This window comes from Cellulomonas wangleii, assembly GCF_018388445.1.
GTDB classification, from domain to species: Bacteria; Actinomycetota; Actinomycetes; order Actinomycetales; family Cellulomonadaceae; genus Cellulomonas; species Cellulomonas wangleii.
This window is the reverse complement of record NZ_CP074405.1, coordinates 2,405,196-2,462,866: the sequence shown is the minus strand read 5'-3', so window position 1 is coordinate 2,462,866 and position 57,671 is coordinate 2,405,196. Positions and strand designations below refer to the sequence as shown.

The following is a 57,671-nucleotide window of genomic DNA, read 5'->3' as shown; positions in this document are numbered from 1 at the left end:
CGGGATCGACCTGGTGCGGGACTCCCTCGGTGGCTGGCGCGTGCTCGAGGACAACGTGCGGGTGCCGTCCGGTGTCAGCTACGTGCTGTCGAACCGTCGCGCCATGGCGCAGACGTTCCCCGAGCTGTTCGCCACGCTGCGGATCCGGCCGGTCGTGGACTACTCGCGCCGGCTGCTCGCGGCGCTCACCGCGGCGGCGCCCCACGGCGTCGACGACCCGACGGTGGTCGTCCTGACGCCGGGGGTCTTCAACTCGGCGTACTTCGAGCACACGCTCCTCGCCCGGACCATGGGCGTCGAGCTCGTCGAAGGGCGGGACCTGTACGTCTCCGGGGGTCGGGTGTGGATGCGCACGACGCAGGGGCGCCGCCGCGTCGACGTCATCTACCGCCGGGTCGACGACGAGTTCATCGACCCCGTGACGTTCCGGTCCGACTCGCTGCTGGGCTGCCCGGGCATCATGACCTGCGCGCGCCTCGGCAACGTCACCATCGCCAACGCCGTGGGCAACGGCGTCGCGGACGACAAGCTGCTCTACACCTACGTCCCCGACCTCATCCGGTACCACCTGGGCGAGGAGCCGATCCTGCCGAACGTGGACACGTGGCGGCTCGAGGACCCGGGCGCGCTCGAGGAGGTGCTGGACCGGCTGCCCGAGCTCGTCGTGAAGCCGGTCGACGGGTCGGGTGGCAAGGGTCTGGTGGTCGGGCCGCGCGCGACCCCTGCCGAGCTCGACGTGCTGCGCGCCCGGCTGCGGGAGGACCCCCGTGGCTGGATCGCGCAGCCGGTCGTCCAGCTCTCGACCGTCCCGACGCTCGTGGAGGACGGCCTGCGCCCGCGGCACGTCGACCTGCGGCCGTTCGCCGTGAACGACGGCGACTCGGTCTACGTGCTGCCCGGCGGCCTGACCCGGGTGGCGCTGCCGGAGGGCCAGCTGGTCGTCAACTCCTCGCAGGGCGGCGGCTCCAAGGACACCTGGGTCCTGGGCGGCCGCGTCCCGCGCCGGGCCCAGACGCAGAGCCAGTCGCGGCCGAAGGCCGTCCCCAAGGACGCGTCCGTGCCGATCGACTCCAACCCGTCCGACGCCCGCGTGCAGGTCATGCAGCAGCAGCAACAGCAGCAGCAGCGGACGACCGGGGGTGCGACGTGCTGAGCCGCATCGCGGAGTCGCTGTTCTGGATCGGCCGGTACGTCGAGCGCGCGGACGACACCGCCCGCCTGCTCGACGTCCACGTGCAGATCCTGCTCGAGGACCCGTGGGCCGAGGAGGACCTGGCCTGCCGCTCGCTGCTGTCCGTCATGGACCGCCCGGCGCCGCCCGACGACCTCGAGGTGGGGCGCGAGCACGTCCTGGACATCCTGGCGTACGACCGGTTCTCGCCCTCGTCGATCGCCGGTGCCCTGGTGGCCGCCCGCGAGAACGCGCGCCGGGCGCGGGAGATCGTCTCGACCGAGCTGTGGGAGTGCCTCAACACCAGCTGGAACCAGCTGCCGTCCCAGATGCGTCCGGCCCGCCCGCACGACTACTTCACCTGGGTGCGGGAGCGGGCCGCGATCGTCACCGGGATCATGGAGTCGACGACGTCGCGGGACGAGACCTGGCACTTCATGGTCCTCGGGCGGTCGATCGAGCGCGCCGACATGACCGCGCGGCTGCTGACGACGCGCGCGCTGGCCGGGTCGGCCGGCCCGAGCTGGGCCACGCTGCTGCGCTCCTGCGGGGCGCACGAGGCGTTCCTGCGCACCTACCGCGGCAACGCGTCCGACGAGCGCGCGGCGGGCTTCCTGCTGCTCGACCGCCTGTTCCCGCGGTCGATCGTCTACGCCCTGAACGAGGCGGAGGCGTCGCTCGCGGCGCTGGAGCCGATCGCCGACCGCGCGACCATCGACGACGCGCGCCGCCACATCGGCCACGTCCGGACGAGCCTGGAGTACCGCCCGCTGATGGAGATCGTGGACGACCTGCCGAAGGAGATGGAGCTGGTGCAGCGTGCGTGCTCGGCGGCGTCCGACGCGATCCGCGGGCGGTACTTCCCGTCCGGGGCCGAGCTGACCTGGGTGGGGGAGGCGCTGTGAGCCGCCTGCGGATCGTGCACACGTCCACGTTCCGGTACGCCGACCCCGTGGTGGCGTCGTACAACGAGGCGCGCATGACGCCGCTGTCCCAGCCGGGGCAGTCGGTGCTCGAGACCCGCGTCGAGGTCCACCCGCAGACGTGGACCCACGACTACCGGGACTACTGGGGGACCCACGTCACGGCGTTCGAGGTGCTGGCGCCGCACCGCTCGCTGGTGCTGACGGCGGAGCACCTGGTCGAGGTCGCCGAGCGCCCCGGGCCGACCGCGTCGGTGGGCTGGGAGGTGCTGCGTGGGCCGGAGGTGCGGGACCGGCTGTCCGAGCACCTCGCGGACACCAGCACGACCGAGGTGCCCGACGACGTCGTGGAGATCGCGCGCCGCGCGGCGACCGGCCTCGAGCCGTCGGACGCCGCCGAGGCGGTGTGCCTCGCCGTGCGCGACGAGCTGGAGTACATCCCCGGCGCCACGACCGTGCACACCCCGGCCGCGGAGGCGTGGGCCAAGCGCACCGGGGTGTGCCAGGACATGGCGCACCTCGCGCTCGGTGCGCTGCGGTCGGTCGGCATCCCGGCGCGCTACGTGTCCGGCTACCTGCACCCCGACACGTCCGGTGAGCTCGGCGCGACCGTCACGGGCGAGTCGCACGCGTGGGTCGAGTGGTGGGCGGGGGAGTGGACCGGGTACGACCCGACCAACCGCGTGCGTGCCGGGGAGCACCACGTGGTGCTCGGGCGTGGTCGCTGCTACGACGACGTCCCGCCCCTGCGCGGCATCTACGCCGGGCCGCGCACGCAGGACCTGCAGGTGCAGGTGCGGATCACGCGCGAGGCCTGAGCCGTGCCGTGAGGGTGAACGACGCCGGCAGCCTCTCGGGCCGGTCCGTCAGCCGGCACTCACCCGTCGCGGCGTCGTGGGTCATCAGACCGGCCAGCGCGTCCCACGGCACGCTGTCGTGCTCGTGCAGCCCGGTGATCTCCATGCCGGCATCCAGCACGGCCGTCACGATCTCGCCGAGGCCGTGGTTCCACTCGACCGAGAGCGGTGCCGCGACGGGCTCGCCGCCCGTGTAGGTGAGGGTGTCGTGCCAGCGCAGCGGCTCGGGCTGCTCGAAGTACGGCAGCTCCAGCGCGGGCGTCGCCGTGCCGGGTGCGGTGATCCAGGGCTGCTGGGCCCGATCGGGATGCTCCGCGCCGACCACCATCCCCAGGGACGCGAGCAGGACGGGGTGCGCGTCGCGGACGAACAGCCGCCCGCCCGGCCGCAGAAGCCCAGCCACGGTCCGGGCCCAGCGCTCGATGCTGGGCAGCCAGCACAGCGCGCCGATGCCCGTGTACACGAGGTCGAACCGCGCCGGTCCGAGCACGTCGACCGCGCTGTACACGTCCGACACGACGTACTCGACGTCGGTCCCCGCGCGGGCTGCCAGGTCCTGCGCGGCAGCGATCGCGTCGCCCGACAGGTCGAGACCGGTGACCCTCGCCCCCAGCCGCGCGAGGCTGAGCGTGTCGGTGCCGAGGTGGCACTGCAGGTGCACCGCGTCCAGGCCGGCGATGTCACCGAGGCGCGGCAGGTCGAACCGCACGACACCGGACAGGGCCGTCGGGTCGGCGACCAGCTCGTGCGTGCCGTACCCGCTCGCGAGGTGCACCGGCACCCGGGCGTCCCAGTTGGCGCGGTTGATCGCGAGGTAGTCGTCCATGCGCCGGACCGTAGCCCTGCGGCCGTCCGCCGTGCACGAGGAAATCTGCGCGCACGAGCAGGTCAGGGGGTCAGGGGACCTCCCAGTGCCGCTTGCAGGGCGGCACGGTCGCCCGTCGCCGCGAGGTGCGGGTCGTCGAGCGTCGTGCGTCCCCACAGCAGCAGGGCGAGCGAGGCCGCCGGACCGGCCACCTCGGCGACGGGCGCCGCAGGCGCGTCGTCCCGCGCGTGCACGGTCCACGTCCGGCCCGCGTCCGTCGCGGCGAGCCCGACCCGCACCGGCGACGCTGTCGACCGGCCCAGTCGCACCTGGCGGGGATGCATCACGCGCACGACCTCGTCGACCGTGTCGGCCCACAGCGCGGGTGCGACCTCCAGGGGCAGGTCGCCGGCGGTCCGCAGGTCCCACAGGTGCACGAGGGTCTCGTGGACCTGGCGGCGGTGCCAGAAGCGCACGACGCCGCTGTCGTCGAGGGTCCAGGCGGGTGCGTCCGGGTCGAGGGCCGCGAGGGTCTCGTGCAGCTCGGCGGCCTGCGCGGCGTACAGGTCGTCCAGGACGAACGGGCCGCGGCCGAGCGGGGTCTCCTGGCGGCGGCGCGCCTGCCCGGCTGCCCAGTGGTGGATCCGGGCGAGGTGCACCACGAGGTGGCGCACGCGCCAGCGCCCGCACCACGGCACCGGCACGTCCGGCGCCACCTCGCCGATGCCGGTGCGGAACCGCTCCTGCAGCGCGGCCAGCGTCGCCAGGTCCGGCTGGGACCCCGGCACCGTCGTCACGGCTGCGTCGCCCAGGTCGCGTGTCATGGGACCATGGTGGTGTCCGCCGCCGACACCCGACAGGGTCGGGTCCGCCACCGGGGGTCGGGATCCCGCCGACCACGGGCGAGCCCGGCGTCGCGACGGCACCAGCGCCACGGTCGACCGACCGCCCACAGATCGTCCAGAAGCCGGAGAACGCCGAGTTGCCGATCCCGTCCGCCACCGCCGCCGAGGCGATCCGTCCCTCGGCGACCGCACCCGAGCTGCTGCGCAACTTCTGCATCATCGCGCACATCGACCACGGCAAGTCGACGCTCGCCGACCGGATGCTGCAGCTGACGGGCGTCGTGGACGCGCGCGCCATGCGTGCGCAGTACCTCGACCGGATGGACATCGAGCGCGAGCGCGGCATCACGATCAAGTCGCAGGCCGTGCGCATGCCGTGGGGGGTCGCGGACGCGACGGGCACCGTGCAGCCGTACGCGCTCAACATGATCGACACCCCGGGCCACGTCGACTTCACGTACGAGGTGTCGCGCTCGCTCGCGGCGTGCGAGGGTGCCGTCCTGCTGGTCGACGCCGCCCAGGGGATCGAGGCCCAGACGCTCGCCAACCTCTACCTGGCGCTCGAGAACGACCTGCAGATCATCCCCGTCCTCAACAAGATCGACCTGCCGGCGGCGCAGCCGGAGAAGTACGCCGAGGAGCTCGCCAAGCTCATCGGCGGCGAGCCGGAGGACTGCCTGAAGGTCTCGGGCAAGACCGGCGTCGGGGTCGAGGCGCTCCTGGACCGCATCGTCGAGCTGGTCCCGCCGCCCACGGGCGACGCGGACGCGCCCGCGCGCGCGATGATCTTCGACTCCGTCTACGACACCTACCGCGGCGTCGTCACGTACGTCCGCGTGGTCGACGGCAACCTGAACCCGCGCGAGAAGATCGTCATGATGTCGACGCGCGCGACGCACGAGCTGCTCGAGATCGGCGTGAGCTCCCCGGAGCCGGTTCCGACCAAGGGGCTCGGTGTCGGCGAGGTCGGCTACCTCATCACCGGCGTGAAGGACGTGCGCCAGTCCAAGGTCGGCGACACGATCACCAACGCCGGCAAGCCGGCCGCGGAGGCGCTCGGTGGGTACTCGGACCCCAAGCCGATGGTGTTCTCCGGGCTCTACCCGATCGACGGGACCGACTACCCGATCCTGCGCGACGCGCTCGACAAGCTGAAGCTCAACGACGCGGCGCTGAACTACGAGCCGGAGACGTCGGTCGCGCTCGGGTTCGGCTTCCGCGTCGGGTTCCTCGGCCTGCTGCACCTGGAGATCGTGCGCGAACGGCTCGAGCGCGAGTTCGACCTCGACCTGATCTCGACCGCCCCGAACGTGGTCTACGAGGTCACGCTCGAGGACAAGAGCGTGGTCACGGTCACCAACCCGAGCGAGTTCCCCTCGGGCAAGATCCTGGCCGTGCGGGAGCCGATGGTGAAGGCGACCATCCTGGCCCCGTCCGAGTTCATCGGCGCGATCATGGAGCTGTGCCAGACCAAGCGCGGTGAGCTCCAGGGCATGGACTACCTCTCCGAGGACCGCGTCGAGCTGCGCTACGTACTGCCGATGGCCGAGATCGTGTTCGACTTCTTCGACCAGCTCAAGTCCCGGACGCGCGGCTACGCGAGCCTCGACTACGAGCGCGTCGGGGACCAGGTCGCCGACCTGGTCAAGGTCGACATCCTCCTGCAGGGCGAGACGGTCGACGCGTTCAGCGCGATCGTGCACAAGGAGAAGGCCTACGCCTACGGCGTCATGATGACGGCCAAGCTCAAGGACCTCATCCCGCGCCAGCAGTTCGAGGTGCCGATCCAGGCGGCGATCGGCGCCCGCATCATCGCCCGCGAGACCATCCGGGCCATCCGCAAGGACGTCCTGGCCAAGTGCTACGGCGGTGACATCTCCCGCAAGCGCAAGCTCCTGGAGAAGCAGAAGGAGGGCAAGAAGCGCATGAAGACCATCGGTCGGGTCGACGTGCCGCAGGAGGCCTTCATCGCCGCGCTGTCGTCGGACGGCGGCGGCGGCAAGGACGCCAAGGACGCGAAGAAGAAGTGAGCAGCGTGGCCACGGGCGGTGCCCGGTGAGCCCCGCGCTGCCCGACGGCGACCCCGCCCCCGCGGACGGTGCGCTGCCCGCCTCGGCCGCCGAGGGTGCACAGGGCCGCGCCTTCGGCGTGTACCTGCACGTGCCGTTCTGCGCCGTGCGCTGCGGGTACTGCGACTTCAACACCTACACGGCCACCGAGCTCGGTGGCGGGGCGAGCCTCGCCGCGTACGCCGGCACCGCGCTGAGCGAGGTCGCGCTCGCGGACCGGGTGCTGCGGGCGGCCGGGCTGCCCCCGCGCGAGGTGGCCACCGTCTTCGTGGGCGGGGGAACCCCGACGCTGCTGCCCGTGGACGACCTGGTCCGGATGCTCGACGGGGTGCGGGACACGTGGGGTCTGGCCCCGGGCGCCGAGGTCACGACGGAGGCCAACCCCGACTCGGTCACGCCCGACGGCCTGGCGCGGCTGGCCGCCGCCGGCGTGACGCGCGTGTCGTTCGGCATGCAGTCCGCCGTCCCGCACGTGCTGCGCACGCTCGAGCGCACCCACGACCCCGACCGGATCCCCGACGTCGTGCGCTGGGCACGCGACGCGGGGCTGCGGGTCTCGCTGGACCTGATCTACGGCACGCCGGGGGAGTCGCTCGACGACTGGCGACGGTCCCTGGACGCCGCGCTCGCCACGGGGGTCGACCACGTGAGCGCCTACGCCCTGGTGGTGGAGCCCGGCACGCGCATGGCGGTGCAGGTGCGCCGCGGCGAGCTGACGCTGCCCGACGAGGACGACCAGGCGACCAAGTACGAGCTGGCGGACGACCTGCTGACCGCGGCGGGCCTGCACTGGTACGAGGTGAGCAACTGGGCGCGCACACCGGCCGACGCCTCACGGCACAACCTCGGCTACTGGCGCGGCGACGACTGGTGGGGGATCGGCCCCGGGGCGCACAGCCACGTCGGCGGCGTGCGGTGGTGGAACGTCAAGCACCCGCGGGCGTACGCCGACCGGCTGGGGCGCGGGCTGAGTCCCGCCGCGGGGCGTGAGGTCGTCGCCGGCGCGACCGCGGAGCTGGAGCGGGTGATGCTGCGCGTGCGCATCGCGGAGGGCCTGCTGGTCGACGACCTGCCCGCGGGTGCACGTCCGGCGGTCGCCGGGCTCGTCGCGGACGGGCTGGTCGACCCGCGCGCCGCGCTCGGTGGTGACGGTCCGCGCCGGGTCGTCCTGACCCGCCGCGGCCGGCTGCTGGCCGACGCGGTCGTGCGGGCGCTCACCGTCTGACCGGTGCGCGTCCCCGGCTCAGGGGACCAGCCGCAGCGTCAGCGGGTAGCGGTACCACTCCCACCGGCTCGCGGCGACGGCGGCGAGGATCTCCAGGACCACCCACAGCACGCCGGCGAGGCCGAGGAGAAGCGCCGGGATGCCGAACAGCACCACCGACAGCAGCACGCCGGAGACCACGGCGATCAGTACCGTCAGCTGGAAGTTCAGCGACTCCTTGGCGTGGTGCTCGAGGAACGGCCCGCGGCCCCGGAAGACGAGCCAGACGACGAGCGGCGCCAGGAACCCCAGCCCGAGGAGCGGCAGCAGGTGGACGAGGATCGCCCAGGTCCGCTCGTCCTCCGGGCGCAGCGGGGAGACGGGTGCAGGTGCGTCCCACCCGGACGGGGGTGCGGGCGTGCTCACCGGACGAGCTCGAGGCTGAACGGGTAGCGGTACGACCCGCCGCGGTACACGGCGGCGGCCGCGACGATCGAGAGCACGAGCGCGACGACCCCGACCGCGAGCTTGCCGATCCACCCGATGATCCCGATCACGGGGAACTGCTCCACGACGTGCAGCACGACCATCGCGATGAGCGCCGTGAGCTGGAAGTTGAGCGCGACGCGCGCCTCCTGCGCCGCGGCCCGGTCCTGGTCCCGCTGGACCAGCCAGACCACGAGGGACACGACCCACCCCGCGAACAGGTAGGTGAGCACACCGCCGAGGTGCGCCACCATCGCCAGGGTGTTGCTCGGCGCGGGCGGGCGGGGCGGTGTGTCCCGGGGGTCGTACGACACGGGGCGGCTCCAGGAGTGGTCGGTGGTGGCGGGCGTCCGCAGCGTACGGCCCGGTGACCGGGGCGCGCCACGGTCGGCGGCGCGGTGCCTTGACACGCCGCAGGGCGGGTGGGTTCCCTGCGAGGAGGGCGTGTCCGCGCCCTGGTCACGCCTGGAGGCACGCATGAGCGAGAACACCGGCGGCACGCCGCCGAGCGACGACGGCGGCAGCGCGGTCCCGCCGCCCCCGCCCGCCCACGGCGAGGGCGCCCACGAGGTGCCGGGCCCGCCCTCCGCCCCCGGTGAGGCCGCGCGGGACGTGCCGCCCGCGCAGGCTCCCACGCCCCCGCCGGTGGCACCGGGCCCGGCCGCGCAGGACGTGCCGCCCCCGCAGCCTCCGACACCGCCGCCGGGCGGGTACCCGCCGCCGGGGGCCGGCTCCCCGCCGTACCCGCCACCCGCCACCTCGTCCGGGCCCGGGAGCACCCCGCCCGCCGCGCCCTACGGCGCACCGTCGCCCTACGGCACCCCGCCGGCCCACGGCGCACCGCCGCCCTACGGCGCACCGCCGCCCTACGGCACGCCGGGTCAGCAGTCGCCGTACGGCCGGCCGTACGCGTCGCCGTCCGGTCCGGTCGACATCGGTGCCGGGTTCTCGTGGTCGTTCTCGAAGTTCGGGCAGAACTGGGCGGCCTTCGTGCTGGGTGGCCTGGTGTGGTTCGTCGTCATCGCGGTCGTCGCGGTGATCGGTGCAGCGATGGTCGGCGGCGTCGCCGCCGTCATCGGGTCCGGGGACGCACCCGGTGTGCTCGCGGGCATCGGTGGCTCCATCGGCATCACGATCTACGCCGCCCTGCTGCTGCTCCTGCTCGTCCTGTTCGGTGCGGCGTTCGTCAAGGCCGCACTCAAGGTCGCCGACGGCCGCCCGCTGTCGATCGGTGACCTGTTCGACACGTCGTCCGCGGGTCAGCTGCTGCTGTTCGCGCTCATCGCCTGTGCCGCCGGCGTCGTGGCGAGCGTCATCCCGTTCCTCGGTCAGGTCGCGCTGTTCGTCGCCGGGTTCTTCGTGTTCTACGCGGTGGTCGCGATCGTGGACCGCGGCGAGAGCGCGGTGCAGGCGATCCGCACGAGCGTGAACCTGCAGACGCGCGACCTCGGCACGGCGATCCTGGTGTACCTCGTCGTCGCGCTGGTCAGCTGGGTCGGCAGCCTGGTGTGCGGGATCGGTGTGCTGGTCTCGCTGCCGGTCGGCGCCCTGCTGACCGTGTACGCCTACCGTCGTCTGACCGACGGGCGTCTCGCGGCCTGAGCCGCACGCAAGACGCGGGGACCCCGTCCGCCGGGCGGACGGGGCCCCCGCGTCGTCGGCGTCAGGCGGTGACGAAGTCGATGAGCTCCTCGACGCGGCCCAGCAGGCTCGGCTCGAGGTCCGCGTACGAGCGCACCGAGCGCAGGATGCGCTGCCAGGCCCGCGCCACGTCCGCCTGGTCGTCCGCCGGCCACCCCAGCTCGCGCAGGATGCCGCGCTTCCACTCCGTGCCGCGCTCGATGGTCGGCCACGCGTCGAGCCCGACGCGCTCGGGGCGCACGGCCTGCCACACGTCGACGTACGGGTGCCCGAGCACCAGGACGGTCCCGGCGGGCGCGGCACGCAGGGCGTCGGCCGCGATGCGGCTCTCCTTGGAGCCGGGGACGAGGTGGTCGACGAGCACGCCGACGCGCCGGTCCGCGCTCGGGCGGAAGTCCCGCAGGGCGTCCGCGAGGTGGTCGACACCGTCGAGCAGCTCGACGACGACGCCTTCGACGCGCAGGTCGTCGCCCCAGACCTTCTCGACCAGCTCCGCGTCGTGCTTGCCCTCGACCCAGATGCGCGATCCGCGCGCCACGCGGGCCCGCGCGTCCGGCACGGCCACCGACCCCGACGCGGTGCGGGTGGGTCGCGCGGGTGCCCGCGAGGTCACCGGCGCCGTGAGCACCACCGGCTGGCCGTCGACCCAGAACCCGGGACCGAGCCGGAACGTCCGCGTGCGCCCGCGCCGGTCCTCGAGGACCACGACGTGCTGGCCCCCGGACTTCTCGACGCGGACGACGGCGCCGACCCATCCGGTCTCGACGTCCTCGACGACCAGACCGGGCTCGGCGGCCTGCTCGCGGGACGTGCGCGCGGGGCGGTGGTGGACGGGACGGGACGGGGAGCGGTCGCCCGACAGCACGTCGGAGCCGTAGCGGTCGTCGGTCACGCGGGCACTCTAGGAGGTCCCGGCGCGCCGCCGCGGCGGACGCGCGGGGACGGTGGCGGGGACGGTGCGGGGGACGCCACCCCGCCTCCTGGACGTGCGCGTAGAATTGGCACTCGGTACGGGCGAGTGCTACCCAGGACGCCGCGGTGCGGCGCCGCGGGGGCGCTCGAGGGCCACGGGGGCAGGAGGGAGCGACATGAGCATCAGCGAGGACCGGCGGCTGGACGTGCTGCGCGCCATCGTCGAGGACTACGTCGCGACCCGTGAGCCCGTGGGCTCGCGCGCCCTGGCGGAGCGCCACGCGCTCGGCGTCTCGCCGGCCACCATCCGCAACGACATGGCCGCGCTCGAGGAGGCCGGGCTCATCGTCCAGCCGCACACGTCGGCCGGTCGCGTGCCCACCGACCTGGGCTACCGCGAGTTCGTCGACCGCCTGTCGGGCGTGCGTCCCCTGTCCGCCGCGGAGAAGCGGGCGATCGGCACGCTGCTCGAGGAGGCGGTGGACCTCGACGACGTCATCGACCGTGCGGTGCGGCTCATCGCCCAGCTGACGCACCAGGTGGCGATCGTGCAGTACCCGTCGCTGCGCCGCTCGGCGCTGCGGCACGTCGAGCTCGTCCCTGTCGGTGAGCGTCACCTGCTCGTCGTCATCATCACCACGACGGGTCGCGTCGAGCAGCGCACCCTGGAGCTCACCACCGACCTCGACGAGGCCGTCGTGGCGCGGCTGCGCGTGCGGTTGAACGTCGTCGCCGCGGGCCTGCGCCTCGCCGAGCTGGACGGCGCTCTCGAGGCTCTCGCCGCCGAGTTCACGTCGGGCGGCGAGGACCTCGCCCGCTCGGTCGTCGCGGTCGTGGCCGAGACCCTCGCGCAGGAGCGGGAGGAGCGGGTCGTGGTCGCGGGTGCGTCGCACCTGGCCCGCAGCGCCAACGCCGACTTCCCGCACACCATCGGACCCGTCCTCGAGGCCCTCGAGGAGCAGGTCGTGCTGCTGCGCCTGCTGTCCGAGATGGCGGAGGACTCCGGCGGCGTCGCGGTGCGGATCGGCCGCGAGACCCAGCACGAGGGGCTGGCCGAGACCAGCATCGTCACCAGCGGGTACGGCGGCGACGGGTCGTCCGTCGCCGTGCTCGGGGCCGTCGGCCCGCTGCGCATGGACTACCCCCAGACCATGGCGGCGGTCCGTGCCGTCGCCCGGTACCTCACCCGGATCCTTGCGGGCTGACCGGTACGCCCCGCGGACGCGCCGCCGGGCGCGCCGCGCGCGCGGCCGGGCACGCCACCCACGAGCAGGAAGCGAGCAGCACGCCACGTGACCGACTACTACGAGATCCTCGGCCTGCCGCGCGACGCGACGCCCGAGCAGATCAAGAAGGCCTACCGCCGGCTCGCCCGTGAGCTGCACCCCGACGTGGCGGGCACCGACCCCGCGTCCGAGGAGCGGTTCAAGGACGTGTCGCGCGCCTACGACGTGCTGGGCAACCCGGAGAAGCGTCGCGCCTACGACATGGGCGCCGACCCCGCGTCCCCGGGCGGTGGCATGGGCGGCGGCTTCGGGTTCCAGGACATCTTCGAGACGTTCTTCGGCGCCGCCGCGGGCGGTGCTCCGCGCGGCCCGGTGGCGCGTGCCCGGCGCGGGCAGGACGCCCTGGTGCGCCTCGACCTGGACCTGGCCGAGACCGCGTTCGGCGTCCACCGCGAGGTGCAGGTGGACACGGCGGTGCTGTGCCCCACGTGCGGTGGCACCTGCTGCCGGCCCGGCACCTCGCCGCGCACCTGCGAGGTCTGCGGCGGGCGCGGGTCCGTGCAGCGGGTGGCACGCTCGTTCCTCGGGCAGGTCATGACGACGCAGCCCTGCGCGGCCTGCCACGGGTTCGGCACGGTCATCCCCGAGCCGTGCACCGAGTGCGCCGGCGAGGGCCGCGTGCGGTCCCGGCGGACGCTGTCGGTGGACGTGCCCGCGGGCGTCGACACCGGCACGCGCATCAAGCTGACCGGTCAGGGTGAGGTCGGCCCGGCCGGCGGTCCGGCGGGCGACGTGTACCTCGAGGTCCGCGAGCGCAAGCACGACACGTTCGTGCGACGCGGCGACGACCTGCACGCGACGCTCCAGGTGCCCATGACCGCGGCCGCGCTCGGCACGGTCCTGTCGATGGAGACCCTCGACGGGCCGCAGGAGGTCGACCTGCGCCCGGGCACGCAGCCGGGGGAGGTCGTCACGCTGCGCGGGCTGGGGATCGGGCACCTGCACGTGGGCGGCCGCGGGGACCTGCACGTGCACGTGGAGGTCCAGGTGCCCACCCCCGCCGACGACGAGCAGGCCGAGCTGCTGCGTCGTCTCGCCGTGCTGCGCGGCGAGGAGCGCCCCGAGGCACGCTTCGCCGCGGCCAACCCCGGGATGTTCGCCAAGCTGCGCGACAAGCTCGCGGGCCGGTGAGCGCGCCGGTCTTCGTCGTCGAGCCCGGCCGGCTCGCCGACGTGCGGCCCGGAGGGGAGTACCTCCTGGACGGCACGGAGGGCCGGCACGCCGGCGTCGTGCAGCGCCGCGGACCGGGGGAGCGCGTCGACGTGGTCGACTGCGCCGGCGTCCGGCTCGTCGGCCGGGTGCGGACCGCCGGCCCCGAGGGGGTGCGCGTGGACGTCGAGGACGTCGTCGTCGAGCCCGAGCCCGTCCCGCGGCTGGTGCTCGTGCAGGCTCTGGCCAAGGGCGATCGTGACGAGATGGCCGTCGAGGCGGCCACCGAGGTCGGGGTCGACGGGGTCGTGCCCTGGCAGGCCGAGCGCTCCGTGGTGATCTGGCGGGGCGAGCGCGCGCAGAAGAGCCGCGCTCGCTGGGTCGGGACGGCGCGCGCGGCGACGAAGCAGTCCCGGCGCGCCCGCATGCCCGTGGTCGAGGAGGCCCTCGACCACCGCGGGCTCGTCGCGCGCGTCGCGTCGACCGTCGCGGCCGGCGGGACGGCCGTCGTCCTCCACGAGTCCGCCACGACACCGCTGCACGGCGTCCCGACGCCCGCCGGGGGCGAGGTGCTGGTCGTCGTCGGCCCCGAGGGCGGCATCAGCGACCGCGAGCTGGAGGCCCTCACCGGGGCAGGCGCCGTGGCCTGCCGGCTGGGCCCGCACGTGCTGCGGACGTCCACGGCCGGCCCCGTGGCCCTGGCGATGCTCGCGGACCGGCTCGGCCGCTGGGGCTGACGGCTCCGGCAGGTGCTGGTCCGCCGTCCCGTGCAGGAGGGGACGTGGGGGCGGCGGCGCGCGACGGGGAGAGAGGTGCCGCCGCCCCCACGGGTCCGGTGTGTCAGCGCGAGTCGCTGCCCTCGTGCTCGATCGCCGCGCGGCCGGCCTCGAGCCGGGCGATCGGCACCCGGAACGGCGAGCAGGACACGTAGTCCAGGCCCACGGCGTCGAAGAACCGGATGGACTCCGGGTCGCCGCCGTGCTCGCCGCACACGCCCAGGGTCAGGTCGGGCCGGGTCGCACGTCCGCGCTCGACCGCGATCTGCACGAGCTGTCCGACGCCCTTGACGTCGAGCGTCTCGAACGGCGACACCGACAGGACGCCGTTCGCGGTGTACTGCGCGAAGAACGCACCCTCCACGTCGTCGCGGCTGAAGCCCCACGTCGTCTGCGTGAGGTCGTTGGTGCCGAACGAGAAGAACTGCGCCTGCGCCGCGATGCGGTCCGCGGTCAGCGCCGCCCGCGGCAGCTCGATCATGCACCCGACCGGCAGGTCGACGGTCACGCCCTGCTCGGCGCTGACCTCCGCCATGATCGCCACGGCGCGCTCGCGGACCAGGCGCAGCTCCTGCACCGAGCCCACCAGCGGGACCATGATCTCGGCGTGCGGGTCGCCGCCGGCGGCCAGCCGGGCCGCCACCGCCTCGGCCACCGCGCGGATCTGCAGGTCGAACAGCCCGGGGATGACCAGCCCCAGCCGGACACCGCGCAGACCGAGCATCGGGTTCGCCTCGTGCATGCGGCGCACCGCGGCGAGCAGCGTGACGTCGTGCTCGTCGACCTCGCCGCGCTCGGCCTGCAGCGCGACCTTGACCGACAGGTCGGTGAGGTCCGGGAGGAACTCGTGCAGCGGGGGGTCGATGAGCCGGATCGTCGTCGGCAGCCCGTCCATGGCGGCGAGGATGTCCGTGAAGTCCTGGCGCTGCAGCGGCAGCAGGGCGTCGAGCGCCGCCTGCCGCTCGGTGTCGTCGTCCGCGAGCACGACCCGCTCGACGAGCACACGGCGCTCGCCGAGGAACATGTGCTCGGTGCGGCACAGGCCGATGCCCTGCGCACCCAGGTGCCGGGCGCGTGCGGCGTCCTCCGCCGTGTCGGCGTTGGCGTGCACGTGCAGCCGGCGGCTCGCGTCGGCGTGCCGCAGGATCCGGTCGACGGCCCGCACCAGCTCGCGGGTCTCGTCGTCGGGTGCCTCGGCCAGCGCGACGTCCAGACCGTCCTCGAGGTAGCGCTGCACGGGCGAGGGGACCACCGGGACGTCGCCCAGGACGACGTCGCCGCTCGTGCCGTCGATCGCGATGACGTCGCCCTCGTGGACGGTGTGCCCGCGCGCCGTCATGGTGCGGGCCTCGGAGTCGATGACCAGCTCCTCGGCACCGACCACGCAGGTGCGGCCCATGCCGCGCGCCACGACGGCCGCGTGCGACGTCTTGCCGCCGCGCGCCGTGAGCACCCCGACCGCGGCGATCATGCCGCCGAGGTCGTCGGGGTTGGTCTCGCGGCGCACGAGGATGACGTCCTTGCCGTCGGCCGCCCACTGCGCCGCCGTGGCCGGGTCGAACACGGCCATGCCGACCGCAGCGCCCGGCGACGCCGCCATGCCCCGCGTCAGCAGCACGCGGTCGGAGTCGTCGTCCACCGGGGCGAACTGCGGGAACTGCAGCTGCGAGAGCTGGGCGCCCGTCACGCGGGACAGGGCCTCGTCCATCGTGATGAGGTGCTCGTCGACCAGCTGGCACGCGATGCGGAACGCCGCGGGTGCGGTGCGCTTGCCCACGCGGGTCTGCAGCATCCACAGCTTGCCGCGCTCGATCGTGAACTCGATGTCGCACAGGTCGCGGTAGTGGGTCTCGAGCCGGCGCATCGCCTGCAGCAGCTCGGCGTGCGCCGCGGGGTCGACCTCCTCGAGGTCCGCGAGCGACAGGGTGTTGCGGATGCCCGCGACCACGTCCTCGCCCTGGGCGTTGACGAGGTAGTCGCCGAACTCGCCCGTGCGGCCCGACGCGGGGTCGCGGGTGAACGCCACGCCCGTGCCGGAGGTCGGCCCGAGGTTGCCGAACACCATCGAGCAGACGTTGACGGCCGTGCCCAGGTCGTCCGGGATGCGCTCCTTGCGGCGGTACAGCCGGGCGCGCTCGGTGCCCCAGGAGTCGAAGACCGCGACGATCGCCATGTCGAGCTGCTCGCGCGGGTGCTGCGGGAACTCGCGGCCCGACTGCTCGCGCACGATCTGCTTGTACGTGCCGACCAGCGTGCGCAGGTCGTCCGCGTCGAGGTCGACGTCGGCGGTGACGCCGCGCGCGGCCTTCGCCTTGTCGAGCGCCTCGGAGAAGAGGTCGCCGTCGATGTCGAGCACCGTGCGGCCGAACATCTGGATGAGCCGGCGGTAGGAGTCCCACGCGAAGCGCTCGTCGCCGGAGAGCTCGGCCAGGCCCTGCACCGAGGCGTCGTTCAGTCCGACGTTGAGGACGGTCTCCATCATCCCGGGCATCGAGAACTTGGCACCGGAGCGCACGGACACCAGCAGCGGGTCGTGGAAGTCGCCGAGCCGTCGGCCCAGCTGGTCCTCCAGGTGGCGGACGGCCATGGTGACCTCGACCCGCAGCTCGGGCGGCACCTCGCCGGTGCGCATGTACGCCCGGCACGCCTCCGTCGTGATGGTGAACCCGGGGGGCACCGGCAGGCCCAGCCGGGTCATCTCGGCGAGGTTCGCCCCCTTGCCGCCCAGCAGGTCCTTCTGGTCCTTGTCGCCCTCGCTGAAGTCCTTGACGTACCGCGCCATGGTGCTTCCTCCGTCGCCACGCAACACCACCGGGCTCCGTTGCCCGGCTCTGCCCACCAGTGTTCTCCCGCTCGGGCGCCGGTGCCCGGGGACGAAGGGCCCACACCGCCGGGGCGCGCGCGCACCCTGCGCCGCGGGCGCCCTCGGCCCGGGTGACCGGCGGCGTAGGATGGGGCGTCCGCAGCACGGCACGCGTCGAGAGAAGGAGCGCACGGCACCCGCCGAGCACATGGCCGAGTCCAGCCCCGCACCCCGTGCACCCGAGCACCGTCACGCGCGCATCGAGCACCGCATCACCGTCCCGCCGGACGTGTCGATGGTCGAGCTGCTCGGGCTGCGCGACGAGGTGCTGCGCAGCATCGAGGACGGCTTCCGCGCCGTCGACGTCCACGTCCGCGGCAACGAGGTGACGCTCGCCGGCCCGGCCGGTGACGTCGCGCTCGTCACGCGCCTGCTCGACGAGCTGGTCGAGATGGCCGCCGCCGGCACGCCGCTGAGCCCGGAGGTGGTGACGCGTTCCGTCGCGATGCTCACCGCCGACGCAGGCGCGCGCCCCGCGGACGTCCTGACGTTCAACATCCTGTCCACGCGCGGTCGCACGATCCGTCCCAAGACGCCGGGGCAGAAGGGGTACGTCGACGCGATCGAGCGCAACACCGTCACGTTCGGCATCGGCCCGGCCGGCACCGGCAAGACGTACCTGGCGATGGCCAAGGCGGTGCAGGCGCTGCAGGCGCGCAAGGTCAACCGCATCGTGCTGACGCGCCCCGCCGTCGAGGCCGGGGAACGCCTCGGGTTCCTGCCCGGCAGCCTCTCGGAGAAGATCGACCCGTACCTGCGCCCCCTGTACGACGCGCTGCACGACATGGTCGACCCCGAGTCGATCCCGCGGCTCATGGAGGCGGGGACCATCGAGGTCGCGCCGTTGGCGTACATGCGCGGGCGGACCCTCAACGACTCCTTCATCATCCTCGACGAGGCGCAGAACACCTCCGTCGAGCAGATGAAGATGTTCCTCACCCGGCTCGGGTTCGGCTCGAAGGTCGTCGTGACCGGCGACGTCACGCAGGTCGACCTGCCCAGCGGCACGCGCTCCGGCCTGCGGGTCGTCGAGGAGATCCTCGCCGGGGTCGACGACGTGGAGTTCTGCCGGCTGTCGTCCTCCGACGTGGTCCGGCACCGGCTGGTGGGGGACATCATCGACGCGTACGCGAGGTGGGACGGGGCATGAGCGTCGAGGTGAGCAACGAGTCCGGCGTCGAGGTCGACGAGGCGGAGTTCGCCGCGCTCGGGCGGTACGTGCTGGACGAGATGCACGTGCACCCGCAGGCGGACCTGTTCGTGCGGCTGGTCGACGTCGCGACCATGACGGACCTGCACGTCCGGTGGATGGACGAGCCGGGACCGACCGACGTGCTGTCGTTCCCGATGGACGAGCTGCGCCCCGGGCGCGAGGGCGACCCCGCGGGCCCCGGTGTGCTCGGTGACGTCGTGCTGTGCCCGGAGGTCGCCGCCACGCAGGCGCGTGCCGCGGGCCACTCGACCGCCGAGGAGATGCTGCTGCTGACGACGCACGGGATCCTGCACCTGCTCGGCTACGACCATGCCGAGCCGGACGAGGAGAAGGAGATGTTCGCGCTGCAGCGTCGCCTGCTCCTGACGTTCCTGGCCGGTCGATGAGCGGCGTCCCCGTCGCCCTGCTCCTCACCGTCGCGCTGCTCGGGATCGTCCTGGCGGCCGCGCTGTCGGCCGGTGAGGTCGCGGTGCTGCGCGTCACGCGTGCCCGCGTCGCCGAGCTCGAGGGGGAGCGTCCCGGTGCGGCAGCCCGCGTGCGCCGGCTCGTCGACGACCCCGCGCGCGTCGCCGCCGCCGCGGCGTTCGTCCGCCTGCTGGGGGAGATGACCGCGACGGTCTGCCTGACCCTGGCGATCAGCGCGGGCACCCTGTCGTGGTGGGCCACGGCGCTGCTGGCCATCGCCGCGTGCGCGGTCGTGGCGTACCTGCTGGTGCGGGTGAGCCCGCGCAGCATGGGGCGGCGCCACCCCGTGGGCGTGCTCGCCAGCCTGTCGCGGCTGCTGCTCGCCGTCACCGCCCTGGCCGGTGGCGTGGGGCGCCGTGCCGACCCGTCGGAGTCGACGAGCGAGCAGGACGACGCCGAGCTGCGCGACATGGTCGAACGGGTCAGCGAGTCCGACGCGATCGAGGACAACGAGCGCGAGATGTTCCGCTCCGTGCTCGAGCTGGGTGACACGCTCACGCGCGAGGTGATGGTGCCCCGCACGGACATGATCACGACGCAGGCCGACACCCCGCTGCACAAGGTCCTGGCGCTGCTGCTGCGCTCGGGCTTCTCGCGCGTGCCCGTGGTCGGCGAGTCCGTCGACGACGTGGTCGGCGTGCTCTACCTCAAGGACGTCGTGCGGCGGATCCCCGCGCGCGGCGCCCACGGGGCGGTGCACACCGGCGAGGACCCGCTCGACGCGCCCGCGTCCTCGCTGGCACGGCCCCCCGTGTACGTGCCGGAGTCGAAGCCCGTCGACGAGCTGCTGCTGGAGCTGCGCGACGGCTCGAGCCACATCGCCCTGGTCGTCGACGAGTACGGCGGCATCGCCGGGCTGGTCACCATCGAGGACGCCCTCGAGGAGATCGTCGGGGAGCTCACCGACGAGCACGACACCAGCGCACCCGGCGTCGAGGACCTCGGCGACGGCGGCTACCGGGTGCCGGCGCGCCTGGGGCGCGACGAGCTCGGTGACCTGTTCGGCATCGCGGTGGAGGACGAGGACGTCGACACGGCCGCCGGCCTGCTGGCCAAGGCGCTCGGCAAGGTGCCGCTGCCCGGGTCGGTGGGCGAGATCCACGGCCTGCGGCTGCAGGCCGAGCGCGTCGAGGGACGCCGCAAGCGGCTCGCGACGGTGCTGGTGCACCGCGCCGCGGCGACGGACGACGACGCACCCACGACCCCCGCCCGCGGCACCTCGGCCGCCGGCACCCCGGCGCGCGGCACCCCCGCCGCGCGCGACCACGGCTCGGAGGCCGCCCGATGACCCACCGTTCCGGCTTCGCGTGCCTCGTCGGCCGCCCCAACACCGGCAAGTCCACGCTCACCAACGCGCTCGTCGGCCAGAAGGTCGCCATCACGTCGGGGCGCCCGCAGACCACCCGCCACGTCGTGCGCGGGATCGTGCACCGCGAGGACGCCCAGCTCGTGCTCGTCGACACCCCCGGCCTGCACCGGCCGCGCACCCTGCTCGGCGAGCGGCTCAACGACCTGGTGCGCGACACGCTGACCGAGGTCGACGTCATCGGGTTCTGCCTGCCCGCCGACGAGAAGATCGGTCCCGGCGACCGCTTCATCGCCGAGCAGCTCGCGCGGCTGAGGCCGCCCGGGCGGGCCGGCACGCCCGTGGTCGCGATCGTGACCAAGACCGACACCGTGCCGCGCGCGCGCCTGGCCGAGCAGCTCATCGCCGTCGACCAGCTGGGGGAGTGGGCCGACATCGTCCCCGTCTCCTCGCGGGACGGGTACCAGGTGGACGTGCTGGCCGACGTCCTGGTGAAGCACCTGCCCGAGGGGCCCGCGCTGTACCCCGAGGGCGAGCTCACCGACGAGCCGGAGCAGGTCATGGTCGCCGAGCTGGTGCGCGAGGCGGCGCTCGAGGGCGTGCGCGACGAGCTGCCGCACTCCCTGGCGGTCGTCGTCGACGAGATCGTGCCGCGGGACCAGCCGCCGGGTGCCGACGGCCGTCCGCTGCTGGACGTGCGCGTCCACCTGTTCGTCGAGCGCGACAGCCAGAAGGCGATCGTCATCGGGCGCGGCGGCGCGCGCCTGCGCGACGTCGGCACGCGCGCCCGCACGCAGATCGAGGCGCTGCTCGGGGCCCGGGTCTTCCTGGACCTGCACGTCAAGGTGGCCAAGGACTGGCAGCGCGACCCCAAGCAGCTCGGACGGCTGGGCTTCTGAGGTGGCACTGGGGGTCTCGGGCACGCTGAGGCGTGCCCCGCGTCCGGACGACCGCCCGCCGCGGCGCGGCGCGCGGTTCGGCTCGGCGTACCGACTGGTCGCGAGCGTCGCGCTCGGCGCGCTGCTGCTCGCGGTCGTCGGCGCCGTCACCGGACCGACGTGGGACCCGGCGCCGCTCGAGGAGGGCATCGAGGTCGCGACCGCCGACACCGCGATCGGCGGCGCGCCCGCCGCCGTGCGGTACGACGTGCGGGAGGTCGAGGTCACGGTGCCCCTGGACGGGGCGACCGTCGGGGCACGCATCTCCCTGCCCGTGGGGGTCGAGGAGCCGGCTCCGGCCGTGCTGTTCGTCCACGGTGCGGGCACGGGCCGGTACCAGCGGGCGTTCCTCAAGCAGGCCCGGTCCCTCGCGGAGGCGGGGGTCGTCGCGATGGTGCCCGACAAGCGGCTCGACACGTACTCCACCGCGCACCGCGACTACGTGGCGATGGCCCGCGACTACCTGCACTCCTTCGAGCTCCTGCGGGACCGGCCCGAGGTGGACCCCGCGCGTGTCGTGGTGTACGCGGAGAGCGAGGGCGGGTGGATCGCGCCCGTGATGGCGGCCGAGGAGCCCGCGATGGCCGGTGTGGTGCTCGTGTCGTCGCCGGTCGTGCCCCCGCGCCAGCAGGCGGCCTTCGCCGTCGACGCCTACCTGCGCAACACCGGCGTCCCGCACGCGGTGTTCCGGGCCATCCCGCGGGCCGTGGGCATGTCGATGCCCGGCGGCGGGTTCGAGTACGCGGACTTCGACGTCGCGCCGTACCAGCAGCGCATGACCCAGCCGGTCCTGGTCGTCTACGGCACGGCGGACGCCTCCATGCCGATCGTCCAGGGGGCGCTGCAGGTCCGGGCGGACCTGGCGCAGGCGGGCAACGAGGACGTCACCGTCCGCTACTACGAGGGGGCGGACCACGGGATCCGCGTCGGCGGCTCGCCGACCGAGCCCTTCCTGCGGGACCTGGCCGGCTGGGTCCTGGGGCTCCCCGTGACCGGGGACACCCCGCCGCGCGTGGCCGGGGCGGAGCCCGAGCAGACCTACGTCGCCGGCCCGGTGCCGCAGCCCCGGTGGCTGCGCGACGGCGTCGCGCTGCTGGTGCTGGTGCTCGGTGCGCCGGTGCTGATGCTGGTGTGCGGGCTCGCGGTCGGTGTCGCACGCGTGGTGGAGCGCGGCAGGTCGCGCCGGGACCCCGCGGCGCCGGTCCGTCGCTTCGCCCCGGGGATCGCCGGCCGGCTGGTCGCGCTCGGCGGGGTGACGGTGGCGACGGTCGGCGCGATGGTCTGGTACCTGCTGGCCGTCGCACGCCTCGCGCTCGACTACGAGCGCAACGCCTGGGTCGTGCAGGGCGGGTGGATCGGGGTGCGCGTGCTGGGAGTCGGCGCCGTGCTCGCCGCCGTGCTCCTCGCGCACCGCGCCCACGACGCGCGCGAGGAGGGCGTGCCGGTCGCACCGGGCGTGGTGCGGCGTGTCGCGGCCTCCGGCGTCGTCGCGGCTTCCGCCGTCCTGCTGGTCGTCCTGGCCTACTGGGGTGTCTTCCAGCTCAACATCTGAGGGTGAACTGGGCGGACGGACGTGAACCGTTCGGCTCAGGTGAGGCACCATGTGCGCCGATGACTTCTCAGGTCGGGACGGGGTGGTGCAGTGCGAACGTCGTGGGGTTCGGCGACGGACCGAGGTCGGGTCCGTGAGGTGAACGAGGACGCGCTCCTCGCGTACCCCCCGGTGTTCCTCGTCGCCGACGGCATGGGTGGGCACGACGCGGGCGACCTCGCCAGCAGGATCGCGGTCGAGGAGTTCGCCCAGCTCGCGGGTCAGCCGTCCGCGTCGTCCGACGACGTGCACGCCTGCTTCGCGCGCACGTCGACGCGCATCCGCACGGAGTTCACGCGCGGGCGCCAGGGTGGGACGACCGTCTCCGGGGTCGCGGTGACGGAGCACGACGGCGGCTGGTACTGGCTCGTGTTCAACGTGGGGGACTCGCGCGTGTACCGCTGGTCGGACGCCGCGCTGACGCAGGTGAGCGTCGACCACTCGGTCGTGCAGGAGCTGCTGGACTCGGGCGACCTGTCGCCCGACGCCGCGCGCCGGCACCCCGAGCGCCACGTGCTGACCCGTGCCCTGGGGACGGGCGAGCCCCCCGAGCCGGACTACTGGCTGCTGCCCGCCGGTGCCGACGACCGGCTGCTGGTCTGCACCGACGGCCTGACGCGCGAGCTCGCGGACCACGAGATCGGGCGCGTCCTGGCGTCCGTCGACGACCCGCAGGAGGCAGCGGCGATGCTCGTGCAGGAGGCCCTCGAGCGCGGCGGGCGCGACAACGTGAGCGCGGTCGTCGTCGACGTCGCCACCGCCACCGCGCCCGAGCAGACCCACGCCACCGCGCCGCGCTCGGCGCCCGACCTCGGGCCGCACCTGTGGGACGAGATGCTCAACGGCGCCACCGTGCCCCGTCGGCCGGCGGCACGTCCCGACCCCTCGCTCGTCCCGCCCGCGACCGCGGCCGACCACGTCCAGGAGGACCCCGCATGACCGAGCGCGCGCACCACGAGTACCAGGACGGCCGGTGGACCGCCGTCGCCGGTGAGGGGTTCCTCGCTCTGGTGGAGCCCGGCGCGGCACGTCGCGTGGTGGACGGGCTGTGGCAGGTGGCGAGCGCCGGCGGCGACGTCCTGGGTGCCCTCGGCGTGGTGGCGGCCGACGGCTTCGCCGCCCTGCCCGGGTTCGCCGTGGTGCGCACCGACGACGACGGTGCCGTGCACGCCGTGCTGCGAGGGCCGCTGCGGCTGCGCCTGCACGGTGCCGACGGCGTGCAGGAGGTCGCCGCCGGCGAGGGTGCCGTGTGGACCGAGCACCGCGCGCTCGGCGTGGCGGGTCTGGAGGTCGTGGTCGACGCCGCCGTGCCGGGCACGGCGGACTGGTGGCCGTTCGTGGGTGGCGTCGTGCGGGCTGCGGGCCTGCGGTCGGGCAGGGTCGACGACCGTGCCCAGGAGGTCGTCGACGCGGTCGGGACCGCCACGCACGAGCAGCCCGTCGTGGCGGCCGCGCCGCCGCCCGAGGTGACGGCGGCCGCCCCGCCCACGCCGGTCGCGGAGCCGGAGCGGACCGAGCCGGAGCAGACCGAGCCGGAGCGGACCGGGCCGGAGCAGACCGAGCCGGTGGCGTCCGAGGTTCGGCACGTCGCGTCCGTGGACGTCGAGCCCGTGGACGTCGAGCCCGTGGACGTCGAGCCGGAGCGTGTGGAGGCGGAGCACGTCGAGCCGACGGCTGTGGAGGCCGAGCCCGTCGTGCTGGCCGCTGTGGAGCCGGAGCCCGTGGTGGAGCCGGAGCCCGTCGCGCCGGAGCCGGTGGTCGAGGTCGTGGAGCTCGAGGAGCCCGTGTCGGCGACGGACGGACCGACGGGGTGGTCGTCGTTCGACGCCTGGCCCGTCGCGCCGGCGCAGGAGCAGCCGCGGGAGCCCGAGCCGGAGCCGGCCGCCGAGATCCCGTGGTGGCCCCTGACGACCGCCGAGCCGGCGACGGCGACCGCGCTGGACGCGCCGCTCACGGCCGCGTCCGTCGGTGCCGCGACCTCGGGCTCCGAGGCCGGCCACGTCTCGCTGGTCTCCGGGCGGCCGGACGTCCTCGAGACGGCCGCCGACGACCACGACGGGATGACGATCCTGTCGAGCGACCTGGCGCGGCTGCGCGACCGCCTCCCGGCCTGGTCCCAGGACGGCGCGTCCGGACCGTTCCCGACGCCCGAGCCCGCACCGACGGCCGCGCGTCTCGTGCTGTCCACGGGCCTCGTCGTGACGCTCGACCGCGCCGTGCTCCTGGGGCGCGCGCCGCAGGTGGCCCGGGTCACCAACCGCGAGCTGCCCCGGCTCGTCACGGTGCCGAGCCCCAACCAGGACATCTCGCGCACGCACGCCGAGGTGCGGCTCGAGGGTGAGCACGTCGTCGTGACCGACCTCGACTCCACCAACGGCGTGCACGTGTCGCGCCGGGGTGAGGGCGTGCGGCGGCTGCACCCCGGTGAGCCGAGCGTCGTCGGCACGGACGAGGTGGTGGACCTGGGTGACGGTGTGACGTTCACGGTGGAGCGCACCGCGTGACCGCTCGCCGTGAGGCGTCCGCGCCGCCGGACCTGCCGGGCTACGAGTACGTGCGCGTGCTCGGGCTCGGGGGCTTCGCCGACGTCTTCCTGTACCGCCAGCACCTGCCGCGCCGCGACGTGGCGGTGAAGGTGCTGCTCGCGGGCAGCCTCGACGACGACGTGCGCCAGCGGTTCCAGACCGAGGCCAACCTCATGGCGCAGCTGTCGCACCACCCCTCGATCGTCACGATCCACCACGCCGCCATCGCGGCCGACGGACGCCCGTTCCTCGTCATGGAGTACTGCTCGCGCCCCGGCCTGGCCGAGCGGTACCGCGCCGAGCGGATGCCCGTGCCCGAGGTCCTGCGCATCGGCGTGCGGCTCGCGTCCGCGGTGGAGACCGCGCACCGCGCGGGCATCCTGCACCGCGACATCAAGCCCGCCAACGTGCTGACCACCGACTTCGGGTGGCCCGCGCTCACCGACTTCGGCATCGCGGCGACCACCGGTCCGGCCGCGCAGACCATCGGCATGTCGATCCCGTGGTCGCCGCCCGAGATGCTGGCCGAGCACCCCGGCGGGGACGAGCGCTCGGACGTCTACGCGCTCGCGGCGACGATCTACTCGCTGCTCGCCGGTCGCACCCCGTTCGAGCTGCCGGGCGGCAACAACAGCGCGCAGCAGCTCGTGGCGCGCATCGAGCGCTCGCCGCTGCCGCCGGTGGGACGCGACGACGTCCCGCAGCAGCTCCAGGCGGTGCTCGAGCGGGCGATGGCGAAGCACCCGTCGCGCCGGCACGCGTCGGCGGTCGCGGTCGCCCGCGCCCTGCAGGAGGTGGAGGCGGCGCTCCGGCTGCCGGTGACGCCGCTCGACCTCCCCGACGACCCGGGCGGCGCTGCCGGCGACACGCGGTCCGACGACGACGCGACCCGCCTGCGCGGCGTCGCGGTCCCCGGCGCGGCCATCGGCCGCCGTGTCGACGACGAGGACGCGACCCGTGCGCGCGCCGTCGTGGTGGGTCGCCCCACGCTCGTGCCTCCCGCTCCCGCACCGCCGGCGCCGCCGCCGGTCGGGGTCCCGGTCGGCCCGGAGCCGCGCCGGGGTGCCCGGGTGGCCGCTGCCGCGGCCGTGGTCGTGGTCGCCGCGGTGGGCACGGTCCTGGTGACCACACTCGGGGGTGCGGACCCCACCGGGCCGGTCGCGCCCACCGACAGCCTGGCCGCGCCGCAGACCGGTCCGGCGGCGGCCCCGGTGCCCGCACCGCACTCGCTCGCCGGCACGCGCGCGGCGGACGGGGCGGTGACGTTCACGTGGCAGAATCCGGACCCGCAGGACGGGGACAGGTACCTGTGGGGCGTGCTCGCCGTGACCGGTGAGCCCACCCTGGAGCTGGTGGACCAGGAGAGCGTCACCGTCCCCGCCGACCAGGGGACGGGTGAGGTGTGCATCCAGGTGTCCATCGTGCGGGCGGACCGCTCCGCGAGCGCGCGTCCCGCGCAGGGGTGCGCGCCGTGACGTGGTGGGACCCCCGCACGTGGCGCCGGCGCCCGGTGACCACGGTCGCGGCGGTCGTCACCGTGCCGGCCCTGGTGCTCACCCTCGCGCTGATGGACCGCGGCTTCCCGCTGGCGCGGGTGGACCTCAACGACGGCGGTGTGTGGCTGACCGCCACCGGCGAGCTGCGCGTGGGCAGGTACAACGTGCCGGTCGAGGAGCTCGACGGCGGGCTGGTGACGACCGGCAGCACGTTCGACGTGCATCAGGACGGCGGCTGGGTGCTGCTGAAGGAGCTGACGGCGGTCTCCGTCGTCGACCCCGCGAGCGTCGCGACGACGACGCAGCTGGCGACGGCGGACACCGAGGTGTCAATGGCGGCGGGCCGCGTCGCGTTCGTCGACCGCGTGGGCGACACCTGGGTGCGGCCGATGGGCGAGCTGGACCTGCTGGACCTCGGCGACGACGCCCCGGACCTGCAGCTCGGCGAGGGCGGCGCCGCCGTGGTCGCCCGCAGCGGGGCCGTCCTCGCCGTCGCACCGCAGGACGGTGCGGTGACGCTCGTGCCCGCGACGCAGCCGGTGGCGCCGCAGCGGCTGGGCGCTCTCGGCGAGGTGACGGTCAACGCGGTCACGGCCGTCGGTGACGAGCTCGTCGTGCTGTCGGGCTCCACGGTCCGCACGCTGGCGGGCGAGGTCACGGTCGACGACACCGACCTCGTGCTGCAGCAGCCGGGACCGGCCGCCCGCACGGTGCTCCTGTCGGGCACGTCGGCGCTGTGGGAGGTCCCCCTCGACGGCGGCGCGCCGCGACGGCACGACACCACCGGATCCGGCCGGCCGGCCGCACCCGTCCGCGTCGGGGACTGCGCCTACGCCGCGTGGGCCTCGGCCGTCGGCTCCTCGCTGCGACTCTGCGACGGCAAGGACCCCGTCGTCGAGGACCTCGAGACCATGACCGCGGCCGACCGGCTCGAGTTCCGGGTGAACCGCGGGTTCGTGGTGCTCAACGAGACCGTCGGGGGACGCGTGTGGCTGCCGCAGGAGGACACCGCGGTCCGCGTCCCGGACTGGGCGGACATCGTCCCGGAGGACGAGCCCGAGGAGTCCGAGGAGGACTCCGAGACCGGCGACGTCACCCAGGAGCCCGTGACGGAGTGCAGCGAGCAGAGCGCGCCGCCCGTCGCCGTGGACGACGAGTACGGCGTCCGGGCCGGGCGCACGCGCGTCCTGCCGGTCATCGACAACGACTCGTCGTCCGACTGCGGCATCCTCGTGATCTCCGTGCTCGACGCGCTGCCCCCCGACTTCGGCACGGTCGAGCGGATCCGCGGCGGGCGCGCGCTGCAGGTGCACGTCCTCGAGGGGGCCACCGGGACGGCGGAGCTGCGGTACACGGTCACCGACGGCCGCGGCCTCAACGCACCCGCGACGGCCACCGTGCGCCTCACCGTCAGCGACGGCGACGCGCCGCCGGAGCAGGTGCGCACGTCCACCCTCACGGTCGAGACCGGTGGCCGGCTCGTGCACGGCGTGCTCGCCGACTTCACGGACCCCGACGGTGACGACCTGCTGCTCGTGGGTGCCACCGCGGACCCGGCGGCCGGCACGGCCCGGTTCCGCCAGGACGGCGTGCTGACGTTCGCCGCGGACGGGGGCGCGCTCGGACGCACGACGGTGGCCGTGCAGGTCTCCGACGGCACGAACGTCGTCGAGGGCCAGGTGGCGGTCGACGTCCGCGCCGCCGGCTCGGTGCCGCCGCAGATCGACCCCGTGCACGTCGTGACGTACGTGGGGCAGGAGGTCGAGGTGCGCCCGCTCGACGCGGTGCGCTCCGCGTCGGCCGACCCGCCGCGCCTCGCCGCCGTGTCCGACACGGTCGGCGCGACGATCGTGCCGGACCTGCAGGCGGGCACGTTCGTGTTCAAGGCTCCCCGGGCCCAGTCGTACTACGTCACGTTCGTCGTCTCGGCGGGGCCCCAGCAGGCGACCGGGATCGCCCGGGTCGACGTGCGCGAGTGGCCGGAGCAGGCGCAGCCGCCCGTGGCGGTCCGTGACCTGGCCCTGCTGCCCGCGGGCGGCGAGGTCACGATCGACCCGTTGGCGAACGACGAGGACCCTGCCGACAACGTGCTGGTCCTGCAGTCCGTCACGGTCCCGGAGGGCTCCGGCCTGCAGGTAGCGGTGCTCGAGCACCGCTACGTGCAGATCCGGGCCGGGCGCACGCCCGACGGTCCGGTCGTCCTGGGGTACGACGTGTCCAACGGCTCGGCCACCGCCCGCGGCGAGATCGTCGTGCAGCCCGTGCCGCCGTCCGCCTCCTCCCAGCCGCCGGTGGTGCCGAACGTCGAGGCCACGGTGCGGGCCGGCGGCGTGGTGACGATCCCGGTGCTCGAGGGTGCGTCGGACCCCGACGGCGACCGGCTGACGGTGCTGCGCGAGCTGCCCGAGCCGCTCGCCGCGGGTGACGGACTGCTCTTCGTGTCCGGCGACGTGCTGCGGTACCAGGCGCCCGACCGGGCGCTCACCGCGCGGGCGACCTTCGCGGTGCAGGACACCGCGGGCAACGTGACCGCCGCCACCGTCACCGTCCGGGTGCACGAGTCGGACCCCGCGACCAAGTCCCCGCCGCGCCCCAAGGACGTCGACGCGCGGGTGTTCGACGGTGACAGGGTCCGCATCCCCGTGCCGCTGGTGGGCATCGACGACGACGGCGACGGCGTGACGCTGCTCGGGCAGGCGTCGGCACCGTCGCTGGGCCGGGTGGTCGAGGTCGGTCCCGACTGGATCGAGTACGAGGCGGACCCGGACTCGCGGGGGACCGACACGTTCACGTACGCCGTCGAGGACTGGGTCGGGCAGCGGGCCGTGGCCCGCGTGCGCGTCGGCATCGCGCCCCGTCCGTCCGGCGTGTCGGAGGTCGTCGCCGTGGACGACGCGGTGACGCTGCGCCCCGGGCAGCGGGTCGAGGTGCGCGTCCTGGCCAACGACATCGACTCGACGAGCCGCGAGCTGCGGCTGGAGTCGATCGAGCCGCCGGAGGGCGTGGTCGCCGAGATCCAGGGGCGACGGATCGTGGTCACCGCGCCGTCGACCCCGGGTGTGGTGCCGATCCCGTACCTCGTGACCAACGACGGCGGCGGGCGCGACTACGGCGTGCTCACGGTCACGGTGACCGACGACGCCCCCGTCCTGCCGCCCGTGGCGCGCGACGTCCTCGTGCCCGCCATCGACACGCTCGGCCGGACCGAGGTCTCCGTGGACGTCCTGGCCGTGGCGCAGAACCCGTCCGGTCCGCTGTCCGACCTCGAGGTGTCGGTGCCCTCGTCGCACGCGGACGTCGCGCGGGTCACCGCCGACGGCGACGTGGTGGTCACGCTCGTGGACCACGCGCAGAACGTGCCGTACCGGCTGGTCAACCGCACGTCGCCGGACGCCGACGCGTACGCGTTCATCACGGTGCCCGCCCTCGGGTTCTTCCCGCCGCAGCTGCGCCCGCGCGCGCCCGAGCTGCGCGTGGCGAGCGGTGAGCAGCTGGTGATCCCGCTCGCCGAGCACGTCCAGGTCGCACCCGGCCGCGAGCCCACCATCGCCGACCCCACCCAGGTCACGGCGCCCCGCTCGGACGGCGCCGAGCTCGTGCAGGACGCCGGCACGCTGGTGTTCAGGTCGGCGCCCGGCTACGCGGGGCCGGCGTCGATCTCCGTCCCGGTGACCGACCGCACCGGACCGACGGACGCGACCGCGCGCACGACCCTGCTGACCCTGCAGATCACCGTCTACGCGGTCGACGACCACCCGCCGACGTTCGACGGTGCCACCATCGAGGTGGAGCCGGGGGAGGCCGCGAAGCGGGTCGAGCTGCTGGCGCTGACGCGCGGGCCCGAGCAGGCCGAGGGCTCGGCGAGCCCCGCGGACCGCTACGGCTACCGGATGGTCTCCGGGACGCCCGCGGGCTTCGCCGTGTCCCTCGTCGGCTCGCAGCTGCAGGTGTCCGCCGACACGGACACGCCCAAGGGCACCACCGGCCGGCTCGAGCTCCAGGTGACGTACGGGCGCAGCGGCGTCCTGGACGTGGCCGTGGACCTGCGGGTCGTCGCGAGCACGCGCCGGACCGCGACGGTGCAGAACTTCGTCGTCGACGACGGGGCACAGGGCCGGGACAGCACCGTGCGGGTGCTCGAGAACGCCGTGAACCCGTTCCCGGAGAAGGGTCCGCTGACGGTCGTCGGTGCCGTCGTCGAGACCGCGGGTGCCGGGACGGCCGGCGCCTCGGCGGACTCGGTGACGATCCGGCCCGACAGCGACTTCATCGGGCAGATGGTGGTGCGGTTCCGGGTGCGCGACGTGACCGGCGACCCCGGCCGCGAGGTCGAGGGCCGCATCACGGTCCGCGTCAGCGGGGTCCCGCTGGCACCCGTGCCACCGCGCATCGGGGAGATCCGGGACCGGACCGTGGTGCTGTCGTGGACCGCGCCCGACAACCGGGGCGAGCCGATCACGGAGTACCGCGTGACCGCGTCCCCGGGCGGGATCACCCGCAGCTGCGTCAGCACCACCTGCACCGTCGACGGGCTGACGAACGACGTCGAGTACACGTTCACGGTGGCTGCGCGCAACCGCATCGGGTGGTCGGAGGAGTCGCCGGCCTCGGCGCCCGCGCGGCCCGACGCCGTGCCCGAGGTCCCCGCCGCGCCGCGCCTCGTCTTCGGCGACCAGTCCGTCACCGCGACCTGGGAGGCCCCGGCCTCGGTCGGGTCCGCCGTCTCGAGCTACACCCTCGAGATCAGCCCGGCGCCCGAGTCGGGCCCCGTGAGCCGCACGACGACCGCGACGTCGTACACGTTCGACCGGCTGCGCAACGGCGTCGCGTACGCCGTGCGCGTGCGTGCCCACAACAAGGCGCCCGAGCCGAGCGGGTGGAGCATGTGGTCGGCGACGGAGGTCCCGGCCGGTGTGCCGGACGCGCCGGATGGTCTGGTCGCCACGCGCGAGAACACGCCGCTGGGCGGGCAGATCTCCGTGGCGTGGGGTGACACCCGGCCCAACGGCGACGCGATCCAGGGCTACCAGCTGGTCATCAGCGGCGGGTCGGGGGGTGGCACGTTCGCCCTGTCCGCCGACGCGCGCTCCTACCCGTTCGTCGGTGCGGCGAACGGCGTGGAGTACACGTTCGAGCTCCGGGCCCGCAACAAGGCGGGCCTCGGTGCGCCGGCCGTCGCACGTTCGATGACGTTCGGCGTGCCGGAGGGTGTGACGGGCGTCGTCGCGCGGGGCGCCGTCGGTGGCGACCCGGGCAACGGGTCCGTCGACGTCACCTGGTCCCGTGCCGGCGACCGCGGGTCGCCGGTCACGGACTACCGGGTCAAGGTCACCGTGAACGGGAACGTGAGCGAGAGCTCTGTGGGGACCGGCACATCGACCTCGGTGTCCGGCCTGCGCGGTGGTGACCCCGTCACTATCCAGGTCCAGGCCTGCAACGCCGCCGGGTGCGGTGACTGGAGCGCGGCGGTCCGCGCCGACCCGACACCGGTCACGCGCCCGACCGGTGTCAGCGGGCTGGGCGAGCCGGTGCCCGCGTGGAACGGCGACCGCCAGGTCACGTCGGTCAGCGCCTCGTGGACGGCCGTCACGTGGGGCGGCAGCGACGGCTCCTACCGCGTCGAGTTCTACGTCGACGACCGCCTCACCGAGACGCAGACGGTGACGGGCACCAGCGCAGCCTCGTCGGCGGGCATGCCCTCGTTCAACATCGTCAACCGCCGGGCCACCTTCCGGGTCGTCGTCACACCCGTCAACCGCGCCGGGGAGGGCGGGCGTGCGGCGAGCGAGGTGCGCGTCACGCGTGCCAGCGCGCCGGACGACGTCCGTGGCGGGTTCGGCCTGACCGTCGCCGCCGACGGCTCCACGGTGAGCGCGACCTGGTCACCGCCCGACGACGGTGGCGCCGGCATCATCGGCTACGACGTGGAGGTGGCCGTGAACGGCACGTGGCGGTCCCTCGGGCGCGTCGCGCAGGCGTCGCTGCAGGGTGCCGTGCTGCAGACGCCCGCACCCGCGGACTCCCGCGTCAGTGTCCGCGTCAAGGCCGTGAACGAGATCGGGTCGTCGTCGCGGTGGGGCGAGTCCCAGCAGGTCACCGTCCCCGCCGCCCCCGCCCCGCCCGATCCCGGGGACGGCGGATGAGCCGCCGACCGTCCCGTCCGCACGCCACCCCCGACTGGAGCCTGAGCACATGACCCCCGAGCAGACCACCTGGTTCGCCGAGACGTTCGACGCCCTCGTGGCCAACGTGGGGCAGGCGCTCCTCGGCAAGGAGGAGACGGTCCGCCTCGTCCTGACGGCCATGCTGGCCGACGGGCACGTGCTGCTCGAGGACGCGCCGGGCACGGGCAAGACGTCGCTCGCCAAGGCGATCTCGGCGACGGTGCAGGGGTCGCACCACCGGATCCAGTTCACGCCGGACCTGCTGCCGTCCGACGTCACGGGCGTGACGATCTACGACCAGTCCACGCAGCGGTTCGAGTTCCACCCGGGACCGATCTTCGCGTCCGTCGTGCTCGCGGACGAGATCAACCGCGCCTCGCCCAAGACCCAGGCTGCGCTGCTGGAGGTCATGGAGGAGGCCAACGTGACCGTCGACGGCGTCACCCACCCGGTCGGGCGGCCGTTCATGGTGATCGCCACGCAGAACCCGATCGAGCAGGCGGGCACGTACCGGCTGCCCGAGGCGCAGCTCGACCGGTTCCTGCTCAAGACCTCGCTCGGCTACCCCGACCGCGCCGCGGCGGTCGAGATCCTGGCCGGCGCCAAGGACCGGACCGCTGCCCTGCGCCCGCGCATCACGACGCAGGCCGTGGGCACCATGGCCGACCTCGCCCTCACGGTGCACGTCGACGACGTCGTGCTCGACTACATCGCGCGGCTCCTCGAGGCGACCCGGGACGACCCGCAGACCGCGCTCGGCGCGAGCGTGCGCGGCGGCCTCGCCCTCGTGCGGTGCTCCAAGGTGCGCGCCGCGGCGGACGGGCGCGACTACGTCCTGCCCGACGACGTCAAGGTGCTCGCCCAGGCCGTCCTCGCGCACCGCCTCATGCTGGACTCCGAGGCGGAGTTCGCGGGCGTGACGGCCACGGAGGTGGTGGGCCGCGTCCTGGAGCAGGTCGCACCGCCCGCGCTGCGGCAGGGCTGAGGCGTGGGTCTGCGGGTCGCACCCCTCGGCTGGGGGGTGACCGTCCTGGCGCTCGGCGCCCTGGTGGCCGGGCGCCTGCTGGGGTGGGGTGAGCTCGCCGCCGTCGGGGTGGCGCTGCTCGGCGTCGTCGTGGCGTCCCTGCTGATGACGGTGGGCCGCACGCGGTACGCCGTGGTGCTGGACCTGGCCGACAACCGGGTGCGGATCGGGCAGCGCGCCGTGGGTCGCGTCGACGTGCGCAACGCCGCGCGGCGGCGGTCCCTGCCCTCGCAGGTCGACCTGCCGGTGGGGGAGCGTGTCGTCGAGCTGGCCGTCCCGAGCCTGCCCCCGGGCGGCGCGCACGACGACCTGTTCGCGGTGCCGACGGACCGACGGGCGGTCATCGTCGTCGGGCCCGTGGTGTCGCGGCGCGGCGACCCGCTGGGGCTGCTGCAGCGCCGGCTGCGCTGGACCGAGCCGGCCGAGCTGTTCGTCCACCCGGAGGTCGTGGCGCTGGGCGGGGCCAACGCGGGGCTGCTGCGCGACCTGGAGGGCCAGGCGACGCGCGACCTGTCCGACTCGGACCTGAACTTCCACGCGCTGCGCGACTACGTGGCCGGTGACGACCGGCGCTACATCCACTGGCGCACCACCGCCCGTCGCGGCGCGCTCATGGTCAAGCAGTTCGAGGACACCCGCCGCACGCTGACGTCGATCGCGCTGGCGACGGCGACCACCGACTACGCGCACCCCGACGAGCTCGAGCTCGCGGTCTCGGTGGCCGCGTCGATCGCCGTGCAGGCGATCCGCGACGAGCGTGACGTCGAGGTGCTCGCCGGCCCGGGACGGCTGCGCACCGCCACCCCGCCGTTGCTGCTCGACGACTGCTCGCGGCTGTCGTGGTCGCCGGCCGGGGCCGGTGCCGTGCTGCTCGGCCGGCGGGTCGTGCGCGAGACGCCCGACGCCTCCGTCGCGTTCCTCGTCACCGGCGGGACGCCCACGGACGCCGAACTGCGGCTCGGGGCCCGCGCACTGCCGGCGGGAACCCGCGCGGTCGTCGTGCGGTGCGCCCTGGGCCAGGAGGTCGCCGTGCGCACCCAGGGCACGCTGACGCTGGCCACCGTGGGCGAGCTCGCCGACCTGCCGCGCGCGCTGCGTCGGGTGGTCGGATGAGCCGCCACGGAGGACCGCGATGAGGCCCGGGCAGCGGATCGGGGTCCGGGAGCCCGCCGACGCCGTCCGCGACGTGCTCGTGCTGACCGTCGCGACCGCCCTCGCCCTGACGCCCCTGCTGCCGGCCTACGGCTCGTCCGCGGTGCTCCCGGCGCTCGTCGGCGGGGTCGTCCTGGGTGCGACGGTGACGGTCGTCGGTGCCCTGCGTCGGTGGTCCGCGGTCGTCGTGGTCGCCGCGCTGGTCGGTGCGTACGCGCTCGCGGGCGGCGCCCTGGCGGCCCCGACGACGACGGTCGGCGGGGTCGTGCCCACGCCGACGACGGTGCTGGCGCTCGCCCGGGGCGCCGCGTCGACCTGGAAGCAGGTGCTCACGCTGCAGCCCCCGGTGGGCGCCGGCGGCACGCTGCTCGTCGCGGCCTACCTGCTGGCGCTCGTCGGCACCGCGGCCGCCCTCGCCCTGACGCTGCGCGTGCGACGGCCGGCGGTCGCGGCCCTCGCCGCTCTGGTGCCCGTGCTCGTGCTCGTCGGCGCGATCGTGCTGGGTACCCGCCAGCCGCCCGTCCCGCCCGCCGTGGCGGGTACCGCGCTGGCCGTGCTGGGGCTGACGTGGGCGTCGTGGCGGACCGGCCGGTGGCGGCCGCGACGTGTCGTCGCCACGGGCGCGCTGGCGGCCGTCGCGCTGACCGGGGGACTGCTCGGGGGGCCCCTCGTGGTCGCGGACGAGCCGCGCGTCGTCGTCCGCGACGAGATCGTGCCGCCGTTCGACCCCCGCGACTACCCGAGCCCGCTCGCCGCGTTCCGGCGCCTCGTCAAGCTCGACGAGACCGTGCTGCTGACCGTGGACGGGCTGCCCGAGGGGGCGCGTGTCCGGCTGGCCACGTTCGACCGGTACGACGGCGTGGTCTTCAACGTGGCGGGTGACGGGACCGCGCAGGCGTCCGGTGAGTTCCGGCGCGTCGGGGACCGGATCGAGGTGCCGGTCGACGGTGAGCGCGCGCGCGTCGAGGTGACCGTCGGGGCGCTGCAGGGGGTGTGGCTGCCGACCGTCGGGTACGCCGCTGCGATCGACCTGGGGCGCGCCACGGGGGACCTGCGGTACAACGACGCGACCGGCGGGGCCGTGGTCACCTCGGGCCTGCGCGAGGGGATGACCTACGCGCTGGACGTCGTCGTGCCGCCGGTGCCCGGTGCGGACGACATCGGCGACGCCGGTGCCGGCCCGGTCGTGCAGCCCGCCTCGCGGGACGTGCAGGCGGTCTCCGTGGCCGCGACGGACATCGCGCGCGACGCCGGCACCGCCGTGCAGATCACCGAGGCCATCGCCGTGCACCTCGCGGAGCAGGGCTACTTCAGCCACGGCATCACCGACGCGGGCGACCACCCGTCGCTCTCGGGGCACGGGGCGGCACGCCTGGCCGACCTGGTGGCCGGCGACCTCATGGTGGGCGACGGCGAGCAGTACGCCGCGGCCGCGGCGCTGATGATCCACGAGATGGGCCTGCCGGCCCGCGTCGTCCTGGGGTTCGTGCCGGGGTCGGGCGACGACGACGGCGAGGGCGTGGCGCCGACGGACGAGGACGGCGCCGTCGAGATCCGCGGGCGCGACGTCCAGGCGTGGGTCGAGGTCGCGTTCGCCGGTCACGGCTGGGTGCCGTTCGACGTGACGCCGCCGCGCTCGCGCACACCGGAGCAGGAGCAGGAGGAGACGGACACCGACCCGCAGCCGCAGGTCGTCCAGCCCCCCGCGCTCCCGCCCGACCGTGTCACGCCGCCCGACGACGACACCGAGCAGCCGCAGACGGAGGACCCCGCGCAGGACGACTCCGGGCTGGCCGTGTGGCTGCGCGTCGCGGCGTGGGTCGGCATCGGGCTCGGTGGGGTGCTGCTCCTGCTGTCGCCCGTGCTGGTGGTGCTCGCGCTGAAGTGGCGCCGCCGTCGTCGCCGTCGTCGCGCCGCGGACCCCGTGCGCCGGGTCGCCGGCGGCTGGGACGAGGTCGTCGACGCGGCGCGCGACATGGGAGGCGCCCCGCCGCCCGCCGCGACACGCCGCGAGGCGGCGCGCGCCTGGGCGCTCTCGCTCATGGCCGGGCACCCCGCGGTGGCGGCGCGCGTCGAGGCGCTCGCGCGGCGGGCCGACCGGGCGGTGTTCGCCGCCGGCACGCCGGAGCGCTCGGAGATCGAGGCCTACTGGGCGGACGTCGACGCCGCGGTCGCCGAGCTGCGCCGCACGCTCCCGTGGCGCGGGCGCGTGCGCTCGCAGGCGTCCCTCGCCTCGTTGCGCGCGGCCGGGGGCCGGCAGTCCCGCGGCCCCCGCACGCCACGGGGGGTCGACGGCCGGCCGGCGGAGGTCCCCGCCGGTGGCCGTGGGGCGGGTGGCCGTGCGTCGGCGCCGCCCGGCACCACGCGCCGCGCCACCCGTCACGGCCGTTCCCGCCGCACCCGCCGAGCCCGAGGTGAACGATGAGCCCCCGCCCTGCCCCCGCCGTCGACGACCGTCCCGCCGGCCTCGGCCGGAGGTTCCTCGCGGTCCTGGTGGACCAGGTGCTCGTCCTGGTGCTGGGCGGTGGTGCCGTGCTGGTCGCCGTGGTGCGCGCCGCGGCGACGCTGCAGGACGGCGGCGCGGTGCCGGACGGGCAGGTGGCGCCGCCCGCCGTCGCACCCGCGCTGGTGGTGACCGGTGCCGTGCTGGCGCTGGTCGTGACCGTGGTGCAGTGGCTGCTGCACGGCCGCCACGGCTGGACGCTGGGGCGCCGGCTGCTGGGCGTGCGCACGGTCGACGCGCACAGCCGACGGCCGATCGGCGCGGGCCGCGTGCTCGTGCGGGGGCTCGTCGTCGCCGCCGGCTCCCTGGTGCTCGGGATCGGCCAGTTCGTCGTGCTGCTCTCCCCGCTGCTGGACCGGACCGGCCGTGGCCGGGGCTGGCACGACCGGGCGGTGGGCGCGGAGGTGCTGCGCGCCGCCCCGGGCGGTGCGCACGTGGCGGGCGGCCGGAGCGTCCCGGCGCCGGCCGCGGCGCGCTCGGCCCGCCCGGTGTCCGCGACGCCCGACCGTGGCGGTGAGGTGCCGCGCCCGCACGGCGTGCCGGCAGCCTTCCGGGACGCGGGCGCGCGTGGCGGCGTCCCGGCCGCGCCGGACGCCGTCGCGGGACCGACCGCTCCGGCTCCGCCGTCCGGGGGCCTCGTGCTCGCCCCGCTGCACCCGACGCGCTCGGCGCCCGACCTCGACACCCGGGCGATCCCGGCGGTGCGGTCCGCCCCCGCCCCCACCCTCGCCTTCGGCCTGGCGCCCGAGCTCGAGCTGACGCGCCCGGCGCCGCCGCGCACCGACGTGGTCCCGGAGCCGCGGCCGGGGACGTCGACCGGCCTGCGGATCGCGCTCGACGACGGCCGCCGGGTCACGGTCGAGCGCCTCGCGCTGGTCGGGCGCAACCCGTCACCGGGTCCGGGGCTGCAGGTGGTGCGCGTCGTCGACCCGTCGCGCTCCGTCTCCAAGACCCACCTGCAGCTCGCCGTCGACGCGTCCGGCGGCGCCTGGGTCGTCGACCGGGGCTCCACCAACGGCACCCTGGTGACGCTGCCGGACGGCGGGCAGGTGGTGTGCCCCGTCGACCACCCCGTGCGGCTGCGGCAGGGGGCCGTCGTGGTGTTCGGCGACATGTCGCTGCGCGTCGTGGCGATGCCGCCGGCGGCGGCCCGCGTCTAGGGCGTGTCTCCCATGTCTGCCGTGAGGCTCGCGGGGGTGTGTGAGGGTGACGGCGTCTTCGCGGTATCGGGTGCTCTCTGACGAGCAGTGGGCTCGCACACGGCGCGGAGCAGGCGGCGGACGGCCACGCGGACTCGACACGAACGCCTACCGCGGCCGCGACGTCGTCGAGCGCGACTTCGCCCTGACCAAGCAGTGGCGCGGCCTGGCCACCCGCTACGACAAGCTCGCCATGACCTACCGCGCCGCAGTCATCCTCGCCGCCTGCATCACCTGGTCACGGGTAGAGCCGGTCGCGCTACAGCTCACGAATGTGGAGCAGGCTGCGCAGATTCACCTTCCGTCTGATGTGGGCTCGCTCAGCGCCGTCGACGACGACGGCCGCTCCTAGCCACGTCGCCCCGCTGAGCTCGACCAGAGCATGCGCAGCCTCGACCTGAGCACCCGTCGCGACCCAGTCGTCGACGAAGAGCACCCGCTCTCCGGAGCTCAGCAGCGCCCGGCGCGCCCCTAGCCGAAGGTGCCGGTCGCGGTAGTCCGGCGGCGTCGTGACCTGCCACCACGCGTCCGAGTCGGCCGCCGAGGGGTGGTTCTTCAACAGCTCCACGAACCCGACACCAAGATGGATCGCCACCAGAGGCCCGAGGAGCGAACCTCGGGACTGAGGTCCGGCGATCACGGTCGGCGACACGTCCGAGAACAGACCGGCCAGCGCCGGGCCGAGCTGCGCCAGCAGCTCCGCATCCCGCCACCACCCCGTCATATCGGCACGGAAGTTCGGGTCCGTCCGATCACCCAGCCAACGAAACCGCTCCTGCAAGCGCTCCTGGATCACGACTGATCCTAGAAGCGGTCGAGCTCCTCATGTGTGCTCCACGCTCAGATGGGAGACACGCCCTAGCCGGCCCGGTCCGGCCCGGGCCGGTCCGGTCGGTCGTCGGCCGCGCCCACCAGGGCGTCGAGGGCGTCCAGGACCCGCGCCAGGCCGAAGCGCCACGCGTGCTCCGCGCTGGCGGGCCCGGCCATCGCCTCGCCCGCGACCGCACCGACCCGCCGCGCCAGGGCGTACCGGTCGCCGACGTACGTGGCGAGCCGGTCCGCCCACCGGGCCCACACGGCCGCGGTGGCACCTGCCGGCGGGTCCGTGCGTCGGGCGCGCGCGGACGCCCGCACGAAGTCGGCGACGAACGCCGCGGCCGCGTCGCGGTCCAGGTCGTCCAGCCCGGTGCCGTCGAACGCGTGCAGCCGGTGGTCGTAGGCGGCGACGGTGCCGGGGCCGAACGCGGTCCGCTGGTCGTCGACGTCGAGGAGCCACGGGTGCCGCCCGTACGTCGCGAGGTCGGCCTCCGCGACGGCGGTGACCCGTGCGCGCCAGCCCGTGTCCGGGTGCGCCGCGCGGTGCTGCCGGGCGTGCACGGCGTCGACCATCAGCACCAGCAGGTCGTCGCGGGCGCCGACGTGCGAGTACACGGCGTTCGGGGCGACGCCCAGCCGCGCGGCGAGCCGGCGCACCGTCACCGCGCCGACGCCCTCGGCGTCGGCCAGCGCGACGGCCGCGTCGACCACCTGGGAGGTGGTGACCCGGGACCGCGGCCCCCGGCTGCCCGCGCGGGGCGCGGCGGGGTGGTCGCGCCACAACAGGTCGAGCAGCTCGCGTGCCACGCACCCTCCGGGAACACCCGCGCGGACAGATACCTTGTACGGTGAACAAGGTAGCCGACCCGGGCCGCGACCCGGCCGCGACCCCGTGAGGAGAACCGTGCACATCACCGGATCCGCCCTGTCCCTGACCGTGGACGACGTCGAGGCGTCGGCCGACTTCGCGCGCCGGCACTTCGGGTTCACCGACGCGATGTCGGCCGACGGGTTCGTCGCGATCACCCACCCGGACCTGGGCTGGAACATCACCCTGCTGCGCACCGGCCTGCCCTCGTTCCGGCCCGAGCGGATCGCCGGACCCTCCGGGCAGGGCCTGCTGATCGTGTTCGTCGTGGACGACGTCGACGCCGAGTTCGCCCGCGTCGCGGCCGCCGGCGCCGAGGTCGTCACGCCGCCCGAGACGGAGCCGTGGGGCGAGCGCTACTGCCAGGTCGCCGACCCGAACGGGATCGTCTGGCAGCTCGTCACGTGGGTGTGACGGTCCGCCCCTCGTGCATGGCCCCCGTGGCCTAGTCTCGGCCCATGGGTGCCATGCGCCCGGCCTCGCGGATGCGGCCGGTCGAGCTGGTCGACGACGCGGACGACCGTGGTCCGCCGGCCGGTGGGTCGTCGCTGCACGGCGGCGGCCCGGGCGCGGCCGGTCCCGGGGACCCGCCGACCGGCACCGGGCCGCAGCCCCCGGGACGGCGCTGGTGGCCCTGGGCCCTCGGGGCCCTGGTCGCGGTGGTCGCCGCCGGAGCGCTCGCGACCGCGGCGACCGAGCGGGCCGCGACCGCACGCGCGGACGCCTTCGCCCGGTTCGAGGGCGTCGTCCGCCCGCTCGACGAGGCCCCCGTGGTCCGCTGGCGCACGGGGGCCGACGGGCCGACACCGGTCATGACCTCCGGCGGGGCGATCGTGACCGTGTCCGACGACGAGGGGCCCTGGGTCGTGCGCTCCTCGGACCCCGCGACGGGGGACCTGCGGTGGCGTGCCGAGGTGACCGAGACGCCCGGCGCGGGGTTCGAGTCCGTCGCCGTGGCCTGCGCGGGTGACCCCGACCCGACCGCCCTGCTGCTGTGCCTGTGGAACGAGCCGAACGTCGTGTACGGCAGTGCGGGGGAGTCGACGCCGTACGTCCCGCCCACGCACGTCCTCGCCCTGGCACCGGACGACGGCACGCGGCGCGGCACCTGGGAGGTGACGGGCCCGCTGCTCGGGGCCCTGCGCCACGAGGACGATCTCGTCGTGGCGACCGCCCTGCCCGACCGGCGGGTGCTCGTCGAGCGTCGCGCCGGCGCCGACGGCACGGTGCGCTGGTCCTGGACCTCGCCCGGCCCGCTGGTCGACGACGGCGGCGTGCGTGCCGCACCCGACCTGCGGCTCGCGGGCGACGTCGTCGCGCTGGTGGCCGTCTCGACCGTCCTGTTCGACGTCGACGACGGCCGGGTGCTCGAGGACGGCCCCCCGGGGCGGCAGATCCTCGTCAGCGCACTGCCCGACGGCGGCTTCGCGACCTGGACCTCCGGCCTCGCGGGGCAGCTGCGGGACGCGGACGGCGCGGTGCGGGCGAGCGCTCCCGGGCTGCCCGCGTCCCCCGTGGGGGACCGCTCGGTCGACGCGCTGCTGGTCGACGCGGGCAGCCGGGTCCTCGGCGTGCGGCCGACCGACGGCACCACCATCTGGTCGCTGCCGACCTCGATGTCGCCCGTGGCCGTGGCCGACGGGGTGGTCGTGCTCGCCGGGGAGGCTTCCGTGGGGGCCGCCGACGGTGCCGACGGGCGGCTGCTGTGGGAGCGGGACCTGGTCGTCGCGCCGAGGTCGTCGCCCCTGACGGACGCGCTGCACGTGCTGGTCGCCGAGCACGAGGGCCCGGACAGCACGACGCTGGTGGCCCGTGGGCTGCGCGACGGCGTCGAGGCGTGGCGGGTGGTGCTGCCCGACGGGGTGCGCGCGGTGACGGCGGCCGGTGGGCACGTGGTGGCGCGCACCGCGTCCGAGGTGCTCGTGCTGGGCTGACGCTCGGTGCCGGACCTGATGGACCGGACGGACCGGTCGGACCCAGCGGCTCGGGTCGGGAGCCGACGGCGGGACGGGTTGCGGACCGGGGCGCCCCCGGGGGTAGGGTCGTCCCGTGCGCGCACGCTCGCTGCTTCTTCGTCGCCGCGACGGGGCCCTCTAGGCCGGCTCCTCGTCGCGGTGTGTGTCGTGCCCGGCTGACAGCCCGCCGAGACCCGCGATGAAGGACCACCCCATGAGCAGCCAGAGCCCCGCCGTGCCGATGCCCACCGCGGCCGTCGCACCGGCCCCCGCCGCCGGGCGCAACCCGCAGCAGCCCTCGGGCATGCCGGCGCACCGGTACCGCCCGTTCCACGAGCAGATCCGCGTCGATCTCCCCGACCGGACGTGGCCCGACAACCGGATCACCCGCGCACCGCGCTGGTGCGCCGTCGACCTGCGCGACGGCAACCAGGCGCTCATCGAGCCGATGAACCCCGCGCGCAAGCTCGAGATGTTCGAGCTGCTGGTGGACATGGGCTTCAAGGAGATCGAGGTCGGGTTCCCCTCGGCGTCGCAGACCGACTACGACTTCGTGCGGATGCTCATCGAGGAGGGGCGCATCCCGGACGACGTCGTCATCCAGGTGCTCACCCAGGCGCGCGAGCACCTCATCGAGCGCACGTACGAGGCCATCGCCGGTGCCAAGCAGGCGATCGTGCACCTGTACAACTCCACGTCGGTGCTGCAGCGCGAGGTCGTGTTCCGCAGCGACGAGGACGGCATCGCCGACATCGCCGTGTCGGGTGCACGGTTCTGCCGCAAGTACGAGGAGCTGATCCCGGACACCGAGGTGCTGTACGAGTACAGCCCCGAGTCGTACACCGGCACCGAGCTGGAGTACGCGGTGCGTGTGTGCAACGCGGTCCTCGACGTGCTGGAGCCCACGCCGGACCGGCCGGTCATCATCAACCTGCCCGCCACGGTCGAGATGGCCACGCCGAACGTGTACGCCGACTCGATCGAGTGGATGAGCCGGCACCTGCACCACCGCGAGTCGGTCGTGCTCTCGCTGCACCCGCACAACGACCGCGGCACGGCCGTGGCCGCCGCCGAGCTGGGCTACCTGGCCGGCGCGGACCGCATCGAGGGCTGCCTGTTCGGCAACGGCGAGCGCACGGGCAACGTCGACCTCGTCACCCTCGGCATGAACCTCTTCAGCCAGGGGATCGACCCGCAGATCGACTTCTCCGACATCGACCGGATCCGCCGCACCGTCGAGCGCTGCAACCAGATGCCGGTCGCCGAGCGGCACCCGTACGGCGGGGACCTGGTCTTCACGGCCTTCTCGGGGTCCCACCAGGACGCCATCAAGAAGGGCCTCGACGCGATGGAGGCCAAGGCCGCCCGCACGGGCCGCAGCGTCGACGAGGTCGAGTGGGCGGTGCCGTACCTGCCGATCGACCCGAAGGACGTCGGCCGCAGCTACGAGGCGATCATCCGCGTGAACTCCCAGTCCGGGAAGGGCGGGATCTCCTACCTGCTGAAGTCCGAGAAGGACCTGGACCTGCCGCGCCGGCTGCAGATCGAGTTCTCGCAGGTCGTGCAGCGCCACACCGACCAGCACGGCACCGAGGTCACGGCCGACGACCTCTGGTCCATCTTCAGCGACGAGTACCTGCCGGCCCTGCCCGAGGGCCCGCTGGAGCCGTGGGGCCGGTTCGCGCTGCGCGGGACGCGTGCCACGAGCACGGAGGGCGGCCAGGACACCCTCGAGGTGGACCTGGTCGACCGCGGCGTCGAGCGCACGCTGCGCGGCACGGGCAACGGCCCCGTCGCGGCGTTCGTGGCGGCGCTGCGCACGGCGGGCGTCGACGTGGCCGTGCTCGACTACGCCGAGCACGCGCTGTCGGCCGGTGGCGACGCCACCGCTGCCGCGTACGTCGAGTGCGCGATCGGCGACGACATCCTGTGGGGGGTGGGCATCGACCCGTCCATCACGACCGCGTCGCTCAAGGCGATCGTCTCGGCCGTCAACCGGCACGAGCGCTGACGCACCGGCGCGACGCCCGCCCGGTCCCCGCGCGGCGGGGCCCGGGCGGCGCGCGGGCGTGGCTGCCCACGACGTCACCTGCGCGCCGCGGCCGGTCGTGTCGGCGCCGCGGGGGACAATGACCTCGTGAGCCTCTACCGCGACGAGGCGATCGTCCTTCGTACCCACAAGCTGGGGGAGGCCGACCGCATCGTGACCCTCCTGACGCGCGAGCACGGCAAGGTGCGCGCGGTCGGCAAGGGCGTGCGCCGCACCACGTCGCGGTTCGGCTCGCGGCTCGAGCCGTTCATGCACGTCGACGTGCAGCTGAGCACCGGGCGCAACCTCGACGTGGTGACCCAGGTGGAGACGGTCGGGTCGTACGGGCGCCAGGTGTGCGAGGACTACTCCCTGTACACCGTCGGCACCGTGATGCTCGAGACGGCCGAGCGGCTGGTCGAGGCCGAGCGGGAGCCCTCGGTGCAGCAGTACCGGCTGCTGGTGGGGGCCGTGCGGGCGCTCGCGACGCGGGCGCACGCCCCCGGCCTGGTGCTCGACTCCTACCTGCTGCGCGCGCTCGCGGTGGCGGGCTGGGCGCCGAGCTTCACCGACTGCGCCCGCTGCGGTGCGCCGGGTCCGCACCACGCGTTCGCCCCGGCCGTGGGCGGCGCGGTGTGCGGCGCGTGCCGGCCGCCGGGCGCCGCGGCACCGGCCCCCGAGACGTTCGCGCTGCTCGCCGCGCTGCTGTCGGGCGACTGGGCGGTGGCCGACGCGAGCGCCGAGCGGCACCGGGCCGAGGGCAACGGTCTCGTGGCCGTGTTCTGCCAGTTCCACCTCGAGCGCCGGCTGCGTTCGCTGCCGATGGTCGAGCGGGTCTGACGCCACCGCCCGCCGCGGCGCACCGCGCCTCCGGTCGTGGGTGGCACGATGTGGACGTGCCTCGCGAGATCGTCCCGCCCTACCCGCACCCGTCCGGCGCCCGCCCGCCGCAGATCCCGCGGGAGCTGGTGCCGCGGCACGTCGCGGTCGTCATGGACGGCAACGGTCGCTGGGCCAACGCCCGCGGGCTGCCGCGCGTCGAGGGGCACCGCGCCGGGGAGGCCTCGCTGCTGGACGTCGTGGCGGGGGCGATCGAGATCGGCGTGCAGCACGTGTCGGCGTACGCGTTCTCGACCGAGAACTGGTCGCGCTCGCCCGACGAGGTGCGCTTCCTCATGGGCTTCAACCGCGACGTGCTGCGCCGCCGCCGGGACCTCATGGACTCCTGGGGCGTGCGCGTGCGGTGGGCGGGGCGTCGCCCCCGGCTGTGGCGGTCGGTGATCAACGAGCTGGAGACCGCGGAGCGGCAGACGGCGGGCAACTCGACCTGCACCCTGACGATGTGCGTCAACTACGGCGGGCGGGCCGAGATCGCCGACGCCGCGCGTGAGATCGCGCGTGAGGTCGCGGCGGGCCGGCTCAACCCCGAGCGGGTGACCGAGAGGACCGTTCAGCAGCACCTCGACGAGCCCGACCTGCCGGACGTCGACCTGTTCGTGCGGTCGTCGGGGGAGCAGCGCATCTCGAACTTCATGCTGTGGCAGTCGGCGTACGCCGAGCTGGTCTTCCTCGACGAGCCGTGGCCCGACGTGGACCGTCGGCACCTGTGGCGTGCGGTCGAGACGTACGCGCGCCGTGACCGACGGTACGGCGGCGCGGTGGACGCACCCGCCACGTCCTGACGTGTCGGTGGTCGGCCGTACCGTCGTCGCCATGGAGCTGACGATCGGGATGGTCACGGTGGACACGCACGACCCGCAGGCGCTCGCTGCCTGGTGGGCGCAGCGCACGGGCGGGAGCGTCCAGGCCCACGGCGACGACTTCGCGGTCGTCGTGCGCCCCGACGGCGGTCGTCCGGCACTCGGCTTCCAGAAGGTCGACGTCCCCACGCCGGGCAAGAACCGCGTGCACCTCGACCTCGAGGCGCCGGACGCGCAGGCCGCGGTGGCGGAGCTGGTCGCGGCGGGCGCGACGCGCGTCGCGGACCACGGAGAGCCCGACGGGTTCTCCTGGGCGGTGCTCGCCGACCCGCACGGCAACCAGTTCTGCGTGTCGACGGTGCACACCGGCTGACTGCCGGGTCCCGTGCGCGGCGCCCCGGTGGGGTGCTCGCCTCAGTGGTGCTCGGGGACGGCCGCCCGCTCGGTCTGGGCGATCTCGGGTGCCGTCGCAAGGTGCGGCTCGGCGCGCCGGCGACGGCCGACGACCACGGCGCGCGCCACCGCGAGCACGACGAGCGCCAGCGCCGCCACGCCCCACGGGGAGCCGGCGGCGAGCGACAAGGCGCCCCAGACCGCGCCGATCCCGACCGTGCCCCAGATGATCGCCCACATCACGGCCCCGGGGATGGACGCGAGCGTGAAGCGCAGGTAGGGCATGCGCAGGACCCCGGCGCCGACGAACACGGCGGTCTGGACGCCGACGGTGACGTACGCGAGCGTGACCGCGATCCACCCCCACCGGTGCACCAGGGCGACCCCACGACGGGCGGAGGGCGTCGAGGCCACACGGGCCGTGCGCTCGACCGTCCGCTGCCACCACCGCGGGCCGTGACGCCGCTCACCCTCGAAACGTGCACCGCGCTCGACACCGCGGCCCGCCCAGTACGTGAGGTGGGACCGCGCCATCACGATGCCGAAGAGGCACACGAGCGCGACGGCGACGGGCATCCCGTCGAGGCCGTACTCGGCCAGCACCTCGGTCGACGTCATCGTTCGATCGTACGTCCGGCGTCGGGCCGCCTCACCGGCCGGTGGTCCCGGTCCCGCGGGACGTCTCCGGCGCGCAGGCCGGGTCCGTCGCGGGCACGAGGACGTCGTCCGACACGTCCGGGTGCGGGTCGCGCCCGGCAGCCCGACGGCGGGCCACCAGGGGGTGCGCGACCGCCGCGGCCGCGTACAGGACGATCGCGAGCACGACGATCGTCGCGCCCGGCGGCACGTCGTTCCAGTAGGTGATCAGCAGGCCCACGACGCTCACCGTGACCCCGATGCCGCTCGCGAGCAGCATCGTGCGCCCGAACGACCGCGACAGGATCTGGGCCACCGCCACCGGCACGATCATCAGGGCGCTGACCAGCAGCAGCCCCACGACGCGCATCGAGATCGTGACCGTCAGCGCGGCGAGCGCGGCGACGACCATCGACAGCGCCCGCACGGGCAGCCCGCTGGCGCGCGCGAACTCCTCGTCGTGGCTCACCGCGAACAGCGCCCAGCGCAGGCCGACCCCGACCACCAGGACGAGCACCGCCAGCGCCGCGGTCCACCACAGGTCGCCCGTCGACACCGTGGAGATCGACCCGAACAGGTAGCTCATGAGGTTCGCGTTGGTACCGCCGGCGACCTTGATGAGCAGCACCCCGCCGGCGATGCCGCCGTAGAACATGATCGCGAGGGCCAGGTCGCCGCTGGTGCGGCCGCGCTCGCGGACCAGCTCGATGACGACGGACCCGACGAGCGCGGCGACGACCGCACCGGGCACCGCGAGGGCGTCGACGGGGGAGACCGCAGCCCAGCTGCCCACGAGCCAGCCGAGGGCCACCCCCGTGAGCGCGACGTGCCCGATGCCGTCACCCATGAGCGCCATGCGGCGCTGGACGAGGAACGTGCCCACGACGGGTGCCGCCGCACCGACGAGGACGGCCGCGAGGAGCGCACGCTGCATCAGCGGCGAGGCCAGCAGCGTGACCACCTGCTCCCACCCGGTCACGGCGTCATCTCCAGCGTCAGGTCGGGGCCGTCGGTGGGCGGCTCGGGGTCGGCGTGCGGGTGCGTGTGGTCGTGGCCGGCCTCGCCGTGCTCCCCGCGGGCGGGCGGCGGTGGGCCGTCGTGCACGACCCGCCCGTGCCGCAGCACGACCGAGCGGTCGATGAGCGGGGCGAACGGGCCGATCTCGTGCAGGACCACGACGACGGTGGTCCCCGTGTCCCGCAGCCGGGACAACGTGTCGACGAACGTGCGCTGCGTGGGCAGGTCGATGCCGGACGTGGGCTCGTCGAGCACCAGGAGCCGGGGCTCGCGCACCAGGGCGCGCGCGATGAGCACGCGCTGCTGCTGGCCGCCGGACAGCTCTTGCACCCGGCGGTCCCGCAGGTGCGCGACCCCGAGCGCGTCGAGCGCGGCGAGCGCCCGCGGTCGCCGGTCGCGGGGCGGGCGCAGCCGACGGCCGTGCAGCATCCCCGAGACGACGACCTCGAGGGCCGTGGTGGGCACGCCCCCGGCCGCGGCCATCCGCTGCGGCACGTACCCGACGCGGTCCCAGCTCACCTCCGGCCCGAGCGGTGCGCCGAGCAGCCGGATCGTCCCCGACACGTGCGGGACGACGCCCAGCAGCGCCCGGACCAGCGTCGACTTGCCGGACCCGTTGGCGCCCAGCAGTGCGAGCACCTGGCCGGTGGGCACCGCCAGGTCGACGCCGCGGACGATGGGCTGGCCGCCGAGGGTCACGTGGACGCCGGCGGCCTCGATCGCGTTCACGAGCAGGACAATGCCACGCGCAGGGCGTCGAGGTTGGCCTCGGCGATCGAGAAGTAGTCCTGCGAGTCGTCCGTCACACCCTCGATCGGGTCGAGCACGGCCGCCTCGACGCCGAGGTCCGCGGCGAGGGTCTGCGCGACCTTGGGCGACGCGAGCGTCTCGAAGAAGATCGTCGTCACACCCTCGTCGCGCACGACGTCGCCGACCTCCCGCAGTCGCGCCGGGGAGGGCTCGGCCTCCGGGTCGATGCCCGAGATGCCTACCTGCTCCAGGCCGTAGCGGTCCGCGAGGTAGCCGAAGGCCTCGTGCGAGGTGACCAGGACGCGGCGCTCGCAGCTGGCCAGGGCGGCGGCGTACTCCTCGTCGAGGGCGGTCAGACGGTCCACGAGCGCGTCGGCGTTGGCCCGGTAGGTCGCTGCACCGTCGGGGTCGATGTCCGACAGCGCGTCGGCGACCGGCCCGGCGAGGGCGGCCAGGCGTGTCGGGTCGAGCCAGAAGTGGGGGTCGAGGCCGTCGTGGTCGTGCCCGTCGTCCGCGTGCTCGTCATCGGCGTGCTCGTCGTCGGAGTGCCCGTCCTCCGCGTGCCCGTCGTCGTGCGTCGCGGCGCTGTCGAGGTCCGCCCGGTCCGCCGCGTCGACGACGTGCTCGGGCGAGGTCTGCGCGACGGCGTCGTCGACCGAGGGCTGGAAGCCGGACTGGAGGACGACGAGGTCCGCGGCGTCGAGCGCGGCGACCTGCGCGGGCGACAGCTCGACGTCGTGCGGCTCGGCGCCGGGAGGGGTCAGGGAGTCGACGTCGACCCGGTCGCCCCCGACCTCCTCGAGCACCATCTGCAGGGGGTAGAAGGACGCCAGCGCGTGCACCTTCCCGTCGTCCCCCGACGTCGACGCGCAGGCCGACAGCGCGAGGACGGGCGCGACGAGCGCGGCGAGGAGGGCAGGGCGACGGTGGTGCGGGGACATGAGACCGATTCTCAATCCTGTCGAGAACCGTTGTCAAAACAGCGGCGCGGCGGGAAACCGTGTGCGGCGCCCGGTCGGGCGACCGATAACCTGGGCTGCTGTGCCCCGCGGCACCCAGCCGCGGACGTCCTCGACCCAGGAGAAACCCACCGTGGCTGCCGCACCGTCCCGTCTCGAGTCCGTCGTCTCCCTCGCCAAGCGCCGGGGCTTCGTGTTCCCGAGCGGTGAGATCTATGGGGGCACCCGCTCCGCGTGGGACTACGGCCCGCTGGGCGTCGAGCTCAAGGAGAACATCAAGCGCCAGTGGTGGCGCGCGATGGTCACGAGCCGCGACGACATCGTCGGTCTCGACTCCTCGGTCATCCTGCCGCGCCAGGTCTGGGTCGCCTCGGGCCACGTCGGCGTCTTCACGGACCCGCTCACGGAGTGCCTGTCGTGCCACAAGCGGTTCCGTGAGGACCACCTCCTCGAGGAGTTCGAGGAGAAGAAGGGCCGCGCGCCCGAGAACGGCCTCGGCGACATCGCGTGCCCGAGCTGCGGCACGCGCGGGCAGTGGACCGAGCCGCGCGACTTCAACATGATGCTCAAGACCTACCTCGGCGCGGTGGAGGACGAGTCCGGCCTGCACTACCTGCGGCCCGAGACCGCGCAGGGCATCTTCGTGAACTTCAAGAACGTCTACACCGCCGCCCGCATGAAGCCCCCGTTCGGCATCGGGCAGATCGGCAAGTCGTTCCGCAACGAGATCACGCCCGGCAACTTCATCTTCCGCACGCGCGAGTTCGAGCAGATGGAGATGGAGTTCTTCGTCGAGCCCGGCACCGACGAGACGTGGCACCAGTACTGGATCGACACGCGCACCGACTGGTACGTCGACCTCGGCATCGCGCGCGAGAACCTGCGGCACTACGAGCACCCGGCCGAGAAGCTGTCGCACTACTCCAAGCGCACGGTCGACATCGAGTACAAGTTCGGCTTCACCGGCAGCGAGTGGGGCGAGCTCGAGGGCATCGCCAACCGCACCGACTTCGACCTCGGGACGCACTCCGAGCACTCGGGTCAGGACCTGTCGTTCTTCGACCAGGCCAAGAACGAGCGCTACGTGCCGTACGTCATCGAGCCGGCGGCCGGCCTGACGCGCTCGCTCATGGCGTTCCTCGTCGAGTCCTACACCGAGGACGAGGCGCCCAACACCAAGGGCGGGGTCGACAAGCGCACGGTTCTCAAGCTGGACCCGCGCCTCGCCCCGGTCAAGGCCGCGGTGCTGCCGCTGTCGCGCAACGAGCAGCTCAGCCCCAAGGCGCGTGACCTCGCTGCCGAGCTGCGCAAGAACTGGAACGTCGAGTTCGACGACGCCGGCGCGATCGGTCGCCGCTACCGCCGCCAGGACGAGATCGGCACGCCGTTCTGCATCACGGTCGACTTCGACACGCTCGACGACCAGGCGGTGACGATCCGCCACCGCGACGACATGTCGCAGCAGCGTGTCGCGCTCGACCAGGTGACTGGCTACCTGGCGCAGCGGCTCGTCGGGGCCTGACGCCGGCACGACACGACGGCGGTCCTCCCCGGAGGGCCGCCGTCGTCGTCCCCGCACCACCCGCGGACGACGCACCCCTGGCGATCGAGATGTGCGGTCTGCGCACGTCGTCCGTCCTCAGAGCGCGGCGCCCATCGCACGCAGCTCCGCGACGACCTCGTCCACCGCCGGCCCGCCGAGCCACACGCCCAGCTGGCCGGGCGTCACGGGCAGCCCGTTGACGTAGGTCGAGCCGTCGGCGCCGACGAACACCACCCAGGACGCACCCGAGACGGACCCGCCGCGCGGGACGGTCCCGGTCAGGTCGGGGAGCGACGGGTCGCCGGCCACCGCGTAGAGCTGCGCGCCGGTGCCCGAGGGGTCGGGGAACGTCGGGAGCTCGACCACGTGGCGGACCTCCCCGCCCGCGTCGGGGACGCCGTACGAGAAGGTCAGCGCCACCCGGGCTCCGGGCATCCAGGCCGGGACCGCCCCCATCGTGATCTCGAGCGCGTCGCCCGGCACCCCCAGGGACGTCGACGCCTGCGAGGGGTAGCCGTTGCCCGGGCCGTGGTCGCGCACGTCGGCCTGCGCGTCCCACTCGAGCTCCAGCGAGGCGACGCCCGCGTCGGACCCCGGGTCGCCCGCCGCGAACGGGACGCTCGTCCGGGTGCCCCACCGGGATCGACTCGCCCGTCCGGTCGGCCGGGGCGGGATCACCGGGTGGCTGGTGCACGCGCGTCGTCGTCACGACCGGTCAGACGCACGACCGGTACCGCAGGTTGCGTGGCGGGGCGCGCGGTCACCCGGACGGCTGCCGGACGCGGCGCTGAGGCATGCCCGGACGCTACCGTGCGCCCCGCGTGCGCCCCAGCGTGCGCCCCCGCGTGCGCAGCCGTGCGGACCGTACGGACGGTGCGGGCCCGCCCACGGCGGCGCGGCCCGTCGCCCGCGGGCGACAATGGTCGGGTGCTGCCCACCGAGACGACGCCCGACTCCCCGGCCTCCGTGCTCCCCCCGCTGCGGATCGGCCCGATCACCGTCGACACGCCGGTCGTGCTCGCGCCCATGGCCGGCGTCACCAACGCGGCGTTCCGTCGCCTGTGCCGCGAGTCCGGCGCCGGGCTGTACGTCGCCGAGATGCTCACGAGCCGCGCGCTGGTCGAGCGCAGCCCGGAGTCGTTCCGCATCATCGCGTTCGAGCCGGACGAGGTGCCGCGCTCCGTGCAGGTGTACGGGGTCGACCCGGCCACCGTCGGTGCGGCCGTGCGCCTGCTCGTCGAGGAGGACCGCGCCGACCACGTCGACCTCAACTTCGGCTGCCCGGTGCCCAAGGTCACCCGTCGCGGCGGGGGAGCGGTGCTGCCCTGGAAGCGGGACCTGTTCGCGTCCATCGTCCGGGCCGCCGTCGACGCGGCCCGTCCCGCGGGCGTGCCCGTGACCGTCAAGATGCGCAAGGGCATCGACGAGGACCACCTGACGTACGTCGAGGCGGGCCTGACCGCGCAGGACGCGGGCGTCGCCGCCGTGGCCCTGCACGGGCGCACCGCGGCCGACTACTACTCCGGCACGGCCGACTGGGACGCGATCGCGACGCTCAAGCAGGCGGTGACGGACATCCCCGTGCTCGGCAACGGCGACATCTGGTCGGCCGAGGACGCCCTGGCGATGGTCGCCCACACCGGCTGCGACGGCGTGGTCGTCGGGCGCGGCTGCCAGGGCCGGCCGTGGCTCTTCGCCGACCTCGCCGCGGCCTTCGCGGGCTCCGACGCCCGCGTGCGGCCGACGCTCGGTGAGGTCGCCCGCGTGCTGCGGCGTCACGCCGAGCTCATGGTCGACCACTTCGGCGAGGAGTCGAAGGCGCTGCGCGAGATGCGCAAGCACATGGCGTGGTACCTCAAGGGGTACGTGGTCGGCGGGGAGCTGCGCGCGCAGCTCGGGCTCGTGTCGTCGCTGGCCGAGCTCGACGACCTGCTCGCGCGGCTCGACCTCGACCAGCCGTACCCCGGCGACGCGGCCGAGGGGCCGCGTGGTCGTGCGGGCTCGCCCAAGCGCCCGATCCTCCCGTACGGGTGGCTCGACTCCCGCGAGCTGTCCGACGACTTCCGTCGTGACCTGCACGAGGCCGAGCTGTCCGTCTCGGGCGGTTGACGCACCCGGTCGTCCGTCTCGCCGCGCGCGGACGCCCGAGGGCCTGCAGACTGCAGCCCGTGCGGACCATGGGTGTGGAGGAGGAGTACCTGCTGGTGGACGCCGAGGGCGTGCCCACCGGTGTGGCGGAGGCGGCGGTGCGCGCCCACGAGCAGGGCGGCGGGGAGGCCGCCGACGAAGGGCCCCCGGGCGGTGGCCTCGAGAAGGAGCTGCAGGAGCAGCAGGTGGAGACGGGCACGCACCCGTGCCTCGAGCTCGACGAGCTGGCGGTCGAGGTCCGGCAGGGGCGTGCGCGGGCGTCGGCGGCCGCGCTGCAGGCCGACGGTCGGCTCGTCGCCGTCGCGACGTCCCCGATGTCCGGCCCGACGACGCTGTCGCGCGGTGCCCGCTACGAGGCCATGGCGCAGGCGTACGCGCTGACGGTGCGCGAGCAGCTCACCAGCGGCTGCCACGTGCACGTCTCGGTGGCCGACGACGACGAGGGCGTCGCGGTCCTCGACCGCATCGGCCCGTGGCTCCCGGTGCTGCTCGCGCTGAGCGTCAACTCGCCGTACTGGCACGGTGAGGACACGGGGTACTCCTCGATCCGGTCGCAGATGTGGAACCGCTGGCCCACCGCGGGGCCCACGGCGCCGTTCCGCACCGCCGACGCCTACCGGCGGGCCGTCACGGGTCTCGTCGCGTCGGGCGTCGCCCTCGACCCGGCGATGATGTACTTCGACGCCCGCCTCTCGCCGCGGTACCCGACGGTCGAGATCCGGGTGGCCGACGTGTGCCTGCGCGCCGACGACGCCGTCCTGGTGGCGGCGCTGTGCCGCGCGCTGGTGGAGACGGCCTCGCGGCAGGCGGTCGACGGGGTGCCGCCGTCGCACGACCGGGTCGAGCCGTTGCGCGCCGCGACGTGGCGGGCGGCGCGCTCGGGCCTCGGGGGCGACCTGCTGCTGCCGCCCTTCATGACGCCCGTGCCGGCGCGCGACGCGGTGGCGCAGATGCTCGACCACCTGCGCCCGGCGCTGGTCGACAGCGGCGACCTCGCCACGGTGCAGGACCTCCTGGCGCGGCTGTGGCAGCGCGGGACCGGCGCCGACGAGCAGCGTGCGTGGGCACGGGAGGGCGGCCTGCCGGCCGTCGTCGAGAACGCCGTGGCAGCGACCATCGCCTGACGCGCGCACGGCCCGGGCGGCCGCCGCGGCCGTGGCGCGCGTGCGTCAGGGCAGGCGCAGCCAGGCCGTCGTCGCCGCCGGCAGCACGCCGTCGGCGAGCGGGCCGGAGGCCAGCAGCACCTCGGCGTCCAGGGGCAGCGCGACGTCGACGTCGTCGAGGTTGGCCAGCACCACCACGCCGCCGTTGCGGAACGCCAGCACGTGCTCGCGGGCCGGGGAGTCCAGCCACTGCAGGCCGCCGGCGCCGAGGTTCTCGTCGCGACGCAGCCGCAGCGCGGCCCGGTACAGCTCGTACGTCGAGCCCTCGCGCCCGCGCTGGCGGTCGACCGCCAGGTCGGCCCACTCCGCGGGCTGCGGGAGCCACGTCGCACCGGTCGGCGAGAAGCCGAGCCCGGGGGCGTCGCCCTCCCACGGCAGCGGCACCCGGCAGCCGTCGCGGCCGCGCTCGGCGCCGCCCGTGCGGAAGAACGCCGGGTCCTCGCGCAGGTCGTCGTCCAGCGCGGTGTGGTCCGGCAGGCCGAGCTCCTCGCCCTGGTAGACGTACGCCGAGCCGGGCAGCCCGAGCATGAGCAGCGAGGCCGCACGCGCGCGCTGCAGGCCCAGCCCGGCGTCCGGCTGCTCGTCGCCGTGGCCGATGCCGTTCGGCCGGTGGGTCGGGTCGTCGAGCCCCATGCGCGAGGCGTGCCGGACGACGTCGTGGTTCGACAGCACCCACGTGGTGGGCGCCCCGACGGCGTCGTTGGCCTCGTACGAGGCGGTGATGACGCGGCGCAGCGACGGCGCGTGCCACCCCGCGGCCAGGAACGCGAAGTTGAACGACTGGTGCGCCTCGTCGGGCCGCACGTAGCGCGCCAGGCGGCTCAGCGGCTCGACCCACGCCTCGGTGACCATGGCACGGTCGCCGTCGTAGGTGTCGAGGATGCGGCGCCAGGCGCGGTAGATCTCGTGCACGCCCTCCTGGTCGAACATCGGGCCGTGGTTGCCCGAGCCGTCCACGTCGTCGACGGCGTGCGACCCGTCGCTGCCGTCGATCATCGCGACGTGCCCGTCCCAGTCCGGCAGCCCGGGGGCCTTGACCATGCCGTGGGCGACGTCGACGCGGAAGCCGTCGACACCCCGGTCGAGCCAGAATCGCAGCACGTCGGCGAACTCCGCGTGCACCTCGGGGTTGTCCCAGTCGAGATCCGGCTGCTTGCTGTCGAACAGGTGCAGGTACCACTGGCCGGGCGTGCCGTCGGGGTCGGTCGTGCGCGTCCACGCGGGGCCGCCGAAGATCGACTCCCAGTTGTTGGGGGGCAGCTCACCGTGCTCGCCCTTCCCGTCGCGGAAGTGGTAGCGGGCCCGCTCGGGCGACCCGGGGCCGGCCGCCAGCGCGGCCTGGAACCACGCGTGCTCGTCGGACGTGTGGTTCGGCACGAGGTCGACGATCACGCGCAGGCCCAGCTCGTGGGCGCGGGCCACGAGGGCATCGGCGTCCGCGAGCGTGCCGAACAGCGGGTCGACGTCCCGGTAGTCCGCCACGTCGTACCCGGCGTCCGCCTGCGGCGAGCGGTAGAAGGGCGAGAGCCAGACCGCGTCGACCCCGAGCTCGACGAGGTGGTCGAGACGCGCCGTCACACCCGGCAGGTCGCCGATGCCGTCGCCCGAGGCGTCCGCGAACGAGCGCGGGTAGACCTGGTAGATCACGGCGTGGCGCCACCACTCGGTGCGGGTGTCGGGCCGGTGTGCGACGAGGTCGGGGGTGAGTGCCGCGAGGGTCACGGATGGCCTTCCTGAGGGGGCAGGGGAGCAGTGCTACGAGGAGGTGGTGCGGGTGGCCGCGGGCGCGCGGAGGCGCGGGGGCGCCCGGCCGCGGGCGCGACAGCTCAGCGTGCGGCGGACGCGACGGCGCCGGTGTCGTCCGTGGCGGGCGGGGCGCTCGCGGGCGCGGTGCCCGTCGACCCGCGCACGACCAGCTCGGGGTGGAACAGCATCTCGGTGCGCGGGGCCGCGCTCCCGGTGATCTCGGCGACGAGCGCCGAGACGGCCGCGTGCCCCATCGCGGGCACGGGCTGCCGGACGGTCGTCAGCGGCGGGTCGGTGAACGCGATCAGCGGCGAGTCGTCGAACCCGACGACGGACACGTCCTCGGGCACGCGCAGCCCCAGGGAGCGGGCGGCGCGCACGGCACCGAGCGCCATGAGGTCCGATCCGCACACCACGGCGGTGTGCCCGGACTCGAACAGCTGGGTCGCTGCCGCCCGGCCGCCCTCCACGGTGAACAGGGTGGACACGACGTGGGCCTCGGGGTCGGTGACGCCCAGGCGCTGCTCGATGAGCGTGGCGAAGGCGTCGCGCTTACGCTGCGAAGGGACGAACCGCGTAGGCCCGACGGCCAGCCCGATCGCGCGGTGACCGAGGGAGTGCAGGTGACGCAGCGCCTGATCCATCGCGGCGGTGTCGTCGGTCGACACGGCTGGGGCGTCGACGCCCTCGGCGTACCCGTTGACCAGCACCAGGGGGACACCCCGGCCGCGCAGGCGGTGGTACCGGTCCTTGCTGGCCGCGGTGTCGGCATGCAGGCCGGACACGAAGACGATGCCGTCCACGCCGTGGTCCAGCAGCAGCTCGACGTACTGGTCCTCCGTGGTGCCGCCGGGGGACTGGGTGCACAGCAGCGGGGTGTACCCGCGGTCGCTGAGCATGGTCTCGATGACCTGGGCGAAGGCGGGGAAGACGGGGTTGGACAGCTCGGGGACGATGAGCCCGACGAGGCCGGCGGAGCGCATGCGCAGCTTCTCGGGCCGCTCGTAGCCGAGCATGTCCAGGGCCGTCAGCACGGCCTGGCGTGCCTGGGCGGAGACGCCGGGCTTGCCGTTGAGCACGCGCGACACGGTGGCGGTGCTGACCCCGGCCTGCTCGGCCAGGTCCGTGAGTCGTGTGCGCACAGTCGGCAGCGTAGTCGGGGGCACCGGACCTCCTCGTCCCGTCGCGCGGTGGATCTCCGCGGCCTGCGTGAAACTGGAACCTGAAAGTTACCGTAACGACTTGCAAGGAGGGCTGCAACGCGCATACCGTTTCAGCAACGGCCGACAACGGTGATGCGCCGGACGTCGGGCAGGTCGAACGACACATCAGGAGACAACAAGATGCGACGAGGCATCCCGGCCGCTGCGTTCACGCTCGGCCTC

47 protein-coding genes and 1 pseudogene (2 of these 48 cut by a window edge) are annotated in these 57,671 nt (G+C 74.7%); 33 read left to right on the top strand and 15 right to left on the bottom strand.

Translation table 11 applies throughout. The features are described 5' to 3' along the window. The 3 genes in view from KG103_RS11345 to KG103_RS11335 are tightly spaced (each overlapping or abutting the next) and all read left to right on the top strand, a layout consistent with a single transcriptional unit that may run on beyond the window. On the top strand, positions 1-1,153 hold the 3' portion of the coding sequence (locus KG103_RS11345) for a circularly permuted type 2 ATP-grasp protein (protein WP_207341038.1). The gene continues 437 nt to the left of window position 1, outside the view; 1,153 of the gene's 1,590 nt are visible here — the last part of the coding sequence; its start codon lies beyond the left edge, outside the window; it ends in the stop codon at positions 1,151-1,153. After that, on the top strand, positions 1,147-2,076 hold the full coding sequence (locus KG103_RS11340; protein ID WP_207341039.1) for an alpha-E domain-containing protein: 930 nt from the start codon (positions 1,147-1,149) through the stop codon (positions 2,074-2,076). The genes KG103_RS11345 and KG103_RS11340 overlap by 7 nt, the downstream gene beginning before the upstream one ends. Next, a complete protein-coding gene (locus KG103_RS11335) occupies positions 2,073-2,912 on the top strand; it encodes a transglutaminase family protein (RefSeq protein ID WP_207341040.1) in 840 nt (279 codons plus the stop codon). The genes KG103_RS11340 and KG103_RS11335 overlap by 4 nt, the downstream gene beginning before the upstream one ends. On the opposite strand, the gene KG103_RS11330 is transcribed toward KG103_RS11335, so the two are convergent. Together KG103_RS11330 and KG103_RS11325 are read right to left on the bottom strand one after the other, a co-directional pair. Then, a complete protein-coding gene (locus tag KG103_RS11330; RefSeq protein WP_207341041.1) occupies positions 2,896-3,777 on the bottom strand; it encodes a class I SAM-dependent methyltransferase in 882 nt (293 codons plus the stop codon). The genes KG103_RS11335 and KG103_RS11330 overlap by 17 nt on opposite strands. 62 nt (positions 3,778-3,839) lie before the next feature. Continuing rightward, positions 3,840-4,580: a maleylpyruvate isomerase family mycothiol-dependent enzyme gene (locus KG103_RS11325; protein WP_207341042.1), complete on the bottom strand. Its 741-nt coding sequence runs from the start codon at positions 4,578-4,580 to the stop codon at positions 3,840-3,842. 158 nt (positions 4,581-4,738) lie between these two features. Between KG103_RS11325 and lepA the strand changes: the two genes are divergently transcribed. Next, the gene (gene lepA, locus KG103_RS11320) at positions 4,739-6,631 is read left to right on the top strand and encodes a translation elongation factor 4 (protein WP_278186609.1); all 1,893 of its coding nucleotides are present in this window, start codon (positions 4,739-4,741) and stop codon (positions 6,629-6,631) included. 25 nt (positions 6,632-6,656) lie between these two features. Next, entirely contained in the window at positions 6,657-7,895 is a 1,239-nt protein-coding gene (gene hemW / locus KG103_RS11315) for a radical SAM family heme chaperone HemW (protein ID WP_207341043.1), read from the top strand. Positions 7,896-7,913: 18 nt separating this feature from the next. Here the strand turns inward: hemW and KG103_RS11310 are convergent, their stop codons facing one another. Then, positions 7,914-8,300 (bottom strand): DUF4870 domain-containing protein, encoded by a 387-nt coding sequence (locus KG103_RS11310; RefSeq protein ID WP_207341044.1) that lies wholly within the window; start codon positions 8,298-8,300, stop codon positions 7,914-7,916. Then, positions 8,297-8,674: a DUF4870 domain-containing protein gene (locus KG103_RS11305; RefSeq protein ID WP_207341045.1), complete on the bottom strand. Its 378-nt coding sequence runs from the start codon at positions 8,672-8,674 to the stop codon at positions 8,297-8,299. The genes KG103_RS11310 and KG103_RS11305 overlap by 4 nt, the downstream gene beginning before the upstream one ends. Positions 8,675-8,837: 163 nt before the next feature. On the opposite strand from KG103_RS11305, the gene KG103_RS11300 reads away from it, so the two are divergent. Next, a complete protein-coding gene (locus tag KG103_RS11300) occupies positions 8,838-9,962 on the top strand; it encodes a DUF2189 domain-containing protein (protein WP_207341046.1) in 1,125 nt (374 codons plus the stop codon). 61 nt (positions 9,963-10,023) lie between these two features. Here the strand turns inward: KG103_RS11300 and KG103_RS11295 are convergent, their stop codons facing one another. After that, the gene (locus KG103_RS11295) at positions 10,024-10,893 is read right to left on the bottom strand and encodes a DUF3097 domain-containing protein (protein ID WP_207341047.1); all 870 of its coding nucleotides are present in this window, start codon (positions 10,891-10,893) and stop codon (positions 10,024-10,026) included. Between the two features lie 202 nt (positions 10,894-11,095). Here KG103_RS11295 and hrcA point away from each other — a divergent pair, with 202 nt between their 5' ends. From hrcA to KG103_RS11280, 3 genes are all read left to right on the top strand, one after another. Next, the gene (gene hrcA / locus KG103_RS11290; RefSeq protein ID WP_207341259.1) at positions 11,096-12,118 is read left to right on the top strand and encodes a heat-inducible transcriptional repressor HrcA; all 1,023 of its coding nucleotides are present in this window, start codon (positions 11,096-11,098) and stop codon (positions 12,116-12,118) included. 87 nt (positions 12,119-12,205) lie between these two features. Further along, positions 12,206-13,330 (top strand): molecular chaperone DnaJ, encoded by a 1,125-nt coding sequence (gene dnaJ, locus KG103_RS11285; RefSeq protein ID WP_207341048.1) that lies wholly within the window; start codon positions 12,206-12,208, stop codon positions 13,328-13,330. Next, on the top strand, positions 13,327-14,085 hold the full coding sequence (locus KG103_RS11280) for a 16S rRNA (uracil(1498)-N(3))-methyltransferase (RefSeq protein WP_207341049.1): 759 nt from the start codon (positions 13,327-13,329) through the stop codon (positions 14,083-14,085). Before dnaJ ends, KG103_RS11280 begins: the two co-directional genes overlap by 4 nt. A 103-nt stretch (positions 14,086-14,188) precedes the next feature. Here KG103_RS11280 and ppdK read toward each other — a convergent pair whose 3' ends face one another. Continuing rightward, the gene (ppdK, locus tag KG103_RS11275; protein WP_207341050.1) at positions 14,189-16,906 is read right to left on the bottom strand and encodes a pyruvate, phosphate dikinase; all 2,718 of its coding nucleotides are present in this window, start codon (positions 16,904-16,906) and stop codon (positions 14,189-14,191) included. A gap of 229 nt (positions 16,907-17,135) precedes the next feature. On the opposite strand from ppdK, the gene KG103_RS11270 reads away from it, so the two are divergent. The 14 genes and pseudogenes from KG103_RS11270 to KG103_RS18875 form a co-directional block, all read left to right on the top strand. Then, complete coding sequence (locus KG103_RS11270; protein ID WP_207341260.1) at positions 17,136-18,137, top strand: PhoH family protein; 1,002 nt, start codon at positions 17,136-17,138, stop codon at positions 18,135-18,137. Then, positions 18,134-18,586: an rRNA maturation RNase YbeY gene (ybeY, locus tag KG103_RS11265; RefSeq protein WP_207341051.1), complete on the top strand. Its 453-nt coding sequence runs from the start codon at positions 18,134-18,136 to the stop codon at positions 18,584-18,586. Before KG103_RS11270 ends, ybeY begins: the two co-directional genes overlap by 4 nt. Continuing rightward, positions 18,583-19,953, top strand: coding sequence for a hemolysin family protein (locus KG103_RS11260; protein ID WP_207341052.1), 1,371 nt, complete (start codon positions 18,583-18,585; stop codon positions 19,951-19,953). The genes ybeY and KG103_RS11260 overlap by 4 nt, the downstream gene beginning before the upstream one ends. Then, positions 19,950-20,870, top strand: a complete 921-nt coding sequence (gene era, locus KG103_RS11255) for a GTPase Era (protein ID WP_207341053.1) — start codon at positions 19,950-19,952, stop codon at positions 20,868-20,870. The genes KG103_RS11260 and era overlap by 4 nt, the downstream gene beginning before the upstream one ends. A 1-nt stretch (position 20,871) precedes the next feature. Further along, a complete protein-coding gene (locus KG103_RS11250) occupies positions 20,872-22,461 on the top strand; it encodes an alpha/beta hydrolase family protein (RefSeq protein ID WP_249670558.1) in 1,590 nt (529 codons plus the stop codon). A gap of 138 nt (positions 22,462-22,599) precedes the next feature. Continuing rightward, on the top strand, positions 22,600-23,439 hold the full coding sequence (locus tag KG103_RS11245) for a PP2C family protein-serine/threonine phosphatase (protein WP_249670557.1): 840 nt from the start codon (positions 22,600-22,602) through the stop codon (positions 23,437-23,439). Beyond that, complete coding sequence (locus KG103_RS11240; RefSeq protein ID WP_207341055.1) at positions 23,436-25,004, top strand: FHA domain-containing protein; 1,569 nt, start codon at positions 23,436-23,438, stop codon at positions 25,002-25,004. Before KG103_RS11245 ends, KG103_RS11240 begins: the two co-directional genes overlap by 4 nt. Then, the gene (locus KG103_RS11235) at positions 25,001-26,500 is read left to right on the top strand and encodes a serine/threonine-protein kinase (protein WP_207341056.1); all 1,500 of its coding nucleotides are present in this window, start codon (positions 25,001-25,003) and stop codon (positions 26,498-26,500) included. Before KG103_RS11240 ends, KG103_RS11235 begins: the two co-directional genes overlap by 4 nt. Continuing rightward, positions 26,497-32,664: an Ig-like domain-containing protein gene (locus KG103_RS11230; protein WP_207341057.1), complete on the top strand. Its 6,168-nt coding sequence runs from the start codon at positions 26,497-26,499 to the stop codon at positions 32,662-32,664. Before KG103_RS11235 ends, KG103_RS11230 begins: the two co-directional genes overlap by 4 nt. A gap of 49 nt (positions 32,665-32,713) precedes the next feature. Next, positions 32,714-33,670, top strand: a complete 957-nt coding sequence (locus tag KG103_RS11225; RefSeq protein WP_207341058.1) for an AAA family ATPase — start codon at positions 32,714-32,716, stop codon at positions 33,668-33,670. A 3-nt stretch (positions 33,671-33,673) separates the two neighbouring features. Then, on the top strand, positions 33,674-34,822 hold the full coding sequence (locus tag KG103_RS11220) for a DUF58 domain-containing protein (RefSeq protein ID WP_207341059.1): 1,149 nt from the start codon (positions 33,674-33,676) through the stop codon (positions 34,820-34,822). A gap of 19 nt (positions 34,823-34,841) precedes the next feature. Continuing rightward, positions 34,842-37,286, top strand: a complete 2,445-nt coding sequence (locus KG103_RS11215) for a transglutaminase-like domain-containing protein (RefSeq protein WP_207341060.1) — start codon at positions 34,842-34,844, stop codon at positions 37,284-37,286. Then, positions 37,283-38,524 carry an RDD family protein gene (locus KG103_RS11210; RefSeq protein ID WP_207341061.1) on the top strand — a complete coding sequence of 414 codons (1,242 nt, stop codon included), beginning with the start codon at positions 37,283-37,285 and terminating at the stop codon, positions 38,522-38,524. Before KG103_RS11215 ends, KG103_RS11210 begins: the two co-directional genes overlap by 4 nt. Positions 38,525-38,600: 76 nt before the next feature. Further along, a pseudogene (locus tag KG103_RS18875) lies at positions 38,601-38,810 on the top strand (transposase); the annotation flags it as partial. Between the two features lie 12 nt (positions 38,811-38,822). Here the strand turns inward: KG103_RS18875 and KG103_RS11200 are convergent. Next, positions 38,823-39,359 carry a phosphoribosyltransferase family protein gene (locus KG103_RS11200; protein WP_249670556.1) on the bottom strand — a complete coding sequence of 179 codons (537 nt, stop codon included), beginning with the start codon at positions 39,357-39,359 and terminating at the stop codon, positions 38,823-38,825. Positions 39,360-39,421: 62 nt separating this feature from the next. Then, complete coding sequence (locus KG103_RS11195; protein ID WP_207341063.1) at positions 39,422-40,186, bottom strand: TetR/AcrR family transcriptional regulator; 765 nt, start codon at positions 40,184-40,186, stop codon at positions 39,422-39,424. Positions 40,187-40,283: 97 nt separating this feature from the next. On the opposite strand from KG103_RS11195, the gene KG103_RS11190 reads away from it, so the two are divergent. From KG103_RS11190 to KG103_RS11165, 6 genes are all read left to right on the top strand, one after another. Beyond that, positions 40,284-40,661, top strand: coding sequence for a VOC family protein (locus tag KG103_RS11190; RefSeq protein ID WP_207341064.1), 378 nt, complete (start codon positions 40,284-40,286; stop codon positions 40,659-40,661). Between the two features lie 44 nt (positions 40,662-40,705). Further along, entirely contained in the window at positions 40,706-42,181 is a 1,476-nt protein-coding gene (locus KG103_RS11185; RefSeq protein WP_207341065.1) for an outer membrane protein assembly factor BamB family protein, read from the top strand. Positions 42,182-42,416: 235 nt separating this feature from the next. Beyond that, positions 42,417-44,213: a 2-isopropylmalate synthase gene (leuA, locus tag KG103_RS11180; protein ID WP_372434902.1), complete on the top strand. Its 1,797-nt coding sequence runs from the start codon at positions 42,417-42,419 to the stop codon at positions 44,211-44,213. A gap of 126 nt (positions 44,214-44,339) precedes the next feature. Continuing rightward, positions 44,340-45,071: a DNA repair protein RecO gene (gene recO / locus KG103_RS11175; RefSeq protein ID WP_207341066.1), complete on the top strand. Its 732-nt coding sequence runs from the start codon at positions 44,340-44,342 to the stop codon at positions 45,069-45,071. A 56-nt stretch (positions 45,072-45,127) separates the two neighbouring features. Beyond that, positions 45,128-45,913 carry an isoprenyl transferase gene (locus KG103_RS11170; RefSeq protein WP_207341067.1) on the top strand — a complete coding sequence of 262 codons (786 nt, stop codon included), beginning with the start codon at positions 45,128-45,130 and terminating at the stop codon, positions 45,911-45,913. Between the two features lie 31 nt (positions 45,914-45,944). Further along, positions 45,945-46,304 carry a VOC family protein gene (locus KG103_RS11165; protein WP_207341068.1) on the top strand — a complete coding sequence of 120 codons (360 nt, stop codon included), beginning with the start codon at positions 45,945-45,947 and terminating at the stop codon, positions 46,302-46,304. 41 nt (positions 46,305-46,345) lie between these two features. On the opposite strand, the gene KG103_RS11160 is transcribed toward KG103_RS11165, so the two are convergent. The 4 genes from KG103_RS11160 to KG103_RS11145 are packed head-to-tail and all read right to left on the bottom strand — an operon-like array spanning position 46,346 to position 49,668. Next, positions 46,346-46,942 carry a DedA family protein gene (locus tag KG103_RS11160; protein WP_207341069.1) on the bottom strand — a complete coding sequence of 199 codons (597 nt, stop codon included), beginning with the start codon at positions 46,940-46,942 and terminating at the stop codon, positions 46,346-46,348. A gap of 31 nt (positions 46,943-46,973) precedes the next feature. Next, positions 46,974-47,939 carry a metal ABC transporter permease gene (locus KG103_RS11155; RefSeq protein ID WP_249670555.1) on the bottom strand — a complete coding sequence of 322 codons (966 nt, stop codon included), beginning with the start codon at positions 47,937-47,939 and terminating at the stop codon, positions 46,974-46,976. Beyond that, positions 47,936-48,706, bottom strand: a complete 771-nt coding sequence (locus KG103_RS11150; protein WP_207341070.1) for a metal ABC transporter ATP-binding protein — start codon at positions 48,704-48,706, stop codon at positions 47,936-47,938. The genes KG103_RS11155 and KG103_RS11150 overlap by 4 nt, the downstream gene beginning before the upstream one ends. Then, a complete protein-coding gene (locus KG103_RS11145) occupies positions 48,703-49,668 on the bottom strand; it encodes a metal ABC transporter substrate-binding protein (RefSeq protein ID WP_207341071.1) in 966 nt (321 codons plus the stop codon). Before KG103_RS11145 ends, KG103_RS11150 begins: the two co-directional genes overlap by 4 nt. Positions 49,669-49,819: 151 nt before the next feature. On the opposite strand from KG103_RS11145, the gene KG103_RS11140 reads away from it, so the two are divergent. Beyond that, positions 49,820-51,208, top strand: coding sequence for a glycine--tRNA ligase (locus KG103_RS11140; protein WP_207341072.1), 1,389 nt, complete (start codon positions 49,820-49,822; stop codon positions 51,206-51,208). Between the two features lie 117 nt (positions 51,209-51,325). Here KG103_RS11140 and KG103_RS11135 read toward each other — a convergent pair whose 3' ends face one another. Continuing rightward, positions 51,326-51,907, bottom strand: coding sequence for a hypothetical protein (locus KG103_RS11135; RefSeq protein ID WP_207341073.1), 582 nt, complete (start codon positions 51,905-51,907; stop codon positions 51,326-51,328). 252 nt (positions 51,908-52,159) lie between these two features. Between KG103_RS11135 and dusB the strand changes: the two genes are divergently transcribed. Together dusB and KG103_RS11125 are read left to right on the top strand one after the other, a co-directional pair. After that, a complete protein-coding gene (gene dusB, locus KG103_RS11130) occupies positions 52,160-53,338 on the top strand; it encodes a tRNA dihydrouridine synthase DusB (RefSeq protein ID WP_207341265.1) in 1,179 nt (392 codons plus the stop codon). Between the two features lie 68 nt (positions 53,339-53,406). After that, positions 53,407-54,501: a carboxylate-amine ligase gene (locus KG103_RS11125; protein ID WP_207341266.1), complete on the top strand. Its 1,095-nt coding sequence runs from the start codon at positions 53,407-53,409 to the stop codon at positions 54,499-54,501. Positions 54,502-54,546: 45 nt separating this feature from the next. Here KG103_RS11125 and KG103_RS11120 read toward each other — a convergent pair whose 3' ends face one another. Both KG103_RS11120 and KG103_RS11115 read right to left on the bottom strand, forming a co-directional pair. After that, complete coding sequence (locus KG103_RS11120) at positions 54,547-56,262, bottom strand: glycoside hydrolase family 13 protein (protein WP_207341074.1); 1,716 nt, start codon at positions 56,260-56,262, stop codon at positions 54,547-54,549. 104 nt (positions 56,263-56,366) lie between these two features. After that, positions 56,367-57,428: a LacI family DNA-binding transcriptional regulator gene (locus KG103_RS11115; protein ID WP_249670554.1), complete on the bottom strand. Its 1,062-nt coding sequence runs from the start codon at positions 57,426-57,428 to the stop codon at positions 56,367-56,369. A gap of 201 nt (positions 57,429-57,629) precedes the next feature. Between KG103_RS11115 and KG103_RS11110 the strand changes: the two genes are divergently transcribed. Further along, positions 57,630-57,671 carry the beginning of a sugar ABC transporter substrate-binding protein gene (locus KG103_RS11110; RefSeq protein WP_207341076.1) on the top strand. The gene runs 1,185 nt beyond the window's last position, so the window shows 42 of its 1,227 coding nt (coding positions 1-42); it begins with the start codon at positions 57,630-57,632; its stop codon lies off the right edge, out of view.

Excerpts from the sequence above, each read along its gene's own strand:
- KG103_RS11330 (WP_207341041.1), bottom strand. The coding sequence starts at position 3,777 with ATGGACGACTACCTCGCGATCAACCGCGCCAACTGGGACGCCCGGGTG.
- KG103_RS11325 (WP_207341042.1), bottom strand. The coding sequence starts at position 4,580 with ATGACACGCGACCTGGGCGACGCAGCCGTGACGACGGTGCCGGGGTCC.
- KG103_RS11300 (WP_207341046.1), top strand. The coding sequence starts at position 8,838 with ATGAGCGAGAACACCGGCGGCACGCCGCCGAGCGACGACGGCGGCAGC.
- ppdK (WP_207341050.1), bottom strand. The coding sequence starts at position 16,906 with ATGGCGCGGTACGTCAAGGACTTCAGCGAGGGCGACAAGGACCAGAAG.
- KG103_RS11270 (WP_207341260.1), top strand. The coding sequence starts at position 17,136 with ATGGCCGAGTCCAGCCCCGCACCCCGTGCACCCGAGCACCGTCACGCG.
- ybeY (WP_207341051.1), top strand. The coding sequence starts at position 18,134 with ATGAGCGTCGAGGTGAGCAACGAGTCCGGCGTCGAGGTCGACGAGGCG.
- KG103_RS11260 (WP_207341052.1), top strand. The coding sequence starts at position 18,583 with ATGAGCGGCGTCCCCGTCGCCCTGCTCCTCACCGTCGCGCTGCTCGGG.
- era (WP_207341053.1), top strand. The coding sequence starts at position 19,950 with ATGACCCACCGTTCCGGCTTCGCGTGCCTCGTCGGCCGCCCCAACACC.
- KG103_RS11240 (WP_207341055.1), top strand. The coding sequence starts at position 23,436 with ATGACCGAGCGCGCGCACCACGAGTACCAGGACGGCCGGTGGACCGCC.
- KG103_RS11225 (WP_207341058.1), top strand. The coding sequence starts at position 32,714 with ATGACCCCCGAGCAGACCACCTGGTTCGCCGAGACGTTCGACGCCCTC.
- KG103_RS11215 (WP_207341060.1), top strand. The coding sequence starts at position 34,842 with ATGAGGCCCGGGCAGCGGATCGGGGTCCGGGAGCCCGCCGACGCCGTC.
- KG103_RS11210 (WP_207341061.1), top strand. The coding sequence starts at position 37,283 with ATGAGCCCCCGCCCTGCCCCCGCCGTCGACGACCGTCCCGCCGGCCTC.
- KG103_RS11185 (WP_207341065.1), top strand. The coding sequence starts at position 40,706 with ATGGGTGCCATGCGCCCGGCCTCGCGGATGCGGCCGGTCGAGCTGGTC.
- leuA (WP_372434902.1), top strand. The coding sequence starts at position 42,417 with ATGAGCAGCCAGAGCCCCGCCGTGCCGATGCCCACCGCGGCCGTCGCA.
- KG103_RS11165 (WP_207341068.1), top strand. The coding sequence starts at position 45,945 with ATGGAGCTGACGATCGGGATGGTCACGGTGGACACGCACGACCCGCAG.
- KG103_RS11160 (WP_207341069.1), bottom strand. The coding sequence starts at position 46,942 with ATGACGTCGACCGAGGTGCTGGCCGAGTACGGCCTCGACGGGATGCCC.
- KG103_RS11145 (WP_207341071.1), bottom strand. The coding sequence starts at position 49,668 with ATGTCCCCGCACCACCGTCGCCCTGCCCTCCTCGCCGCGCTCGTCGCG.
- KG103_RS11125 (WP_207341266.1), top strand. The coding sequence starts at position 53,407 with ATGGGTGTGGAGGAGGAGTACCTGCTGGTGGACGCCGAGGGCGTGCCC.